Raw genomic sequence first — 45,224 nt, 5'->3', positions numbered from 1 at the left:
GTAGAAAAATGATAAATATACTTGAGCTTGAAAGCTCGCTTGGATTTGGTGGGCAAGAGCACCGCACACAGCGTGTGATAAATGGGCTAGATAAGAGCAAATTTAAGGTTTTTTATGGGTTAAATCCTGGCTCAAAGAGCTTTGAAAAGCAGATAGAGTGCGAATTTGTCGAGTTTAACCTTAAAAAATCTTTTAATATCTTTGAAATTTTTAAAATTTGCAAATTTGTAAAGCAAAATAATATAAAAATCATCTCAACTCATTCGGGAAAAGATGGCACTATAGGCGCGATCGTGGGCAAAATTTGTGGCGTTAGTGTGGTTCGCACTAGGCATTTGCAGCTGCCTATAAGCTCCCCAATACCTTACAACCTAAGCACAAAAGTGGTCGGCGTTTGCAACTCAGTTTGCGCTGATCTTATCAAAAGAGGTGTTAAAAAAGAGAAGGTACTAAAAATTTACACTGGCATCGATACGCAAAAATATACGCCAGAATTTAAGATAAATATGAAAAAAGAATTTGGTTTAAGTGACGATGTGGTGGGCGTTTGTATCGTCGCAGTGCTAAGAGCTGCTAAAAATCACAAACTCTTAATCGATGCATTTAGTGAGCTAAATCTACAAAATTCAGCCCTTTTTATCGTGGGTGATGGTCCTCAAAATAAAAATTTACACGAGTATATAAAAGATAAAAAAAATATCTTCATGCTTGGCAACAGAACTGATGTGAGTGACTTTTTAGGCTCACTTGATATTTGCGTGCTGCCTTCGGACATGGAGGCTATCGGCGGGGCGCTGCTTGAGGCATCTTCGTGCAAGCTAGCTACCATTGGAAGTGACGTGGGTGGTCTTGGCGAGGCTGTGAGTGACGGTAAGAGTGGATTTTTGTTTGAAAATGGTAACAAAGAGGAGCTAAAAAAGATGCTTGAAAGGCTCATTTTGGATGAAAATTTAAGAAAGCAGATGGGTGAGTTTGGCAGAGAGTACGTAAAAGAGATATTTAGCATCGAAAAAATGATAGAAAACACACAAAATTTATATATGGAGCTTGTAAAATGAGCGTACCAGTTTTGATGTATCACCATGTGCTTGAAAAGAGCGGATTTATCGCTAGTAGCGTGGATGAGTTTAGATCGCACATGAAATTTCTAGCCGAAAATGACTATAAAACGTTAAGTATCAATGAATTTATCGCGTACAAAAAGGGCGAGCTTGAGGTGCCTAAAAAGAGCGTTTGTATAACATTTGACGATGGCTGGATGGACAACTACATCTATGCCTATCCTATCGTGAAAGAATTTGGACTAAAGGCAAATATATTTATAATAACTGGCTGGATAGAAGCGGCGCAAAAGGCTCATGAGATGAGGGCTGCTAGCTTTTTAAACGTTGATCACAACGAGTGCAAGAAGCTTGCGCCAAGTAGGCCGCAAGATATGATCTTAAATTTAGAGCAGATTGAGAAGATGAGTGAGTGCTTTTATTTTCACTCGCATACGCATGGGCATTTTGATGGATATTTTGGGCAGCTTAGCTTGGATGAGGAATTTGGTCTTTGCCGTGAGTTTATGAAGAAAAACTTTGGCTTTGAGGATGAAGCACTTTGCTGGCCAAGGGGTAAATATAATGATGAATACCTAAGTACTGCTAAAAAGCATGGCTACAAGGCATTTTTCACGACAAAGCGCGGCATAAACAAGGCTGATGGTAACTTAGAAGAGATAAAACGCATAGTGACAAAACGCGACGAAAAGTGGCTTAAAAAGACTATGTTTATCTACCAAAATGACTTTTTGGGATCGATCTACGCGGCGATAAGGTCTTAGTGAGCTAAACTATTTAGTAAAAATTTTCTCATTCTTTGCTAGATGTTTTTCGTAAGACCTAGAAATTTTGTATGAGAGATTTTTACTACATTTTTGAAAGAGAGATTTTATCTTCTCTTTTTGTTTTCTTTGCTCTTCTAGGCCTGAGTTACCAAGCTCTTCTGGATGAGAAAAGATATTACTGAAGTACATTTTTAGTTCAGTATTTCTTAGGATAGCTTCCCATTTGTCTACTCCATAAAGGCCATCTTTATAAAACTCCAAAAGAGCGTTTGCACTGGTTTTTGTTAGTATATAAGCTGCTGTTCTATAAATACTTGTATATGCGTAGGGTGATACTAGATGCAAATCCGGCTTTATTCTTTTACCAAATGCACGAAATCTACTGCTAAGTCCATCTTGCACACCACATATCAAAATGCTGTCATTGCTTATATCTTGGCATAGCAAAAAGGCTTTTTCTATCAAACTATCATCGCCTATAATATCATCTTCTAGTATAAGTGTAAATTCTGCGCCGCTTTGTAAAAAATCCTCATAGGCTTTTATATGCGACATTGTGCAGGCTAGTTCGCCCGGAGTTGCCACTAATGGAGGTATTTTAAATTTATACTTTTCATCGCATGATTTTAGTAGACAATCTATCATGGCTTTATAGTACTCATTGACGCTGAAATTTTTAGCATCAACTGCGTCAATTATTTTAAATTCATCATATCTGTTAAATTGTTTTTGTAAATTTTGCCTTCGCTCTTCATCTCTTTTTAGTGATATAACATAGATAGGATAGTTCACTTTTTACTCCAGTGGTTTAAATATTTCGCTTTATTGGCGATTTGAACTCTAATTTAAATTTATACTCAAGATCTGCTAGATCAAGCTCCTTTTTATCTATATGCTTTTGTGTGTTGTCTGGATCATCACTGGAGTTTCTCTTGTAAATTCCAGTGATTCTATCCTCTTCATCCATACTTAAAATACAGAGTATATCACATTTGCTGATGCGTGCAAGAGGGTTGGCACTTGCGTAGATCATAACCTTTATAAATGGCATTATAAATTTAAAAAATGGTCTTAACTCATCTCTTTGCTCGATCTTTATTTTTACTCTTGGGCGTATAAAAAAGAGATTTACACTCATCACTCCATCATTTATGACAGCGATCTGATATGTCTTAAAGTCGCCAAAGCCTTTATGTCTTAGCTCTTTGCCAAGCGTGCTTTTGCCACTTCCATGTAGTCCAGTAAGAGCGATTAGTACCCGTTTTTTCTTTTAATATCTCTTTACAAGCCGAATTTAATGCTTCTAGCATTATTTATAGCCTCTATTCCTAAAATTTGAATATAAATTTCCTATTATTGGCGTTGAATATATAAAAAGCTTCTTTTTAACTCTAAAAATGTAGTCGCTCTCGTTCTTTGCGTTGTTTGAGATATCGATACGCCTTATCTTAAATTTATCATCTCCCGTGCAAAATCCACCATCTATCACGCTAAAAGCAAAGTCATAATACTCTTTAACTATCCTTTGTGAAAGCTCGTTAAAATGCCCTTTTGGAAAGCAAAAGCCAAATTCTTTTTTTTCTGGAAATAGCTCTTTTATCTTGGCAAGCGAGTTAGAAAATTCCTCTCTTAACCTTGCTTCATTGTCACTTCTGCAAGAAAAGTGGCTCGCTGTGTGGCTATCAAATTCAAAGAGTCCACTCTCTTGCATCTGCCTGATCTCATCTAAATTTAAAAAATACTCCGCGTCCTTATCGTAGTCGATCTCTTTGTGCTTTTTAAACGTAAAATCATAATCCTGCCTTTTAAAATCCCTGATCTTATCTGTTATTAAAAAGCAAACAGCTGGGATATTTAGCTCTTTTAAGAGGGGAAAAGCAAATTTATAATTATCAAAATACCCATCATCAAAAGTTAGCAAAATGCTTTTTTTTTCAGGCTTTGCTCGGCCTGCCACGATATCTTTAAACTGGCTATAATTTATAAATTTATAGCCCTCATCAAGCGCCATTAGAAGCGCTTTTTTAAATAGCTCAGGCCTTATAGCAAAGTCGTTTTCATTATTATTGCAGTGGTGCATCGTTAGCACGCAAACTGGGTAGTTCATTTTTGCTCCAGTAAATTTCTTATAGCCTCTTTTAGCGCCTTGTGGCTAAAGTTTTCATCCACAAATTTAAAGGCGTTTTGAGAGTAAATTTTGGCATTTTCAGGCCCATTTATCAGCTCTAAAATGCACTCTTTTAGAGAAATTTCATCTAAATTTCTAGCGCAAAGCCCACGCTCTTTATCTTTAACTAGCACGTTCATCGGGGCATTATCATAAACAACGACTGGCACCTTTGAGCTCATCGCCTCTAGCAAGACCGTACCAAGCCCCTCAGAGTGTGAGGCAAATACGTAGATATCAAAACTTTTTATGACGTTTGCTGCGTCATTTCTAAAGCCAGTGAAGATGATCTTGTCTTTTTTATCAAACATAGAGGCGATCTGCTCTTTTGTGCCGTCGCTAATGTTGCCAGAAAAAACAATAGTCGCATCCTTTGTCTTTAAAATTTCTTTTGCGGCACTTGCAAAGTCAAAGACGCCTTTCTTGCGGTAAAGTGAGGTAAAAGTGCCAATAACGAGCTCATCTTTATTAATATTAAACTCATCTCGAAAAGTGCTTTTTGTGCTACCAATCTTTTCAACATCAACCGTGCTTGGCATAAAAAAGAGCCTATCTTCGCTAACGCCGATGCTTAGAAGATACTCTTTGACGCTACCTGAGATATATAAAATTTTATCAAAAAGCTTTTTGTGCATAAATTTAGAAACAAGCCCATTTATAGGAAAGAGGTTGTGTCTTTCTTTATAAAATTTAACACCTTTTTTGCGGTACTTTAGCCCAGCTATGGCGCCAACCCAGCTATCAGTCGAGCCATGCGTGATCACGACATCTATTTTGTTTGAGTTTATCGCCTCACAAAGTGCTGGCACGCTTTTATGAAAATTTTTCTTATTCATCTCTTGTGTGATGACCTTAAATCCATCTTCTTTTGCGATGCTTTTGATCTGCGAATTTGGGTTGCAAAAGAGCATCACTTCATGACCCATTTCACGCATGAAATGCATCTCATTTAGTGTCTTGTTTTGCTCGCCACCCCAGTTAAAAAGCGTCTGCGTGTGGAGGATATTCATTGCATTAGCTCCAAATTTGATCTTATTTTCGCCTTTATTTGCCCCATCTCATCGCCAAAGTCCATCAGCGTTTTTTCTACGCCATGCTCTTTTATACCCTCTTTGTCGCAAGGCACAAAGTCCCAATTCTTTTGATAGACGATGTGTTTGCCCATGCTTTGTATGCCATTTTGCGCTGTGTAGCCATTTTGCATTAGGGTATTGTCCCATGGTCCCCATTCAAAAGCGTTACTTGGACCAAAAAAGGCTATTACGGGCACGTCGTTTGCCGCAGCTATATGCATGATAGCAGTATCGACGCCCACAAAGAGATTTGAGAGCTTTGAGAGGGCGATCGTTTGTTTTAGACTTAGCTTGCCACCTAAATTTATAGGCTCACTTTTGCAAATTTTTAGCACACTTGCAAGCTTATTTAGCTCATTTTCTTTGTTGTCGCTTGTTAGCACGACCTTTACGCCAAGCTCATTTTCGCAGTAGTCTATAAGCTCTGCCATGCTCTCGTCGTTTGCGCATTTAAACATCCAGCGGCTTGTTAGATGCACATGCACAAAGCGCTTTGGTAAATTTAGATACTCCACGCTCTCGTCCGAAAAAACACTCACCTTTTTGCTCACCGGCTCAAAACCCAAAGCCCTTAGCGCATTTAAATTTAGATCGACCGTGTGAGAGAAATTTTCGTAGTATTTTGCCTTTACGCTTAAAAGTTTATTTATGGCTTTACTTTTGCCTAAAAAACCAACTATCTTTTTTATCTTAGCGTACTTTGCGATGATGACGCCGCGGTCTCCAGTGGTCGTTTGCACCGCCATATCGTATTTCTCTTTTTTGATCGCTCTTATAAATTTTAGCTCGGTCATTAGCTTTTTAAAAAAGCCAGAATTTGCACTTTGCCTATCATAAATATGGATTTTATTTATGTAAGGATTGTCTTCTATCATCGCTTCTGTCCCTTTATTTAGGGCAAAGTCGATGGTCGCGTCTGGGTAGTAGTGGTGCAGGTTTTCAATGAGCGGTGTTGTTAAAAGCACGTCACCGATGTTTCTAAATTTGATTACAAGTATTTTCATTTTACATATTTCCAAAATGTGTACTGGGCGTAAAGTCTAGCGATAACGTAGCCCGTAAGGCCCTCTTTAAAGCCACCTTTTAGCACATAAAGCTTAAAAAATGTCCAAGCAGGGCTTGTAAGCGCCTTTAGCAAATTTCTCTTTGCACCCATGCTTGAGTAGCGATTTTGCTTAGCGATAAACTGCTCGATGCTCTCATACGCGTAGTGCAAGAAGTGGTTTTTAAGCGTGCCAAGCCTTTGTGAGCCGTCATTTAAAACGACCTTTTCATGCACAGCTCTACCATCAAATTTGGCAAAATTTTTATTAAAAAGCCTTACCGTGTAGTCTGGGTATAGTCCCATATTTTTTATCGCTTTGCCAAAAAAGAAATTTAGCCTAGCAACATTGTAAGCCATAAATTTAGGCTCTTTTAGCACGCTAACGATCTCATTTTTAAGTTCATCCGTGATCACTTCATCGCTATCAAGCACAAAGACCCACTCGTTTTTGGCTAGATCCACGCCCTTTTGCTTTTGCGCGCCAAATCCAAGCCAAGTTTGCTCGTGAAATTTCACATTGCTAAAGCCATCACAAATTTGCCTTGTGTTATCTTTTGAGCCGCTATCAACCAAGATGATCTCATCAGCAAATTTAGCACTCTCTAACACCTCTTTTAGGTACTTTTCGCTGTTAAAAGTCAAAATGACAACGCTTAGCATTTGTACTCTTTTTCGTAAAATCTCTTAAACCTTTGGTGAAACCAAAAGTACTCTTCTGGCCTTGCTCTAACCATCTCTTCGCATGCGCTGCACTGCATCTGCGTCGCTTTTTGCACGGCCTCTTCTTTGTCAAATGTACTTATATCAATAGGCTCTTCAAAGCAAATTTCGCTTAAATTTTCGCCTTTTTGGTAGATAAATGCGTTTATGATTAAAGCATTCGTCTTTTGCGCTAGCACGCTTGCTGCTGGTGTGTGAAGCACATCTTTGCCAAAAAATTTCACCTTTATGCCATCTTTTGGTGCGGTGTTTTGATCAACTAAAATTCCTACTATTCGCCTAGCTTTTAACGCTTTTAAGATATCTTTTGCACCGCCATCTTTGTCTATTAGCTCCACATCAAACTGCGATCTGTTGGCTCTTAAAATTTTATCCATGACGCTGCTATCAAGCCTTCTGCCAAGCACTGAAGATGGCCCAAAATGAGCTGCAACAGCTAGAGGAAATATCTCCCACTGCCCAAAGTGCGCGGTCGTGACGATGATAGGCCGGCCAGACTTCATCGCGTCAACTAAAAAGTGCTCATTTTTAAAAACAACTTGCTCTAGTATCTTTTGTTTTGTTGTGTTTTGGTTTAGGATGAAATTTATACCAAGGTATTTTGCAAAGTTGTAGTAGCATTTTTTGGCGATCTCAAGCTTTTCTTCTTTGGTTTTCGTTTCGCCAAAAGCAAGGTCTAAATTTGTCATCACTACGTGAAATCTCTTTTTTTTAAGCTTCATAAAGGCAAATGCCATAAATTTAGCAAGCATGTTTTGAAGCGAGCAAGGCATTATAAATATAAGAAATTTCAAGGTATAAAAGCCAGCTAGATAGAGCCTATCCATTTAGCAGCCTTTTTGCGAAATTTGCAACCGTTTCAGGGTAAATTTCTCTTATGCAAAAGTCGTTTTTATCGATACTTCTAGCATCTATCTCCTTGCCCATATCAACGACAAGGTTTTTGTCTGTGACGTAGGCGTTTCGGTGGCTTGGTCGGTTGCCAAAAAGCGTGATAGAAGGCCTATTTACAGCCCATGCAAGGTGCGTTAGACCGCTATCATTGCCAATTACCAGATCACAGCTTGCTATGTAATCTATCATATCTTTTATGCTTAGTTTTTCAAGCAGTTTTGCAGATGTGCCCGAAATGATCGCCTCAGCTCTTGCTTTTTCGCTCTCACTCCCGTAGCAAAGGTAAATTTCACAATCATCAAGAAGTCTGATCACATCTTTAAATTTGTCATAAATTTTACTCTCTTCACTTGCAAAAGCAGCGATTAATACGCGTTTTTTTCCGCTTTCATTTTTAAATTTTTTGCAAATTTCAAAGCAGGGCGATTTTTTTAAAATTTCATCTCTATCAAAGCCAAAATTTAGAGCGTATCCAACAAGGCTTAGGTTTCTAACTATGATATTTTCGTTGTAGTCGATCTTAAATTTATGCCTATAAAGCCTGGCTGCAATCTTTTCTTTGACGCTTTCTCTGCTAAAGCCGTAAATTTCTTTGCCAAGTAGTTTTGCAACGACAGCTGATTTAAAAAGTCCTTGCAAGTCGATCACTTTATCAAATTTACCAAGCGTTTTTATGATCTTATAGCTCTTTTTAAAGCTCTCTTTAAGCGGCAAAACGACTAGCTCGTCGATTAGGGGATGATCTTTTAAAAGGCTTGCAAAACGGGCATCAACTAGCCATGTGATGTGAGCATTTGGGCAGTGCTTTTTGATAAACTGAAGCACGATGGCTGCATGGACGATGTCCCCAAGTGCCGAAAGCTTTACGATGGCTATTTTTAGTTGATTTTTATCTTGCATTGGCTGCTTTAAATATAAATTTTTGGTATGATTTTAAAAAAAAATGCTTAAAAAAGGGCTAAAATGGCGAAAAGTTACATCTGCGTCTTTGACTGCGAGACGATACCTGATGCAAATTTGATAAGAAAAATTTACGGCATTGACGGGAGCGACGAAGATGTGAGCGTGCAGGCGATGGCCTTGCAAAAAGAGGCTAGTGGGAGTGAGTTTTTGCCTGTGATGTTTCATAGAGTGGTCGCGATCTCTGCGGTGATGGCCGATGAGTACGGAAAATTTTTAAAAGTTAGCACGATGGAGGGCAAGGACGAGCGCGAGATCATCGCTAAATTTTTAAAATTTATAAATGATTATAACCCAAGGCTTGTTAGCTTTAACGGCCGTGGCTTTGACCTGCCAATGCTTATGGTACGTGCGATGCGCTACAACCTAAACGCGGCGGCATATTATGAGAGCGAAAACAAAGAGCTAAACAAAAACAAATGGGAAAATTATAGAGCTAGATATTCGCCTAAATTTCACCTTGATCTGCTTGATTTTATAAGCGATTTTGGAAGTGTTAGGGGACTAAAGCTTGATACGCTTTGTGCTAGCTTAAATTTACCTGGCAAATACGACGTGCACGGTGATCAGGTGCTTGAGCTATACTACGCAGGCGAGCTTGATAAGATAAACGAATACTGCGAAAGCGACGTGCTTAACACCTACTGGCTATTTTTGAAATTTGAGCTTTTGCAGGCAAATATCTTGCAAGAAGACTACATAAATCACCTAAACGTGATGAGCGAATTTCTAGCTAAAAACTGCGCTCACAGGGGATATAGCGAGGTCTTTTGCTCTGCGATAAGCGATGAGCTAGCAAGGCTTGGTGGAGAGCTAGACTACGAGATAAAGGTAGATAAAGAGGCTTTGGAATTTAGCGAATTTGATGATGTAAGGCCGATTAGCAAAGAGGAGCTAAACCGCGATATGCTGGGCGGTTTGCTTAAAAAAGCAAGCGATCTAAAGCCAAAAGAGCCAAAGAGCAAGACACTTTTTGAAGAGAAAGTGCCTGAGATAAATTTAGACGACGAATAAGCCAAAATGAAAGGAAAAATATGAAAATTTTAGTAACTGGAACAGCTGGATTTATAGGATTTCACCTTGCAAATGCCCTTGTGGCTCGTGGGGATGAGGTCGTTGGGTATGACGTGATAAATGACTATTACGACGTAAATTTAAAGCTTGCACGCCTAAAAACGGCTGGTTTTGACGTGAGCGAGATAGACTATGGCAAACTTATCACCTCAAAAACACATCCAAATTTAAAATTTATAAAAGCAGACCTTGCTGATGAAAAGACGATGAAAGAGCTTTTTGCTAAAGAGAAATTTGATGTAGTGGTAAATTTAGCCGCACAAGCTGGCGTTCGCTACTCGCTCATAAACCCAAAAGCCTATATAGATAGCAACATCACAGGCTTTATGAACATCCTCGAGTGCTGCCGCCACAATGAGATCAAAAACCTAGTCTATGCAAGCTCTAGCTCGGTTTATGGCTTAAATGAGAACATGCCCTTTTCTACACACGAGGGGGTCAATCACCCTATAAGCCTCTACGCAGCGACTAAAAAGAGCAACGAAATGATGGCGCACACTTATAGCCATCTATTTAATGTGCCAACGACTGGGCTTCGCTTTTTTACGGTTTATGGACCATGGGGACGCCCTGATATGGCGCTATTTTTGTTTGTTGATGCCGCGCTTAAAGATAAAACCATCGATGTTTTCAACTACGGCAAGATGAAGCGCGACTTTACCTACGTGGACGACATCGTAAAGGGCATAATTAAATGCATCGACAACCCTGCGAAGCCAAACCCAGCTTGGGACGCAAAGCACCCAGACCCTGCCACCTCAAAAGCGCCGTTTAAGGTCTATAATATCGGTAACAACAGCCCAGTCGAGCTCATGGACTACATCAAGGCAGTTGAGATAAAGATCGGCCGTGAGATCAAGAAAAATTTTCTCCCACTTCAAGCAGGCGACGTGCCAGCGACATTTGCAGACGTGAGCGACTTGGTGGCTGACTTTGACTACAAGCCAAATACAAAAGTAAATGACGGCGTGGCTAAATTTGTCGAGTGGTATAGCGAGTTTTACGGGATCAAAATTTAAATGAGACGTTGCGAGTGGGCCAAGGGCGAGCTTGATATAGCCTACCACGATAATGAGTGGGGCAAAATCATAAAAGATGATAGAAAATTTTTTGAAATGATAGTTTTAGAGGGCTTTCAAGCAGGACTTTCGTGGCATGGGGTGCTTCAAAAAAGAGAGGCTATGAGAGCGGCGTTTGACGGCTTTGATTCTGAAAAGATCAAGCTTTATGGTGAGGCTGAGATAGCTAAATTTATGCAAAACGAAGGGCTAATACGCAATAGACTAAAACTAAATTCTCTTGCCACAAACGCCCTTGCATTTTTATCTGTAATGCAAGAATTTGGCAGCTTTTATGACTATCTTTGGGGGCATTTACTTAAAAAATTTGACCCGAAATTTGACGGCAAACAGATCATAAACCACTATCAAGATATTAAGCAAGTGCCGGCAACTACGCCGATGTCTGACTTTGTGGCAAAGGAGCTAAAAAAGCGAGGGTTTAAGTTTCTAGGCTCTGTTAGCACCTATGCCTTTTTGCAAAGCGTGGGCGTGGTGGATGATCATATGGACTATTGTTTTTGTAAGGCAAAAGGCTGATTAGGATAGTTTTTGCACTTTTGGTGCTTTTAAATTTTACTTTTGGCCTTGAACTATTACGCCTTAGCGAATTTAAAGATCAAAACGTCAGTGGCTGGCTAGCTAGCGAGAAGCTTGATGGTGTGCGTGCCTACTGGGACGGAGAGAATTTGCTCTCAAGGCAGGGCAAAAAACTAAATGCGCCGCCAAGTTTTACTAAAAATTTCCCTAAATTTGCACTTGACGGCGAGCTTTACGCAAAGGAGCTTAAATTTGAAGAAATTCAAGCAAGCGTGATGGATAAGCTGCCAGATGAGAAGGCATGGAGCAGGCTTAAATTTCACATTTTTGACGTGCCAGAGGCAAGTGGTGGCTTGCTTGCTAGGCTTGAAGTTTTGGCTAAATTTCTAAAAAATGAGCCAAATGACAATTTAATCATCATAAAGCAGATAAAAATGCGTGATAACGCTCAATTTTTAAAATTTGCTGAAAGTATCATCGCAAAAGGCGGCGAGGGAGCAGTCGTGCGTGAGCCAAATGCGCCATACGAGCGAAAACGAAGTAAAAATGCGCTCAAATTTAAGAAATTTAAAGACGCCGAGTGTGAGGTGACCGCTATAAATAAAGGCAGCGGCAAATACGCCAATTTTGCTGGCTCGCTCACCTGCAAGGCACTTGGCGGCAAAGATGATAAAGAAAGAGCTAGCGAGCCAAAAGAGGGCACTATCTTTAAAATAGGCTCAGGACTAAGCGATGAAAATCGTCAAGAGCCCCCAAAGATAGGCTCTATCATCACATATAAATTTCAAAATTTAACCGCCAACGGCAAGCCAAGATTTCCTATATTTTTAAGGGTTAGAGAGGATTAAATTTCGTCTATGATCTCTTTTAATGCCCTAAAAGAGTCAAGCTGCGCATCCTCGTCAAAAATGAAGCTTTGAGCCATGATCTCATCGACTTCAAGTCTGTTTTGAAACTCTAAAATTTGCTCTTTAACGCTTTGCTTTGAGCCTATAAAAGAGCACGCCATCATCTCTTCTGTGACGGCTCTTTCTCTATTTTTTAGCTCTATTTGCCTAAAGTCGATCGGCCCAAAATGCGGAGCCTGTGCGCCTGCCTTGCCACTTATGGCAAAGACTTCGTCGTTATCCTTTTTTGGTGGCTGCAAATACTCTTTTCCGCCAGTTACTACGTTTAAGAAAAACTGCGTTTGTGTAGTAGCTAAACTCTTTGCTAGCTCGTCACTTTGGGCTATTATCACATTTGCTCCTGCGATGACATAGGGCGCTTTTAAAAAGGGCGATGGTTTGAAATTTTGACGATAAATTTCTACCGCTTTTTCTAGCGCACGTGGTGCAAAGTGCGACGCAAAGGCATAAGGCAGGCCAAACTCAGCCGCCACGTATGCGCTATATATGCTTGATCCAAGTATGTAAATAGGCGGAATTTTGTCTACTTTTGGATAGGCTTTCACGGCTCTTTTGGCGTTAAAATAGTCCATTAATTCGTTTATTTGCATATCAAATTCTATCTCTCTGGCACCGCGTCTAAGCACAGCGGCTGTCTCTTGGTCAGTCCCTGGAGCTCTGCCAAGCCCAAGATCGACGCGGTTTGGAAATAGTGTCTCAAGAGTGGCGTACTGCTCGGCGATAGAGTAGGGGCTGTGGTTTGGTAGCATCACGCCGCCAGAGCCCACGCGAAGGCTTTTGGTATGCTCTAAGATGTGTGCGATGATGAGCTGCGTGGCTGAGCTAGCTAAATTTTGCATATTGTGATGCTCTGCGACCCAGTAGCGCTTTATGCCGATATCTTCGGCAAAAATAGCTAGTCTAATGGCTGCGTCTATGGCGGCTTTTGCGTCACCGCCTTGTTTTATTGGTAGTAAATTTAAGATCGAGAGATTCATTTTTTATCCTTTTTTTGTAGATGAGGGATTATAAAGATTAAATTTAAAATAAATTGTAAGTCTATTTTAAATTTATAAAGGCAAAGACCTATCCACGCAGCCTTCAAGCAAATTTTAAAAACTAACCTTGCTTTACTTTTGCTTTACTCTATTTTTGATAAAATTACACACTTTTAATGAAAGGCTTAAACTTGAAGATTTTAGTAACAGGTGGAGCTGGATATATCGGCAGCCACGTAGTAAAAGCACTTTTAAAGCAAGGCAAAGATGAGATAATTATCATCGACAATCTCTGCAAGGGCTCACAAAAAGCACTTGAGGCACTTCAAAAGATAGGAAATTTTAAATTTATAAACGCAAATTTAGAGGATGATTTGAGCCAAATTTTTGCAAATGGTAAATTTGATGCGATCATTCATTTTGCAGCGTTTATCGAGGTCTTTGAGAGTATGAGCGAGCCGCTAAAATACTATCTAAACAACACCGCAAACGTCGCAAGGGTGCTAAAATATGCAAAAACTTACAATGTAAATAAATTTATATTTAGCTCAACTGCTGCAGTTTATGGCGAGCCAGACGTGGCGGAGGTGAGCGAGACAACGCCTACAAATCCGATAAATCCATACGGCAGAAGCAAGCTAATGAGCGAGCAGATCATCAAAGACTACGCCGCTTCAAATGAAAATTTCAAATTCGCGATTTTGCGCTATTTTAACGTAGCAGGCGCAGACGAGGAGGGGCTTATTGGTCAAAACTATCCAAACGCCACGCACCTTATCAAAGTAGCCGTGCAAACAGCACTTGGCAAGCGCGAGAGCATGGGTATCTTTGGCGATGACTACGCGACAAAAGATGGCACATGCGTTAGAGACTACATCCACGTTAGCGATCTAGCAGACGCCCACATCAGCGCACTTGATTACATCAGTCAAAATGGTAGCGAAACTTTTAACGTGGGATATGGCAGGGGATTTAGCGTAAAAGAGGTCATCGAGACCGCAAAAAAAGTAAGTGGGGTAAATTTTAAAGTGCTAAATGCGCCAAGAAGGGACGGCGACCCAGCTATCCTCATCTCAAACGCAAGCAAACTGCGCTCGCTAACAAGCTGGAAACCAAAAAGAGATGATCTAGCGCTCATCATAAAAACCGCCCTTGAGTGGGAAAAGAGAATTTAGGGGAAAACATGAAAATAGCAGTAATTGGAACTGGATATGTTGGGCTAGTAAGTGGCGCATGCTTTGCTAAGATGGGCAACAGCGTGATCTGCGTCGATGTCGATAGCAAAAAGATCGAGGCACTAAAAAACGGCGTCGTGCCTATATATGAGCCAGGACTTGCTGATATAGTGAGTGACTGCTACAAAAACGGCTCGCTTAAATTTAGCACTCAGATAACCGAGGCGCTAGAGCATGCAGATGTGCTATTTATCGCAGTTGGCACGCCCATGGGCGCTGATGGGCAGGCGGATTTAAAATATGTCCTCTCAGTTGCAAAGTCGATCGGAGAAAATTTAAGCAAACCGCTAATAGTAGTCGATAAATCAACCGTTCCAGTAGGCACTGGAGCTAAGGTGCACGAGGTGATCGAGGCTGAGCTTAAAAAGAGAAATGTAGAGGTTAAATTTGAAGTAGTCTCAAACCCAGAGTTTTTAAAAGAGGGCGCGGCGGTTGAGGACTTTTTAAAGCCAGACCGCGTTGTTATCGGCGCTAGTAGCGAGTGGGGCTTTGGCGTGATGAGAGAGCTTTACGAGCCATTTATGAAAAATCACGACAGGCTTATTTGCATGGACGTAAAGTCAGCCGAGATGACAAAATACGCTGCAAATTCGATGCTAGCAACCAAGATAAGCTTTATAAACGAGATAGCAAATATCTGTGAACGTGTGGGTGCAGACGTAAATTTAGTAAGAAAAGGTATCGGCAGCGACTCAAGGATCGGATATAGCTTCATCTATCCAGGCTGCGGATACGGCGGCAGCTGCTTTCCAAAGGATGTCGAGGCGCTCATCTATACGGCCAGACAAAACGGCTTTGAGCCAGAGCTTTTAAACGCGGTCGAGTCAAGAAATAAGGCTCAAAAAAGGGTGCTGTTTGAGAAAATTTATAACTTCTTTGGCGGCGATTTAAAGGGCAAAACGATCGCGCTTTGGGGGCTTGCGTTTAAACCAAATACAGATGACATGAGAGAAGCTAGCTCGCTAACTTTGATAAAACTTTTAGATGAAGCCGGCGCAAAAGTGGTGGCGTACGATCCAAAAGCAAGCGAAGAAGCTAAAAAATATATGCCAAATTTAGATGTGAAATACGCTAAAAATAAGTATGACGCTCTTGATAACGCCGATGCTATGGTGCTTGTGACCGAGTGGAGCGAGTTTAGATCGCCTGATTTTATGGAGATCAAAGAGAGGCTAAAAAATGCCGTCATATTTGACGGACGCAACCAATATAACGCTAGAGCTTTAGCCGAGCATGGCTTTAAATACTTTCAAATAGGCGTCAAAGCGTGAAGCAAATTTTATCTTTTCTTGTAGCTTGCTTGCTGCCTTTTACGCTCTTAGCTAGCGAAACGGCAGGTAAAAACAAAGCAAAAATGCAAGAGCAGGTTTTTGAGCTACCTATCTCAAAGATGCCGGTTGATTATTTTAAATATGAAGTTGCATTTTTTAAAGAGGTGCAAACAGACTGTGAATTTGCTATGCTAGAGGGCGGACATTTAGATAAAAAAGAGGATAAAAGCGGGGTTTATTATGAATTTAGTGCAGATGATGCGCCGCTTAAGCCTTGTAACGGCAAAAAGAAAAAGAGGCAAATTTATTATGAATTTACTCAAATTTTGCCTGGCGCTAGCCCCATAAGGATCGTAACTCCGCAAGGCGTGGGCGCAGAGATAAGAATTTATGAACGTGTAGAAACAATAAAACCAAAAATTTTAAAAAGGAAAGAGAAATGAAAATAGCAGTAGTAGGACTAGGATATGTGGGTCTTCCACTAGCAGCAGCTTTTAGTGAAAAGTACGAAGTAGTAGGCTTTGACGTAAATGCAAAACGCATAGAAGAGCTTAAGAGTGGCTATGATAGAACGCTTGAGCTTAGTAACGAGCAGATGAAAAAAGCGATCGATAATGGCATGAAATTTAGCCTAAATTTAGATGACATCAGAAGTTGCAACTTCTTCATCGTAACCGTCCCAACTCCTATAGATAAGAACAAACGCCCTGATCTAACCCCAGTGGTAAAAGCGACCCAGAGCGTGGCAAAAGTGCTTAAAAAAGGTGACATCGTTGTCTATGAGAGCACCGTTTATCCAGGCGTTACAGAAGAAATTTGCGTACCACTTCTTGAAGAGAGCGGACTTAAATTTAATAAAGACTTTTTCTGCGGCTACTCTCCAGAGCGTATAAACCCAGGGGATAAAGAGCACACTGTTACAAAGATCAAAAAGATAACAAGTGGCTCAACTCCAGAGATCGCTGACAAGGTCGATGAAATTTATCGCTCTATCATCACAGCTGGCACTCACAAAGCTTCAAGCATCAAAGTAGCAGAGGCTGCAAAGGTCATCGAAAACACCCAACGCGATATCAACATTGCCTTTATAAACGAGCTTGCGATGCTCTTTGAAAAGCTTCACATCAACACCATAGACGTGCTTGAGGCTGCTGGTACGAAGTGGAATTTCTTAAATTTCCGCCCAGGTCTAGTCGGCGGTCACTGCATCGGCGTAGATCCATACTACCTAACTCACAAAGCTCAGGAAGTGGGCTACAACCCTGAAATGATCCTAGCAGGTCGCCGCATCAACGATGATATGGGCAGATACGCAGCAGATCAGGTGATAAAACTAATGATAAGAAAAGGTGTGCTTATTAATAAAGCGCGCGTGCTTGTTCTTGGTATGACATTTAAAGAAAACTGCCCAGATATCCGTAACTCTCGCGTTATAGACGTGGTTGATGAGCTAAAAGACTTTGGTTGCAAGGTCGATGTGACCGACCCTTGGGCTGATAGCGCTGAGGTAAAACATGAGTACGGCTTTGATCTAGTAAAAGAGTATAACCTAGACGACTACGACTGCATCGTGATCGCCGTAGCTCACAATGAATTTAAAAAGCTCAACCTAAAAGGCCACTTGGTTTATGATATAAAAAATATCTACCCAGAGGCTGACGCTAGACTGTAAGGAATTTAGTGCACAAAGTAAGCGTAAATTGTAAAATTTTACTTATCTTTCTGGCTGCTTATTTGTTTGGATTTGCAGCTAGGATGCTTTGGGTATTGTGGGCAAAGGATATGCCAGAGTTTTACTTTAATGGCGAATTTATGCTTACGACAAATGACGCATACTATTACGCAGAGGGCGCTAGAGATATGCTTGCTGGCTTTCATCAGCAAAATGACTTTAGCCCCTTTAATCACCCAATCTCAACAATAGTTTTTTATATTTGCAAAATTTTACCTTTCAAGATCGAAAGTGTGATGTTTTATATGAGTGCACTTTTAGCACCTCTTATCGCACTTCCAGTTATCTTGATATCAAATGAATTTAAAGCTCTAAAAGCTGGGGCTGTGGCGGCATTTATGAGCGTTATCTTACCAGGCTATCTTGTAAGAACGTCGCTTGGTTATTTTGATAGCGATATGCTAAATGTCACGTTTGCGCTTTTTATCATCTATCTTTTGATCAGGCTTTTAAATACAAATGAACAAAAATTTATCGTTTTACCAGGGCTTTTTGTATCGCTTTATCTTTGGTGGTATCAAAGCTCTTATGCTCTTATTTTAAGCATTATCTTTATCTTTTTTCTCTACACGCTTGCTTTTATGCGAAACAAGATAGAAAACTACCAAACGATATTTTTTATGTTTATAAGCATCGTTAGCTTCAATATTTTTTTAAAAGATCCGCTCATTGCAAATAAAATTTTGATTTTAAATTTAGCGGTCATTGCTTTATTTTACGCCATTTTTTACAAATATAAAAAACTACTTTCACCTAGAAATTTAAGCATTTTTCTAGCTATTATGCTAGCTATTTTTATCTATTTTGGCGGTTTTGATTTTATCATTTCAAAGATAAGTAATTACGTTTTTAAAAGTAATGCGGAGGTTGCAAGTAAATTTCACTTTATAAGTGAGTACACGCTAATTGATGAGGTAAAAAGCGCTAGCCCTTTATACTTTGTCTATTTCATGGCTGGAAATATCCTTATTTTACTAGCAGCAGCGATTGGTTATTTAGTGCTTTGCTTTAAATTTCGCCCATTTTTACTTAGCTTGCCACTGCTTGGACTTGGCGCTTTATCGCTATTTGGCGGAGTTAGATTTGCTATGTATATAACGCCACTTGTTGCGCTTGGTTTTGGATATTTCTTGCACTTTTTTTTAAATTTATTTGATCTTAGAAATTCTCTTAAGAATTTATCCTTTTTTATTTTTGCGGCTGCTGCGCTTGCTCCAAATTTAGAGATCGCCTACTCTTATAGACCTCATACTTTGATCACGCATGAAGAGGCAACAGCGCTTGATCAGTTAAAAAAGGTAGCCAAGCGCGATGACTACGTGTTTTCGTGGTGGGATTATGGATATGCGATAAGATACTTTGCCGATGTTAAGACGTTAAATGATCCTGGTAGGCAAGGCGGCGAGAATAACTACTTTGTTAGCCTTGCCTTAAGAAAAGATGAGACAATCTCAGCTAAGCTAGCCAGAGTAGTGAGCGAGTACAACGATATCTCGTTTGAGAAAAAAAGTAGAGTGCTAGAAGAAATTTTAAAAGATCACAATACAGGCGATCTAAACCTCTTTTTAAGTCAGCTTGAAAGTGCAAATTTCACTCTGCCAGCGGCAAAAAAAGAGGTTTTTTACTATCTTGTGCCAGATATGATAGATATCGCTCCAAACATCTTTAGATATAGTTACATCGACGTTATGAGCGGTGAGAAGCCAAAAGAGGAGTTTTTTTACTACATTAGCCCTATAAGTAGCGTTAGTGAGGCAGACATAGATCTTGGAAATGGCTATATCTTGCCACTAAAAGAGCCAAAATTTATCACACATAACGGCGAAAAAGTGGCTGTAAAGTCCTTTTATAAGATAAAAGGCTCTGGTAAAGAGCTGCAAATAGATGAGAAAACTATCGACGAAAAGGCGAAAATCTCTGTTTTATTTTTAGAAGACTATGCTCGTGTGGTTTTAGTTGATGAAAATGCTTTAAATTCGGCTCTTGTGCAGCTTTTTATATTTGAGCGAGCAGATGAGAGATACTTTGAGCCATTTATCATCTCAAGTGGCGTAAAAATTTATAGGTTAAAAGTCTAATGCTAATCAATCTAATAAGCTCGATCGTCGTTTTTGTCGTATCAATGGGCATAAATTTCTTTCTTACACCATTTATCCTAAAGAGCCTTGGCAACGAGGCATTTGGCTTTGTGGGCCTTAGTAACGCCATAGTTAGCTACGCCGCAGTCGTAAGTGTAGCCATAAACTCAGTGAGCGGCCGCTTTGTCGCTCATGCGTGGCACAAAAAAGATATAAGCCTTGCAAATACCTACTACTCATCAGTGCTTGTGGTAAATATCTTCTTTTGCGCCGTTGTCGTGGTGCTTAGCTCTGTTTTCATACTAAATTTGCAAAGCTTTTTAAACGTCCCTGAAAATTTACTTTTTGATGTGAGAATGACCCTTGTTTTTTACTTTATAAATTTCTGCGTTGGGCTATTTAACGGCGTTTTGACGGTATGTGCCTTTGTGACAAACAAGCTCTATCTGCTCTCCATCAGAAACGCCATCTCAAGCGCGATCCTAGCAGCCCTTATCGTGGCGCTCTTTTTCTTTTTTAAGCCGTTCATTTCATACATCGCCATTTCAGCGCTAGTTGCTAGCCTTTTTGTCTTTTTTAGCACCATTTTTATGTCGGCTCGCATCACGCCGGAGTTAAAATTTAGCCTTAGTAAATTTGACTTTTCTAAGATCAAAGAGCTTTTAAGCTCTGGCATTTGGAATAGTTTTAATGCGCTAAATCGCATACTTTTAACAGGTATGGATCTATTTATTTGCAACATTTTTGTAAATGCAAACGCCACTGGCCTTCTTTCAGTCGCTAAAGCCGCTCCTATCATACTTGAGAGCTTTGTGGCGCAGCTTAGCGGTATCTTTGCACCAAAATTTGTCGAGCTTTACTCTAAAAATTTGATCACGGACCTCATAAACGAGGCTAAATTTTCAATGAAGGTGATTGCCTTTGTGATGAGCGCTCCGGCCGCATTTTTCGTCGTTTTCGGGCTTGATTTCTACACGCTTTGGCTACCTTTTAAAAGTGCTGACGAGGTCAAATTTATCTACAACATCTCGATGATAACGCTAGTGCCCATTGTATTTATAAGCTTTGTTTTTTCGCTTTTTAACCTTGATAGCGCGACAAACAAGCTTCGCCGCCCAGCCATTGCCAACACTATCCTTGGCGTTAGCACGATCATAGTGCAAATCGCACTGCTTAAATTTAGTGGCTACGGCGTTTATGGCATCGTCATTGTCGCAGCCGTTTTTTATAGTATAAGAATTCTTGGCTTTGACCTTATAAATGCTGCTTTAAATTTAGAGGTGAAGCTCACCACGTTTTATGGGGTTTATTTTAAAAATTTAGCCGTTTTTGCGCTCTGCGTGCTTGCGATGTTTGCCTGCAAGGACTTTGTGAGCTTAGATAACTGGCTAAAATTTGCTATCTTTGCTGCGATATACGCCAGCGCAGCTTATATTTTGGGATATTTTTTGTTTTTTAATGCCTTCGAGCGAGGCATAGTCTGGCGTAAAATTTTAAAAAAATTTAAAAGGTCTTAAATGAATGAAATTTATCTGATCTCTTTGGCAAAAGATACCAAAAGGCGAGAGCTTTTGCAGCAAAAATTTAGCTCTTATAGTAGCTTTAATCTAATAGACGCAGTTGATGGCAGGGAGCTAAACGCGAGGGAGTACTATAAGATCATTTCGCCATCATTTAAAGCTTATGGCAAGGTTTTAAGCCCAGCAGAGGTCGGCTGTTCGCTCTCGCACGTAAAAGCTTACGAGGCATTTTTGGCAAGTGAAGCCAAATTTGCTCTTATCTTTGAAGATGACGTTATAGGAGATGATAATGCCATAAAAGAGGCCTTTTTAGCAGCTAGCAAGATGCCTGAAAACAGCGTGCTGATATGTGGCATGCAAGATGGGCTAGAGGGCAGATTTAGCGCCTTTGGCAAAAAGGTGGATACTAGCCTAAGCAAGCCACTTTGGCAGGTCTCAAAGCACTCGTTTTCAAGCATTTATAGAGCAGGGGCTTATGTGCTAACTAAAAAAAGTGCTAAAAATTTGCTTGAAATTCATAAACGTGCGCTTTGCACGACCGATGTTTGGGACTATTTACTAGGCGTTAATGAGATGCAGATGTATTTTTGCGATCTTTTTGCGCACCCAACTGATCTAAGCGGCTCAAATATCGAGGGTGAGCGCCTTGAGAGAGGATATAGCGCAAATTTAAAGGTCTACATAAAAACATTTAAATTTATACTTTTCTCACGCCTTGAAAAGCTTCAAGGCTATGAGAGAATTTTTAAAAGGGACTAAATGAGTGAGCCGTTAATCAGCATAGTAACAGCGACATACAAGCGTCCAGAGCTTTTACAAAAGGCCATAAAAAGCGCTCTAGCTCAAAGCTATGAAAATTTAGAGATCATAGTAACTGACGACGGCGATGACGAGAGTGCGAGAGAAATTTGCAAGAGTTTTAACGACGCAAGGATCAAATTTGTAAAAAACACCACTCACAAAAAGAGCCCAAATGGCAACAAAAATAACGGCTTTGACAACGCAACAGGCGAGTTTGTCTGCTTACTTGACGATGACGATGAGCTTTTACCAGAGGCGATCAAAGAGTGCTATGAAATTTTAAAAAGTGGCGAGTATTCGTGCGTTTTTGCAGACGCGATCTGCGAAAAAGATGGCGTGATGACCGAGGTCGTGGCTGGTAGAAGCCCATATAAGCAAAGCGGAGCGATGAGTAAGGTTGATTATCACTGCGGGCGGATAAATGGCGAGTATTTTAAGCTTTTTTCACGTGAATTTATAGACGGCTTTAGGTTTGATGAGAGCAGTTTTGGTGGCGAAAATGAGCTTTATATCCGCTTTTTTGAAAAAAATGTCTTTTATCTTAAAAAGCCACTTTACATCTACCGCATCGCAAGAAGCGACAGTGCGACGCTAAATGCTGGCAAACACGCTCTAAACGTCGCAAACGCCTATATAAAAACAGCAAATTTGCACTACGACATCGCTATAAAAAATGAGCCAAAATTTCTAGCTATGCAGTATAAAAACGCCGCTTACTACGCCAAGATAGCAGGCGAATACGGCTTAATGTTAAGTTGTATTTTTAAAAGCCTTAGCATTAAATTTAGCAAAGAGGCGCTTATATTTTTGCTGCTTAGCCCACTTCCAAGTGGCATTTTACCGGCACTTTCAAAGCTTAGAGTGAAGATAAAACAAAGGTTTGGCGTATGAAGATATTATTTGTCACATCAACGCTTAGAAGTGGCGGTGCAGAGCGAGTTTGCGCGGTGATCGCATCAAGATTTAGCATGGATCACGAGGTAAGCCTTGTTAAATTTGATAAAGACGAGCCATTTTACGAGCTAGAAAGTGGCGTAAAGCTTATAAATTTGGGCGTTGGGGCTGATGAGCTTGGTTTTTTTGGAAATTTAAAAAAGAGAGTTTCAAAGGTGCTTGCCTTAAGAGCGCTCATAAGAGAGGGCAAATTTGACGCGGTTATATCTTTTTTAGACGCCGTAAATACCTTGGTACTCTTTAGCTCAGCAGGGCTAAAAACGCCTATAATCATAAGCGAGCACACAAACTACCTTGCGCCAAAAAGGGCGATCTTTAAGGTGCTAAGACGCCTTAGCTATCCATTTGCAAACGCACTTAGCGTCTTAAGCGACGAGGATCTTGGACATTACTCAAAATTTTGCAAAAATGTGATGAAAATTTACAACCCCCTCTTTGAAGAGATACGCAGTGAGAGCTTTACTAAAGAAAATTTAGTCATCTTTGTTGGCAGGCTAAATAAGATAAAAAACTGCGAAATGTTTATAAGAGTGGCTGCAAGCTTAAAACAAAGCGGCTATAAATTTGCTGTCGCTGGAGATGGCGGAGAGAGGCTAAATTTAGAAAATTTAGCTAAAAATTTGGGTGCAGAGGTGGAGTTTTTAGGAAATGTAAGCGACATCGCCTCGCTTTATAAAAGGGCAAAGGTGCTACTCTCTTGCTCAAATTTCGAAGGTCTTGGAAACACATTGATAGAGGCGATAAACTATGACTGCGTGCGGGTTGCGACAAAAACTAGCGGGGCAAAAGAGCTTATAAAAGATGGCTTTGATGGCTTGCTTTGCGAGATAAATGACGCTGATGATATGAGTAAAAAGCTTGCAAATTTGCTGAAAAATGAGGCAAAAATGGGCGAATTTGCCAAAAATGCAAGAGCTAGACTTGATGAGTTTAGCGTGGAGCAAATTTATAAAAAATGGCTGGAGCTTTTAAAGCTTGGAGGTGTGAAGTGAAAATTCTTTTTGTCATCGCCGCACTTAGAAATGGTGGGGCTGAGCGCGTGCTAAACGTGCTTGCAAATGAGCTTTGCAAAGACAATGAGATCACTATCGCCCTGCTTGAAGAGGATCTTGGACTTTATAAATTTAGTAAAAAAATAAATATCATAAATCTTAACGTCACTGGCTCTGGGCTGGCTTTGAAATTTAATAAAATTTTGGCTCTTAGAGCGCTTTTTAAGGAGCAAAGGGCTGATCTCATAATGAGCTTTATCGACTGGACAAACGTCGCTTGCGTGCTGGCAAATGCTGGGCTAAGGAGCAAACTAATAGCAACTGAGCATCACGAGCATAGCTACTTAAAAAGCAAAATCGCAAGCGCTATGCGTGACTTTTCGTATAAATTTGTAGATGGTTTAAGCGTGCTAAGTAAAAATGACTACGACTACTATAAATTTGCCAAAAATCGCGAGGTCATACATAATCCACTTTTTATCGACGTGCCTGAAATTTGCGAGAAGCAAAACGTCATCTTAAGCGTGGCAAGGCTGGAGGCGGTAAAGGGCTATGATATCTATTTTGAGGCGCTTAGCAAGGTGGATAAGAGCTTGCTTGATGGCTGGGAGATAAAGATCGCAGGCAGTGGCAGGCAAGAAGTGCAGCTAAAAGAGATGGCTCTAAATTTAGGGCTTAATATCAAATTTCTAGGTCACATGAACGACGTTAGTAAGCTTTATAGCGAGGCAAAAATTTTTACTCTTTGCTCAAGAAGCGAGGGACTTTCAAACGTGTTAATCGAGTCAGGCGCCTTTGGTTGCGCTAGGCTAAGTAGCGACACTGTGGGTGCAAGAGAGCTTATAAATGACGGCATAGACGGGCTTATCTTTAAAAATGGCGACAGCGACGATCTAAAAGATAAGCTTGAGATGCTTTTAAAAGATGAAAATTTAAGGCAAAAACTAGCAAAAAACGCCAGCGAAAGTGCAAATTTATTTAGCAAAGAAAATATCATCAAGCAGTGGCGAGAATTTATAAAAAAGGTTGTTAGCAAGTGAAAAAATTAGCCGTTTTTTTATACTCGATGGGGCCTGGCGGGGCTGAGCGAAATGTGGCAAATTTACTGCCATTTTTGGTCAAACGTTATGAAGTTCATCTCATCTTAATGAGCAAGGTCATCGCCTATGAGATCCCAAGCGAGGTGCAAATCCACTTTATAGAAAATAGCGACCCTTATGAGAGCGGAGTAAAGAAGCTAGTAAGGCTCTTTTTAGCGATGCCAATGCTTGCCTTTAAATATAAAAATCTTTGCCAAAGCTTAAACATCGACACGCAGTTTGTGCTGATGAACCGCCCATGCTACATAGCCGCAATAGCTAGGATTTTAGGGCTAAAAACTAGGCTAGTTATCAGCGAGCGAAGCTGCCCGTCTATCTTATATAAAGACGATTTAAGTGGGCGAGTTAATAAATTTTTACTCACTCATCTTTATAAAAAGGCTGATCTAATCCTCGCAAATGCAGCTGGCAACAAAGAGGATCTGGTGCGAAATTTTGGTATGAGCGAGGCAAAAACAAAGGTGCTTTATAACGCCCTTGATCTAAAAACTATAAATTTGCTAAAAGATGAGCCACTTGATGGCGATTTTAAGCCATTTTTCATAAACATAGGTCGCCTTGATAGCGGTAAAAATCAAGCCATGTTAATAAAAATAATAGCTTCAATTAACGACCCTCGCGCCACGCTTGGCATCCTTGGTAAAGGGCCTTTAAAGGATGAGCTGCAAAATTTGATAGACAAATTTGGCGTGGGTGAGCGAGTAAGGCTTCTTGGCACTGATAAAAATCCTTTTAGGCATATAAAAAACGCCTCTTGCTTGCTTTGTGCCTCGCGTTTTGAGGGCTTTTCAAATGTCTTGCTTGAAGCACTAGTATGCGAGAAAACTATCATCTCAACCGAGCACAAGAGCGGCGCAAAGGAGCTTTTGGGCGATAGCGAGTTTGGTATTTTAGTGCCAGTTGATGACGAAAATGCGATGAAAGAGGCGATGATAAAGGTGCTTAACGAGCGTGAAATAAGGCAAAATTTTGAAAATGTTGCGTATAATCGGGCTAAATTTTTTGATAGTGAAAATATAGCGAGCGAGCTTATAAATTTTTTGGAAAATCCTAATGAATAGAAATTTATTTTTTAAAAATTACTCTTTATACCTCATGATATTTGCCGCGGTCATCTTTGGCATGGTTTGCAGGCTTTACTGGGTCTTTTGGGCGAGCGAGTATCCAGTCTTTTTCTGGAACAACGAGCTGATGATCAGCACAAACGACGGCTACGCATTTGCCGAGGGAGCAAGGGATATGCTAGCTGGCTTTCACCAAGAAAACGACCTTAGCTACTATGGCTATCCGCTCTCGACGCTTACTTACTGGATCGTGAAATTTCTAGGCGTCAAGCTTGAGACAGCGATGATTTATATGAGTGTATTTTTTTCGTCGCTTGTGGCCGTGCCTGTTATCTTGATCGCAAATGAATACAAAGCAAAAATGGCTGGCTTCATCGCTGCACTTCTTGCAGTGATCGCAAATAGCTACTATAACCGCACGATGGCAGGATATTACGACACCGACATGCTCATCATCCCGCTTAGCGTTTTTGTCGTTTGGGGGCTTGTTAGAGTGCTTGAGAAAAAGGACGCAAGGAGCCTGATAATCGCCCCTTTAAGCGTGCTTATCTATATGTGGTGGTATATGAGCGCGTTTTCGCTTATTAGCATTTTAACTGGGCTATTTTTACTTTACACGCTCATTTTTGATAGGAAAAATCCACTTTTTTACCTTGAAATTTCGCTGCTTTTACTTGCTATCTCAAACCTTGATCTAACGCTTAAATTTATCGCTGTTATCGTTATTTACGCACTTTACCTACTTAAAAAAGAGGTGATAAATTTAAAAATTGCTCTTGGCATTTTGGCGATTATCTTTGTTATCTTTGTCATCCGTGGCGGGCTAAATCCGATAATTTTTCAGCTTAAATTTTACGTCTTTAGGGATGCGCCTGAAGTTGGCGGCATGAGCTTTCACTTTTTTAATGTCAATCAAACTATCCAAGAGTCAAGCGTCGTTGATTTTACGCTATTTTGCGAGAGGATCAGCGCAAATGTCATAACATTTTTGATCTCGCTTGCTGGCGTCGCTCTTTTTTGCTACAAGCACCGCTCATTTGCTGTCTCGCTTGGCATGCTCGCACTTGGCTTTTTGGCCTTTAAAAGTGGCCTTAGATTTACCATTTACGCCGTGCCTATCATGGCGCTTGGCTTTGGCTACTTAGTGGAGTTTGTGCTTGCAAATTTAAAGCTAAAAGGAGCCGTGCTAAATCTCATAAGAGCCTTCATAGCAGCTCTTGTGCTTGCTCCAGCGCTCATTCACATCTATGGCTACAAGGCTGAGCCAGTCTTTGTAAATAAAGAGGTTGAAATTTTAAATAAGCTAAAAAGCATCGCAGGGCGCGAGGACTACGTGGTTGCGTGGTGGGACTATGGATATCCGATTAGATATTACAGCGATGTTAAAACGCTAATTGACGGCGGAAAGCACCTTGGACGTGAAAATTTTGCCGTAAGCTTTGCACTTGGAAGCGACGAGATGAGCTCGGCAAATATGGCAAGACTCGATGTAGAATACACTGAGCGAAATTTCAAAGAGCACTTTAATGGCAACTTGGCGCAAATTTTAAAAGATAGAAATTTAAGCGTTGATCAGTTTTTTAGCGAGATAAAAGAGGCGAATTTTATCCTACCAGCAAAGAGCAGAGAGATATATTATTACCTACCAGATAGGATGCTTAGCATCTTTCCGACCATTTTGCAGTTTAGCAAGATCGATCTAAAAAGTGGTAAAAATTTAAACAACGGACTTTTCATCACCACTAGAGCGATCTCGCAAAGCGAAAAGGGCATTAGGCTAAGTGGCGGATTTACTCTAACAAGTGATGTCACAAATTTGATCTATGATGGCAATGTCTTGCCACTAAGATCTTTCATAGAGACCGACTACAACGAGGCTGGCAAGCTAAATGTAAAAGAGTATAAAAATAATGAAAGCTCAAACATTTCTGTCATTTTTATGAGGGATTATGGTAGATTTATCATCCTTGATGAGAGCATTTTAAATAGCGCCTACATCCAGCTTTTCGTGCTCGAAAGATACGATCCTAAGGTCTTTGAGCCAGTCATACTTGATGGGGCGGCAAAAGTTTATAGGCTAAAGAGGTAGAGATGGCAAGGATAGGATTTTTAAGCCACGCTGATATGAGCATACACTTTTTTAGACGCCCTATTATGCAGGCTTTAAAAGATATGGGGCATGAGGTTTTTGCTATCGCTCCAAAAGGAAATTTCACTAATGAGCTTGCTAAAAGCTTTCACACCGTCACCTACGAGCTTGATAAGGCTAGCCTAAATCCGCTAACCGTGATAAATAACTCAAAAAAACTATCTAAAATTTTAGGCGAGCTAAATTTAGACCTGCTGCAAACTGGCGCTCACAAGTCAAATGTCTTTGGCACGTTTGCTGCTAAAAATGCTGGCATAAAGCACGTGATAAATTTGGTCGAAGGCCTTGGTAGTTTTTATATCGATGATGATATTAAGACAAAGGCCGTGCGTTTTGTCATGGAGAGCCTTTATAAGCTCTCTTTTGCAAAGGCTGATGCTTGCATCTTCGTAAATGACGCAGATCCAGACTATCTGATCTCTAAAAATTTGATAGATAAAAGCAAGGTGTATCGCATAAAAAGTGTCGGCGTGGATACTGCTAAATTTGACCCAGCTATCACGCAGGCAGCTGACTTGGGTGAAAAAAAGGTGGTTCTCATGATCGCCAGAGCCATGTGGCACAAGGGCGTTCGTGAATTTTACGAGGCAGCAGAAATTTTAAATGGCTACAAAAACTGCGAATTTGTCTTTGTGGGCGAGGGCTTTGCTGGTAATAAATCAACCGCAGACGAGAGCTTTTTAAAAGGTGGCAAAGTGCGATATCTTGGCGCTAGAAACGACATACCACAGCTTTTAAAAGCTTCTTACTTGCTGGCTTTGCCAAGCTACAAAGAGGGTTTTCCTAGAACGGTTTTAGAGGCGATGAGCATGGCTAAAGCAGTCGTTGCAAGCGACGTGACAGGCTGCAATGAAGCTGTAAAAGATGGCTACAACGGGCTTTTATGCAAGGTAAAAGACACAAGTGATCTTGCTGGTAAGATAAAAATTTTACTTGATGACGAAGCACTTTGCGCTAAGCTTGGAGCAAATGGCAGGGACTGGGCAGTCAGTGAGTTTGACGAGAAGCAAATCGCAAAAAGATATATAGAAATTTATAGGAAATTTATAGATGTATAGAAATTTTTTAAAGAGGGTGATTGATATTTTGGGAGCACTATTTTTGCTTATTTTAACGTCGCCCATCATCATAGCGACAGCGGTCTTTATCTATTTTAAGGTTAGCCGCGACGTCATTTTTACGCAGGCAAGACCAGGGCTTAATGAGAAAATTTTTAAAATTTATAAATTTAAGACGATGAGCGACGAGCGCGACGCAAATGGCGAGCTCTTGCCAGATGATCAGCGTCTTGGTAAATTTGGCAAACTGATCCGCTCTCTTAGCCTTGATGAGCTGCCACAGCTCTTTAACGTGCTAAAAGGCGATATGAGTTTTATCGGACCAAGGCCGCTTTTGGTCGAATATCTACCCATCTATAACGAAACGCAAAAGCACCGCCACGACGTGCGCCCTGGTATCACGGGTCTAGCGCAGGTAAATGGCAGAAACGCCATAAGCTGGGAGAAAAAATTTGAATACGACGTCTATTACGCTAAAAATTTAAGCTTTATGCTTGATGTAAAGATCGCTTTGCAGACCATCGAAAAGGTGCTAAAACGAAGTGGTGTCAGCAAAGAGGGGCAGGCGACTACGGAGAAATTTAATGGCAAAAACTAAGAAAATTTACATCTACGGAGCGAGTGGGCATGGGCTTGTGATCGCTGACATCGCTAGAGATAATGGCTATGATGAGATAGCTTTTTTAGACGATGCTAGCGAGCGTAAATTTAGCCCAGAGCTTGAAAAAGCTGACATCATAATAGCCATAGGTGATAATAAAACAAGGCAAAAGATCAGCCAAAAGGTGGAGGCTGCTGGCTTTGAGATAGTAAATTTGATCCATAAAAGTGCGGTTGTGAGTGAAAGTGCCGTGATAGAAAAAGGCGTAGTGGTCATGCCAAATGCCGTGATAAACGCAAAAGCATGCATAAAAGAGGGCGCTATCATAAACTCTGGCGCAGTGATAGAGCATGAGTGTGTGATAGGTAAATTTGCTCACATCAGCCCAAATGCAGCCCTTGCTGGAAATGTGAGCGTGGGAGAATTTACGCATGTTGGCATTGGCTCAAGTGTCATTCAAGGCATAAGCATCGGTAAAAACTGCATCATAGGCGCTGGAAGCGTGGTCGTTAGAAATATAAAGGACGGCATAAAGGCGTATGGCGTGCCTGCATGCGAGCGCACTAAGATATAAATTTAAAAATAAGTGCTAAAATCGCCAAAAAATCACGAAAGGTATGAAAATGGATAGGGTTTTTTTATCTCCACCAAATATGAGTGGAAAAGAGCAAGAATATATAAAAAAAGTTTTTGAAAGCAACTACATAGCGCCACTTGGCGAATATGTCAATAAATTTGAAGATAGCATAAAAGCCTATACTGGCGCCAAAGATGCGCTTGCACTATGCGCTGGAACTGCGGCACTTCACCTAGCACTTCGCGTCCTTGGCGTAAAAGAGGGCGATCTTGTGCTAGCTTCTAGCTTTACTTTCATGGCTTCAGTCTCGCCGATACTTTATGAAAAGGCAACTCCAGTCTTCATCGACTGCGATGAGAGCTGGAATTTAAGCCCAGAGCTACTTAAAAAAGCGATATCAAATTTACCTAAAAAGCCAAAAGCGCTAGTCGTAACTCATCTTTATGGACAAGCTTCAAAGATGAAAGAAATTTGTGAGATTTGCCAAAACGAGGGCATCGCTTTGGTCGAAGATGCAGCTGAAGCGCTTGGTGGATTTTACGGTGGCAAGGCACTTGGCACATTTGGCGTAATGGGCGGATATAGCTTTAATGGCAACAAGATCATTACCACTTCAGGTGGCGGCATGCTAGTTGGAGATAGCGAATTTGTAGAAAAAGCTAGATTTTACAGCACACAAGCAAGAGAGCCTTTGCTTCACTATGAGCACAAAGACTACGGCTACAACTACCGCTTAAGCAACGTCCTAGGCGCTATTGGCGTGGCTCAGATGAAAGTTTTAGAAAAGAGAGTTGAGCAAAAGAGAAAAGTATTTGATATCTATGAAAAAGAGCTTGGCGATATTTTAGAATTTATGCCAGAGCTGCCAAATTCTCGTGGCAACAGATGGCTCACAACTGGCGTTTTTGCTAAAAAAGATGCACATTTAAAAGTTATAAAAGCACTAGCTGATGCAAACATCGAGAGCCGCCCACTTTGGAAGCCTATGCACTTACAGCCTGTCTTTAAAGGTGCGTTAAGCTTTGTTGATGGATATAGCGAAGATCTATTTTCAAGAGGAATTTGCTTGCCAAGTGGCAGCGATATGAGCGAGCAGACACAAGAAAGAGTGATAAAAATAGTCAAGGAAAATGCGTAAATGTTTCATGCAACGAAGTTAAAAAGGCTCGTATTTTTCCTTCTTGGTGATGTTTTTATATTTATTTTTTCGATATATGTAGCATATCTTTTAAGATTTAACGCCGACATCCCAGATATCTACGTGCAAGGACTTTTTGTAACGGCTGGATTTTTGATCGTATTTAAGCTCTTTTTTATGTGGATGTTTAAAATTTACAAGGTGCCATGGAGATTTTTTGGCTTAAATGAGGCTCGTAAAATTTTCCTAGCTCACGTTTGCGCGGCGATCTTGTTTACGATCGTATTTTTCATCATACAAGATTTTTTAAATCCTTACCCAAGAAGTGTCATCTTTATCGATCTTCTCATCTCATGCCTACTTATCGGGCTTTTGAGAATTTCAAAACGAATGGTGCTTGACTTTTCAAACAGACCTCACAAAGGCGAGCCATGCGTGGTTATCGGCGCTACCTCAAAGGCGCTTCACGTCTTACGTGGCTTAAAACAGGGCTATCTTGACTACTATGCAGTTGGCGTGGTAGATGGTAGAAGCGATCTTGTTGGCACATATTGTGATGGATTTTTAGTTCAAGATAAAAAAGATATACCAAGCCTTATAAAAGACTATGACGCAAAGACTGCTATCATCGCACTTGCGCTCGATCAAGACGAGCTTCAAGCTTTAGTTGATGAGCTAACTGGATATGGCATAAGAGATATGAAACTCTTCTCACTTATCGAAAATGAGCCGATCAAAGATATCTCGATCGAAGATCTGCTCGCTAGAAAGCCAAAAGACCTTAATCCAGAAGCCATTTCAAATTTCTTAAAAGATAAAAGAGTGCTTGTCACTGGAGCTGGTGGCAGTATAGGAAGCGAAATTTGTAAGCAGTGCTTGAAATATGGCGTAAGTGAGCTTATAATGGTTGAACACAGCGAGTTTAACCTTTATAAAATAGGCGAAGATACAAGAGATAAAAGAACTGTTAGCAAGCTTGTAAATATCACAAATTTAAAAGACTTTGAAGAGGTTTTTGAAGAATTTAGGCCTGAGATCGTCATACACGCTGCAGCTTACAAACACGTGCCACTTTGCGAGCTAAACCCTCGCTCAGCAGTTGAAAACAACATCCTTGGCACAAAAAATGCAGTCGATCTTTCTAAAAAATATGGTGCTAAGAAATTTGTCATGATCTCATCAGACAAGGCAGTGCGCCCAACAAATATCATGGGTACAACTAAGCGTGTTTGCGAGCTTTACGCACTAAATTCAAACGAAGCAGGTGTGTGCGAGATAGTTTGTGTGCGCTTTGGCAACGTCCTTGGTTCAAGTGGCTCAGTCATACCTAAATTTAAAGCGCAGATCGCTGCAAACAAGCCTTTAAGCGTCACGCACCCAGAGATCACAAGATACTTTATGCTTACATCTGAAGCGTGTCAGCTAGTCCTTCAAGCAGCCTCTATCGCAAAAGGCGGAGAGCTTTTCGTGCTTGACATGGGCGAGCCAGTTAAGATCGTCGATCTTGCTAAAAAGATGCTTCTGCTTTCAAACAAAGAGCATCTGGGTATCGAATTTGTAGGGCTTAGACCTGGCGAGAAGCTTTATGAGGAGCTGCTTATCAACAAAGATGACGTTCAAACTAAGTATGAGTCGATCTTCGTGACACACTCACAGCCTTATGACCTAACCCTTTTAAATTCACAGATAAATGGGCTTTTACAGCTTGAAGATGACGAGGTGGCACCTGCTCTTAAGGTGATCGTGCCAGAGTTTAACCATGCATTAAATTTAAAAGGCTAGTTTTGGTTATAAAAGATATTAAGAGATTTAGTGACACGAGATATAAGGCAAGGGCGTATATCTGCTATTTATTTAGTAGAAATTTGCCAAACAGACTGCCTGGAGTGTGCTTAGAAAATATAAAAGCTGGCTTTGACAAGATCAGCCACGAGATAGAAAATTTTGATGCACTATACATTTTGGACGAAAATGGCATACAGATCGAAGACTCGATCAGCCTAAATGAAAAGTATAAAATTCCAAAAGGCGAAAACCGCGCAAATAAAGCCTACTACTACACCGCTGTGCGCGAGAAAAGGTGCGTTTTAAGCGATCCATATCCATCGAGTCTAAATGGAGGTTTGTGTGTCACAGCAAGCGTGCCTATCTATAATGAAAAAAATGAGCTTAAATTTATCGCTTGCATCGACATAAGCCTAGAAAATATCCTAAATATGGTCGATAGCGGCTTTGTAGAGGAGCATTTTGGTAGATTTTTAAAGACAGTCTATGCGCTCTTTTGTGCATCGCTTTTTATGATCTGCGCATTTTTATTTTGGCACGGCGTAAAGAGCTTTATCTCAAAGAGTATCGAGCATATAAATGTCGAAGAAATTTTTGAATCAACCATCATTTTAACGCTGGCCCTTGCCATTTTTGACCTTGTAAAGACGATATTTGAAGAAGAAGTTTTAGGCAAAAATCACGAAGAAAATAGCGTGATATATAAGACGATGGTGAGATTTATCGGCTCTATCATCATCGCACTTGCGATCGAGGCGCTCATGCTAGTCTTTAAATTTGCTATCACTGCACCTGAAAATATCATAAATGCTATCTATCTAATAGGTGGCGTGGCGATGCTGATGACAGCACTTAGCTTTTATCTCTTTAGCGTAAAAAGACAAGAGAACAGATGATTGCTATTATTGACTACGGTGCTGGCAACATCAAAAGCGTGATAAATGCTTTTAAATTTCTTGGGCATGAGTGCGTTTTAGTAAGTGAGCCCGAGAGTTTAAAAGAGCACTCTCATATCGTTTTGCCAGGCGTTGGAGCATTTGGCGAGGCGATGAAAAAGCTCAAATTTAAAGGCATGGACGAGGCGATAAAAGAGGCTGTGAAAAATGGCAAAGCGTTCATAGGAATTTGCCTTGGCATGCAGCTTTTGTTTGAAAAAAGCTTCGAATTTGGTGAGCATGAGGGGCTTTCTCTTTTGCAAGGCAAGGTCGTTAAATTTGATGAAGCTAAATTTGATAAGCCACTAAAGATCCCACACGTTGGCTGGAACACGCTTAGCTTTAAACAAAATGGTCTTTTAAATTTAGGGCTTAAAGAGCTTGAATATTTATACTTTGTGCATAGCTACCACGTGGTTTGTGATGATAAATTTGCACTTGCAAAGACAACTTATGGCTATGAATTTACAAGCGCGGTGCAGCATGAAAATCTCTTTGGTTTTCAGCCTCATCCAGAAAAAAGCCACGAGGTCGGGCTTAAAATTTTAGAAAATTTTGCGAGGTTGTGATGGAAATTTTCCCAGCGATAGATATAAAAGAGGGGCAGGCGGTTAGGCTTAGTAAAGGGCTCATGCAAAGCGCTAAAATTTATAGCAGTGAGCCAAGTGAGCTTGCTAAGAGGTTTGAAGGCTACGGCGCAAAATGGCTGCATGTGGTTGATCTTGATGGAGCATTTGTAGGAGAAACTATAAATTTTAACACGATCGAAAAGATAGTAAAAGCTACAAATTTAAAGGTGCAAGTTGGCGGTGGCATAAGGGATGAAGAGCGTATAAAGCGCTATTTGGATCTTGGAGTTAGCAGAGTGATCCTTGGCTCGGTTGCTCTAAAAGATCCAGAATTTACAGCAAAAATGGCTGGAATTTATAGGGTCGTAGTTGGTATAGACGCAAAAGATGGCTATGTGGCGGTGCAAGGCTGGGGTGAGGTTTCAAGTATAAAAGCGGTCGATCTTGCAAAAAAAATTGCAGATGTGGGTGTAGAAGCTGTGATTTGCACCGATATTAACAAAGATGGAATGCTTGGCGGAGTTAATGTTGATTTTAGCTTGCAAATAGCTAGAAGTAGCAAGCTTGAGACCATAGCAAGTGGCGGTGTGAGCGATATGAACGACATTTTAGCACTTAAAGAGACAAATGAGATAGCTGGTGTGATCGTTGGTAAAGCTTACTATGAGGGACGACTTGATTTAAAAGATGCTTTCAAACAAGTTGGCTAGCGTTAAAGCTTTTATAAATTTTAATTAGCTAGAATAGGGCAATTTTTACTAAAAGGATATTATGTGAAGATTTTGGTTGTAGATGACAGCTCAACAATGAGAAGGATCATAAAAAATACTTTGCAAAGGTTAGGACATCAAGAAATTCTCGAGGCTGAGCACGGGCTTGAAGCTTGGAATATCTTGACGCAAAACGAGGGTATTGAGGTTCTTATTACTGACTGGAACATGCCTGAGATGAATGGTCTTGAGCTTGTTAAAAAAGTAAGAGCTGAGCAAAAATATGTTGATATGCCTATCATAATGGTAACAACAGAGGGCGGAAAAGCCGAGGTTATAACAGCTTTAAAAGCAGGTGTTAATAACTACATCGTTAAACCTTTTACGCCACAAGTTTTAAAAGAGAAGCTTGAAGACGTTCTTGGTTAATGAAAGATAAATTTTACGAATTAAGCATCAAAACATCAAATTTTTATGATGAAATTTTAGAGTTAGTTTTTTCTTTTGGGGTCACCTGTGTAGAAGAGCTAGACCATGAGATCATCATCAGGGAAGAGTATGATCTAAAAGATATAGCTTGGGGTGTCGAAGAGTATGCAAAAGGGCTCTCTAGCGTTCGTAAAATTTCAAATGATTTAAAAATTTCTCTTAATTTAAAAGAAAATAAAGACTGGCTAGGCGAATATAAAAAGGCAGTTAAGCCTATTTTGGTTGATAAAATTTATATTAGACCTAGCTGGGAAGAGCCACTTAGTGGCGTAACAAATATCATAATCGACCCAGCGCTAGCCTTTGGCTCAGGGCATCATGAAAGCACAAATTCTTGCTTGCAACTTTTACAAAAATATGCAAAAAGTGGCGATAGTGCTTTAGATGTGGGATGTGGAAGCGGGATATTAAGCATAGCTTTAGCAAAGCTTGGCTGCAAGGTCGATGCCTGCGATACAGACGAGCAGGCCACGCAAAGCTCGCTTAGCAATGCCCAGCTAAATGAGGTTAAATTTAATAAAATTTGGACAGGATCTATTGCAAATTTAGAGCAAAAATATGATATCGTCGTAGCAAATATCATTGCTGATGTCATTTTTATGCTCTCAAATGACTTGAAAAAATCGCTTAAAAAAGGCGGCTATTTAGTATTGTCAGGAATTTTGAACAAATACGAAGATAGGATTAAAGATACGTTTAAGGATTTGGAGCTAGTTGAGATAAAACAGGCTAATGATTGGGTTAGCTTTGTTTATAAGGAAATGGATGAATAATCAAAATAATAACCAAAATAATGGCGATAATAACGGGTTTTTTAACAAAAATCCCATCTTTATCTTTGCTATTTTTGCGATAGTTATAGTTCTAGCTTTTAGAAGCTTTAGTGGCGACGGACTAGGCGGTACTTTTGGACTTGGCAGCAACGCTCAAAGCAAGATGATAGCTTATTCTGAATTTAAGGATATGCTAAAAAATAAGCAGCTAAATGAGGTTGCGATATCTGAAACTACGATAAAAGGTGTTGGTAATGACAAAACCATCTACCTCGCAAAGCGCATAAACGATCCAACGCTCATTGGCATACTTGAGCAAAACGGTATAACTTACAGCGTTTATAGCGAAAATAACTGGTTTGGAGATCTTATATTTTCATGGATCATACCGGTGTTTATATTTTTTGCTATTTGGATGTTTATCGCTAGTCGTATGCAAAAGAATATCGGCGGTGGCATACTTGGCATAGGAAGTGCGAAAAAGCTTATAAATTCTGAAAAGCCAAAAGTTAAATTTGATGACGTCGCAGGCGTTGAAGAGGCAAAAGAAGAGGTTCAAGAGATAGTTGATTATCTAAAAAGCCCAGATAAATACCTAAGACTTGGAGCTAAAATTCCAAAAGGTATTTTACTAGTTGGCCCTCCAGGCACTGGTAAAACGCTTCTTGCAAGAGCAGTTGCGGGCGAGGCTAGTGTGCCATTTTTCTCTATGTCGGCATCAAGCTTCATTGAGATGTTTGTTGGCGTTGGTGCAAGTAGAGTTAGAGATCTTTTTGAAAATGCAAAAAAAGAGGCTCCAGCGATTGTTTTTATAGATGAGATCGATGCGATCGGTAAGAGCAGAAATTCTGGTCCAATGGGGGGAAATGATGAGAGAGAGCAGACGCTAAATCAGCTTCTTTCTGAGATGGACGGCTTTGATGCGGATAAGTCACCGGTCATCGTTATAGCAGCTACAAACAGACCTGAGGTTTTGGATGCTGCGCTTTTAAGACCAGGTAGATTTGATAGGCAAGTGCTTGTTGATAAGCCTGATTTTAAGGGACGTTGCGATATTTTAAAAGTTCATATGAAAGATGTAAAGATCGGCAAAGACGTTAATATCGAAGATATAGCAAGACTTACTACAGGTTTAGCAGGGGCTGATCTTGAAAATATCATAAATGAGGCAGCTCTTCTTGCAGGACGTAAGTCAAAGACTTTTGTTGAGCAGGCTGATCTAGTGGAGGCTGTCGAGAGATCGATAGCTGGTTTAGAGAAAAAATCACGCCGCGTAAATCCAAAAGAGAAGAAGATAGTCACTTACCATGAAAGCGGCCATGCCTTGGTAGCTGAGCTAACAAAAGGTGCAAAAAGAGTGACAAAAGTCTCAGTCGTGCCACGCGGTCTTGCAGCGCTTGGCTATACGCTAAATACACCTGAAGAGAATAAATTTATGATGCAAAAGCATGAGTTACTTGCAGAAGTGGATGTGCTTTTGGCTGGTAGGGCTGCTGAAGAGGTCTTTATAAAAGAGATATCAACTGGAGCTAGTAATGACCTAGAGCGTGCAACTGATATCATAAAAGCTATGGTTAGTATGTATGGTATGAGTGATGTTGCCGGTCTTATGGTGCTTGAGAAGCAACGCGCGACATTTTTAAATGGCGGACAGAGCATAAAAGACTATAGCGACAAGATGGCTGAAAAGGTTGATGAGTTCGTAAAAGCACTTCTTCATGAGAGATATACAGCTGTGCTTGGTCTTCTTGAAATTTATAAAGGTGCCATTGAAAACATGGTCTCAGCGCTTTATGAAGAAGAGACTATCGAGGGAAAAAGAGTTAGAGAGATCATCAAAAACTACGAAGAAGAAAATGGTCTTGAAAGCAGGCTTGTAGAGCTTGAAGAAGAGGAAAAAGGCAAAAAAGAGGAATAAAATGAGTGGCTACATCGCTAAAGTAGGGTATAAATTTATATTATTCTTTTTGATTTTATTTGTTATATCTGTTTTATTTGGTATTGCGCCGCTACTTTTTATAGCGTTGCTTCTTTTAACTCTTTATTTTTTTAGAGATCCTGAAAGAGAGCCTTTTACTGATGACAAACTAGCCTTGCTTTCGCCTATAGATGGCAAGATAAAAGAGATCAGCGTTTCAAATTTTGATGATAAAGAGGTGGCTAAGATAGTTATCTCAAAGCCCTTTTTTGGCGTTGGCACGCTAAGGGCAGTTAGTGACGCTAATGTCGTTGATATCAAAAGAAGGCATGGACTATTTTTGTGTCAGGCTATGAAAATTTCAGAGATGCTAAATGAAAGAGCGATAATTCGTTTTGAAAAAGGAAATATCAAATTTGCTATAAAGATCATAGCTGGAGTTTTTAGTAGAAGTTTAGAAATTTATAACATTACCAGTCTAAAAGCCTCTAGAAAATTTGGCTTTTTAGGAAGCGGCGAAGTGATTTTATACTTGCCAAGAGATACTAAAATTTGTGTAAGTGTTGGCGAGACCGTTAAAGCTGCTTCACTTCTTGGATACTTTGAAGAGGAAAAATAAAATGAATAGCATACAAAAAATGCAGTTAATGTATATCTTGCCAAATTTATTTACCGCAGCAAGCGCTTTTTTGGGCGTTATAAGCATTATTTCATCTATTCAGGGAAACTATTTTAAAGCTATTATTTACATCATTCTTTCACTGATTTTAGACGGACTTGATGGACGTGTGGCAAGACTTACAAAGACTACAAGTAAATTTGGTGTGGAGTTTGATAGTCTTGCAGACCTTGTAGCATTTGGCGTTGCTCCAGCGATCTTGTTTTATCTAACAGTTGGTGCAAAATTTGGCAGATTTGGTGCGTTAATAGCAGCCATGTTTGTAGTCTTTGGAGCTATTAGACTTGCTCGTTTTAACGTCACCACCGGCACATACGAACCAAATGTTTTCATCGGACTTCCTATACCATCAGCAGCTATCATCGGAGTGCTTTGGGTTGGTATTTATCTAAAGCATGATTTTTTATATGGCTTTGAGTGGTGTTTGATGCTACTTGAAGCGGTTTTAGCTATCTTGATGGTTAGTAACATCCGCTATCCAAGCTTTAAAAAGATGAATTTAAAGCAAACTCATGTTATAAGAATTTTAGTAGCGCTCGTGGTTGTATTTTCTATGCTTTATCTATATCCTTACGAGAGTGCGACATTTTTGATGAGTGTTTATATGCTTTATGGTATTATTAGAGCGGCTATAATGTTTAGCAAAAATCACAAAAAAAAGGAGAGCGAATGAGCGAAAACGGCATAATAAAATCGCGTAAATTTTTACCAAAAATCGAAATCAAAAACTCTCTACTGCTGCTACTTAGGTAGCAAATTCTTCTTTACTTAACTCATTAAATTTAAATATAAAAATATTAAAAGGACAAAAAATGGATAAAAATAAAATTATAATCTTTGATACGACTTTAAGAGATGGCGAACAAAGCCCAGGAGCTTCTATGAACACAGCTGAAAAGCTTCAGATCGCACTTCAGCTTGAAAGGCTTGGTGTTGATGTGATGGAGGCTGGATTTGCAGCGGCTAGCCCAGGGGATTTTGACGCGGTAAATCAGATCGCAAAGCAAGCTTCAAACATCACTGTCTGCTCGCTTGCACGTGCAGTTGAGCGTGATATTAAGGCAGCTGGCGAGGCACTAGCTCCAGCAAAAAACAAAAGAATTCACACCTTCATAGCAACAAGCCCGATCCACATGCAGTACAAGCTAAAAATGAGACCAGACGAGGTGATTAGGCATGCGGTTGAGGCGGTACAATACTCAAAAACATTTTGCGATGACGTTGAATTTAGCTGCGAGGATGCATGCAGAAGCGAGATGAGCTTTTTAAAAGAAATTTGCGACGCAGCGATAAATGCAGGGGCAAAAACCATAAACATCCCTGATACGGTTGGCTACTTGTATCCAGAGGAGATCACAGCTCGCATTAGTGAAATAGTAAAATTTATAGGCGATAGAGCGGTAGTTTCGGTGCATAACCACAACGATCTAGGCATGGCTACGGCAAATTCGCTAGCTGCTATAAAAGCTGGTGCAAGGCAGGTTGAAGGCACGATAAATGGCATAGGTGAGCGCGCTGGAAATGCTGCGCTTGAAGAGATCGTGATGGCTATAAAAACTCGCCAGGACGTCTTTGCACCACTTTACACAGGCATCATCTCAAAAGAAATTTATCCAACTTCAAGGCTGATCGCTAGCATCACAGGCATCGAGCCACAGCCAAACAAAGCAATCGTTGGCAAAAACGCCTTCGCGCACGAGAGTGGCATCCACCAAGATGGCGTGCTAAAACACAAAGAGACCTACGAGATCATCAGCGCTGAGAGCATCGGCTTGGAGAAAAACTCGCTCGTCCTTGGCAAACACAGTGGCCGCCATGCGTTTAAAGATAAGCTTGCTAGCCTTGGATTTGACCTTGATAGTGAGGCACTCAATAAGGCATTTGAGAAATTTAAAGACTTGGCAGATAAGAAAAAAGAGATATTTGACGATGATATCAGGGCGCTTGTGGCAGAGGAGATCACGAAAATACCGCAGGCTTACGAGATCACAGACTTGCTTCAAAGTAGCGGTGGCAGCTTAGCAAGTGCTTCTATGAGCATCAGGCACAACGACGAGATCATTAGCGACTCAGCCCTTGGCAATGGCACTGCTGATGCGATATTTAAGGTAGTTGATCGCATTAGTGGCATTAATGGCACGCTCAAAGATTACAAGGTCACAGCTGTTTCTCAAGGCAAAGATGCTCTTGCAAAGGTCGATGTAAAAGTCGAGTTTGAGGGCAAAACAGCCGTAATGGGTCACGGACTTGATATCGATACGATGATGGCAAGCGCTAAGGCCTATGTCGGCGCACTAAATAGCTACCTTCGCATCCATAAAAACTAAAATTTTAGCTGGCTGCTAAATTTGCAGCTGGCTACTTTAAATTTAACTCTCTTTGAATAAAGGTCTAAATTTATTGGCTTTTTAATTTCTAAATCTTTACCAATTTTAAAATTTAATCAAGCTATTTTTGCAAATTTAAAAATCTTACTCACTCGCCTTAGCAACTTACTAAATTCAGGTCTCGTTATCACTTGCCACTGAATTTGGAAGTGTGATATGCTCGCCCATAAATTTTAAAATTTGAGGGAGACTTTTTAGAATAGAACGCATGCAGTGCGAAGCGCTATCGCATGCACCTCTAACGTTGTCGGGGTTGGGGGATTGTTAAGGGGGAAGGGAGCGACTTCGTAATTCAAGCCTCTTCCCCCTTGACAATAGAATTTATAAACATGTTGTGCAGTTGCGACCCTTTGAAGCAAAGCTCAAGTCCCCTTGTCTCCCTTTTAAATAAAAAGAAATTTGCAAATTCAACCAAGCTTTTTTACAAATTTAAAAAATTCATTCACTCGCAAGAGTTGACTACTAAAATTTGGCTTCGCTTGCAGCTTAGCTCAAATTTTAGAGCCGAAATTACTCGTTCATGAAATTTTAAAATTTACTTGACACTTATTTGGACCGATAAAGTTATTTTGCAAATTTTAAAACTTTACTCACTCGCCTTAGCAACTTACTAAATTTAGGGCTCATAGTCATTCGCCACTAAATTTAGAGCCGTGATATGCTAGCTCTAATTTTAAAATTTGACAGGAGTTTTTAATTGCATGCAGTGTTTTAGTGCCACTTTAATGTCGTCTGAGTTGGGATTAGCTCTTTTGCTCCGTAGGCAGACCACTAAATTTAAAACCGCGATAGCTAGTTCTAATTTCAAAATTTGTTATAAATTTGGACCTACTGCCCTACTATCTTTTTAACAGCTAGCGAGGCTAAATTTAGCCCAAAGCAGGCAGTCACACCCATGAAGCTGCCAAGTGGCTTGCAAAGTGGCTCTTCTGTTGAAAAAACGACGTCAAATTTACCGCTAAAGCCTGATTTTTTGAGCTCATATCTATATTTTCTAGCTAGTGGGTCGACCGAAGTTTTCCAAACGCTGGCCACCTTTATCTTGGTTGGATCAACCCTTTTTGCCCCACCCATCGAGGCTATAAATTTGCTAGGATCTACCGCATTTGCAAGGGCGATCTTGGCGGTGATATCATCGATCGCATCGATCACCACGTCAAATTTACTAAAGTCAAATCCAGCGACAAACTCAGGTGTGATCAGCGTCTGCATAGGCGTGATGCAAGGATAAATTTTGGCAAACTCCTCCACCTTTACGCCGCCTACGTTTTCACTGTAAATTTGGCGATTTTGATTTGTCACGTCAAAGATGTCTTTATCGATTAGAGTGATGCTTCCGACCCCGCTTCTAGCAAGCGCATCTACGCACATCCCACCAACGCCTCCGGCTCCGCAAACTAGCACTTTTGCGCTTTGAAGCTTGCTAAAACCATCCTCGCCAAAGAGCCATTTTATCCTTGTAAATCTATCATTTTGCATCAAATTTCCCTTTTAAGCTCTCTAAGCTCTCGTATGAAGTCATGTTTAGTTTTATGGGCGTTATCGTGGCAAAGCCCTCATTTACCTTGCTGATGTCGCTTGGCTCGCCTTTTTCATATTCAAGTGCGGCGTTTCCAAGCCAGTAGTACTCGATGCCTCTTGGGTTGCGGTTAAGCGTGGCATGCGTGGCGTAGGTGCGTCTGCCAGCTGGCACGACGGAGTAGCCTTTGAAATTTTTGCTAGTTGTGGCTGGGATATTTACATTTAGAAATTCTCTTTGATTTAGCGAAATTTCATCATTTAGCACCTTTGGTACGATAAATTTAACGATCTCTTTTGCCAGCTCAAAGCCAAGTTCGTTTAGTGAGTTGTTTTCATAAAACTGCGAAAAAGCGATGCTTCTAATGCCCTGTAAAACGCCCTCCATCGCCGCTCCACACGTGCCAGAGTAGGTGATGTCCTCGCCTAAATTTGCCCCGTGATTTATGCCGCTTATCACTAGATCTGGTTTTTTATTATAAAGTGCGTGAAGTGCGAGATAGACACAGTCGCTGGGCGTTGCGTCGTCAAGTTTAAAAAAGCCATCATCAAGTTTTATAAACCTAAGTGGCCTTGTGAGTGTCAAAGAGTGAGCGCAGGCTGATTTTTCAGAGCTTGGAGCTACGATCGTGACATTTACGCCATCTAGCTCGTTTAAAGCTTCTTTTAAGGCAAGCAGGCCAGTCGCCTCAAATCCATCGTCATTTGTTATCAAAATTTCTTTCAAATTTTATCCTTTAAAGGGTTGGATTTTATCACAGCTTTCTTAAAATTTTAAAGAATTTTTGCGTATAATGCCCCCAAAAAAAGACCTGATGAAAGTGTGTAAATGAAAATTTTAGTCTCCGCTCTTGAGCCATCGGCAAATTTGCATTTAAAAGAAATTTTGAAAAATTTCGAGGGCGAATTTGAGCTAATGGGAATTTTTAGCGAAGAGCTTGGCACGCCATATATGAAAAGCAGTGAGTTTTCAGCGATGGGCTTTGTCGAGGTTTTGCCGCTCATTTTTAAGGCAAAAAAGGCGATGAAAGTGATGAGCCAGATGGCAAAGGAGGCTGATGCGGTGCTGCTAATCGACAGTCCAGCCTTTAATCTGCCGCTTGCAAAGGCGATAAAAGAGGCCGGCGCAAAAGCAGCCGTGACATACTACATCTTGCCCCAAGTCTGGGCGTGGAAGCCAAAAAGAGTGAGCGTTGTGGAGAGATACTGTGACAACCTAGCTTCGATCCTGCCATTTGATGCGAAATTTTATAGCCGCTCGACCTACGTGGGCCATCCTTTGATGGATGAGATAAAGCTTAAAAAAACTAGCCTAAGTAGCAGCGGCAAAGTGGCGTTTTTGCCAGGATCAAGAAGGTCAGAGATTTCAAGGCTGATGCCAGTTTATAGAGAGCTTGCTAAAAAGATAGAGGCTAAAAGGCTGCTTGTCGTGCCACCTTTTTTGCTTGATAAAGTGGGCGAAATTTATGGCGATGTGAGCGACTTTGAGGTCGTCTCAAACACGCCTGAAGCCTTGTATGAGAGTGATTTTGCCTTTGTTTGCTCTGGCACTGCTACGCTTGAAGCAGCGCTCATTGGTACGCCATTTGTGCTAGCATATAAGGCAAAAGCGATAGATGTTTTCATCGCTAGAAAATTTGTAAAGATCAAGCACGCGGGACTTGCAAATATAATGTTTGATTTCATGGGCAAAGAGCCGCTTCATGAGGAATTTATCCAAGAGTTTGCAACGGCTGAAAATTTGCTAAGAGCCTACAAGAGCTGCGATAGGCAAAAATTCTTAAAAGGCTGCGATGAGCTAAGGGCTTACCTAGGGCATGGCAGCAGTAAAAATGTAGTAAAAATTTTAAAAAATATGGAGTAAAAAATGAGTGAACCAATGACAATGCACGGATACGAGAAGATAGAAGCTGAGCTAAAAGATCTAAGGCTAGTGCAACGCCCACA

At 40.5% G+C, this 45,224-nt stretch carries 45 protein-coding genes (1 of these 45 running past the window's edge); 34 read left to right on the top strand and 11 right to left on the bottom strand.

What is annotated here, in order from left to right:
* The first annotated feature begins 8 nt into the window (after positions 1 to 8).
* Together F3G86_RS03310 and F3G86_RS03305 are read left to right on the top strand one after the other, a co-directional pair.
* Positions 9 to 1,058 (top strand): glycosyltransferase, encoded by a 1,050-nt coding sequence (locus tag F3G86_RS03310; RefSeq protein ID WP_149722983.1) that lies wholly within the window; start codon positions 9 to 11, stop codon positions 1,056 to 1,058.
* Positions 1,055 to 1,825: a polysaccharide deacetylase family protein gene (locus tag F3G86_RS03305; RefSeq protein ID WP_149722982.1), complete on the top strand. Its 771-nt coding sequence runs from the start codon at positions 1,055 to 1,057 to the stop codon at positions 1,823 to 1,825. The genes F3G86_RS03310 and F3G86_RS03305 overlap by 4 nt, the downstream gene beginning before the upstream one ends.
* A gap of 9 nt (positions 1,826 to 1,834) precedes the next feature.
* Here F3G86_RS03305 and F3G86_RS03300 read toward each other — a convergent pair whose 3' ends face one another.
* The 8 genes from F3G86_RS03300 to waaC form a co-directional block, all read right to left on the bottom strand.
* Positions 1,835 to 2,620, bottom strand: coding sequence for a glycosyltransferase family 25 protein (locus tag F3G86_RS03300; protein WP_149722981.1), 786 nt, complete (start codon positions 2,618 to 2,620; stop codon positions 1,835 to 1,837).
* 16 nt (positions 2,621 to 2,636) lie between these two features.
* Positions 2,637 to 2,966 (bottom strand): hypothetical protein, encoded by a 330-nt coding sequence (locus tag F3G86_RS03295; protein WP_149722980.1) that lies wholly within the window; start codon positions 2,964 to 2,966, stop codon positions 2,637 to 2,639.
* Between the two features lie 171 nt (positions 2,967 to 3,137).
* The gene (locus tag F3G86_RS03290) at positions 3,138 to 3,935 is read right to left on the bottom strand and encodes a polysaccharide deacetylase family protein (RefSeq protein ID WP_149722979.1); all 798 of its coding nucleotides are present in this window, start codon (positions 3,933 to 3,935) and stop codon (positions 3,138 to 3,140) included.
* Entirely contained in the window at positions 3,932 to 5,005 is a 1,074-nt protein-coding gene (locus F3G86_RS03285) for a glycosyltransferase family 4 protein (RefSeq protein WP_149722978.1), read from the bottom strand. The genes F3G86_RS03290 and F3G86_RS03285 overlap by 4 nt, the downstream gene beginning before the upstream one ends.
* Entirely contained in the window at positions 5,002 to 6,072 is a 1,071-nt protein-coding gene (gene rfaQ, locus F3G86_RS03280; protein ID WP_149722977.1) for a putative lipopolysaccharide heptosyltransferase III, read from the bottom strand. The genes F3G86_RS03285 and rfaQ overlap by 4 nt, the downstream gene beginning before the upstream one ends.
* Positions 6,069 to 6,773 (bottom strand): glycosyltransferase family 2 protein, encoded by a 705-nt coding sequence (locus F3G86_RS03275; RefSeq protein ID WP_149722976.1) that lies wholly within the window; start codon positions 6,771 to 6,773, stop codon positions 6,069 to 6,071. Before F3G86_RS03275 ends, rfaQ begins: the two co-directional genes overlap by 4 nt.
* The gene (locus tag F3G86_RS03270) at positions 6,767 to 7,660 is read right to left on the bottom strand and encodes a lipid A biosynthesis lauroyl acyltransferase (RefSeq protein ID WP_149722975.1); all 894 of its coding nucleotides are present in this window, start codon (positions 7,658 to 7,660) and stop codon (positions 6,767 to 6,769) included. Before F3G86_RS03270 ends, F3G86_RS03275 begins: the two co-directional genes overlap by 7 nt.
* Positions 7,653 to 8,627, bottom strand: a complete 975-nt coding sequence (gene waaC, locus F3G86_RS03265) for a lipopolysaccharide heptosyltransferase I (protein ID WP_149712903.1) — start codon at positions 8,625 to 8,627, stop codon at positions 7,653 to 7,655. Before waaC ends, F3G86_RS03270 begins: the two co-directional genes overlap by 8 nt.
* Positions 8,628 to 8,690: 63 nt before the next feature.
* Between waaC and F3G86_RS03260 the strand changes: the two genes are divergently transcribed.
* From F3G86_RS03260 to F3G86_RS03245, 4 genes are read left to right on the top strand one after another with little or no spacing between them, the layout of a single operon-like run.
* Positions 8,691 to 9,701 (top strand): 3'-5' exonuclease, encoded by a 1,011-nt coding sequence (locus tag F3G86_RS03260; RefSeq protein ID WP_149722974.1) that lies wholly within the window; start codon positions 8,691 to 8,693, stop codon positions 9,699 to 9,701.
* A gap of 20 nt (positions 9,702 to 9,721) precedes the next feature.
* Positions 9,722 to 10,780, top strand: coding sequence for an NAD-dependent epimerase (locus tag F3G86_RS03255; protein ID WP_107856411.1), 1,059 nt, complete (start codon positions 9,722 to 9,724; stop codon positions 10,778 to 10,780).
* Positions 10,781 to 11,359: a DNA-3-methyladenine glycosylase I gene (locus tag F3G86_RS03250; RefSeq protein WP_149722973.1), complete on the top strand. Its 579-nt coding sequence runs from the start codon at positions 10,781 to 10,783 to the stop codon at positions 11,357 to 11,359.
* Positions 11,359 to 12,207 carry a DNA ligase gene (locus F3G86_RS03245; protein WP_103652367.1) on the top strand — a complete coding sequence of 283 codons (849 nt, stop codon included), beginning with the start codon at positions 11,359 to 11,361 and terminating at the stop codon, positions 12,205 to 12,207. The genes F3G86_RS03250 and F3G86_RS03245 overlap by 1 nt, the downstream gene beginning before the upstream one ends.
* Here the strand turns inward: F3G86_RS03245 and F3G86_RS03240 are convergent.
* A complete protein-coding gene (locus F3G86_RS03240) occupies positions 12,204 to 13,244 on the bottom strand; it encodes an LLM class flavin-dependent oxidoreductase (RefSeq protein ID WP_149722972.1) in 1,041 nt (346 codons plus the stop codon). The two genes, F3G86_RS03245 and F3G86_RS03240, sit on opposite strands and share 4 nt — an antisense overlap.
* A 191-nt stretch (positions 13,245 to 13,435) precedes the next feature.
* Between F3G86_RS03240 and galE the strand changes: the two genes are divergently transcribed.
* From galE to F3G86_RS03110, 26 genes are all read left to right on the top strand, one after another.
* Positions 13,436 to 14,419, top strand: a complete 984-nt coding sequence (gene galE / locus F3G86_RS03235) for a UDP-glucose 4-epimerase GalE (RefSeq protein ID WP_149722971.1) — start codon at positions 13,436 to 13,438, stop codon at positions 14,417 to 14,419.
* Between the two features lie 8 nt (positions 14,420 to 14,427).
* Complete coding sequence (locus tag F3G86_RS03230) at positions 14,428 to 15,750, top strand: UDP-glucose dehydrogenase family protein (protein ID WP_149722970.1); 1,323 nt, start codon at positions 14,428 to 14,430, stop codon at positions 15,748 to 15,750.
* Positions 15,747 to 16,193 (top strand): ecotin, encoded by a 447-nt coding sequence (locus F3G86_RS03225; RefSeq protein ID WP_149722969.1) that lies wholly within the window; start codon positions 15,747 to 15,749, stop codon positions 16,191 to 16,193. The genes F3G86_RS03230 and F3G86_RS03225 overlap by 4 nt, the downstream gene beginning before the upstream one ends.
* A complete protein-coding gene (locus F3G86_RS03220) occupies positions 16,190 to 17,422 on the top strand; it encodes a nucleotide sugar dehydrogenase (RefSeq protein WP_103571625.1) in 1,233 nt (410 codons plus the stop codon). The genes F3G86_RS03225 and F3G86_RS03220 overlap by 4 nt, the downstream gene beginning before the upstream one ends.
* Before the next feature lie 8 nt (positions 17,423 to 17,430).
* The gene (locus tag F3G86_RS03215) at positions 17,431 to 19,560 is read left to right on the top strand and encodes an STT3 domain-containing protein (protein ID WP_149722968.1); all 2,130 of its coding nucleotides are present in this window, start codon (positions 17,431 to 17,433) and stop codon (positions 19,558 to 19,560) included.
* Positions 19,560 to 21,077 carry an MATE family efflux transporter gene (locus F3G86_RS03210; RefSeq protein ID WP_149722967.1) on the top strand — a complete coding sequence of 506 codons (1,518 nt, stop codon included), beginning with the start codon at positions 19,560 to 19,562 and terminating at the stop codon, positions 21,075 to 21,077. The genes F3G86_RS03215 and F3G86_RS03210 overlap by 1 nt, the downstream gene beginning before the upstream one ends.
* Entirely contained in the window at positions 21,078 to 21,839 is a 762-nt protein-coding gene (locus tag F3G86_RS03205) for a glycosyltransferase family 25 protein (RefSeq protein ID WP_149722966.1), read from the top strand.
* Entirely contained in the window at positions 21,840 to 22,772 is a 933-nt protein-coding gene (locus F3G86_RS03200) for a glycosyltransferase family 2 protein (protein WP_149722965.1), read from the top strand.
* Complete coding sequence (locus F3G86_RS03195; protein WP_149722964.1) at positions 22,769 to 23,827, top strand: glycosyltransferase; 1,059 nt, start codon at positions 22,769 to 22,771, stop codon at positions 23,825 to 23,827. The genes F3G86_RS03200 and F3G86_RS03195 overlap by 4 nt, the downstream gene beginning before the upstream one ends.
* Positions 23,824 to 24,867 (top strand): glycosyltransferase, encoded by a 1,044-nt coding sequence (locus F3G86_RS03190; protein ID WP_149722963.1) that lies wholly within the window; start codon positions 23,824 to 23,826, stop codon positions 24,865 to 24,867. Before F3G86_RS03195 ends, F3G86_RS03190 begins: the two co-directional genes overlap by 4 nt.
* Entirely contained in the window at positions 24,864 to 25,988 is a 1,125-nt protein-coding gene (pglJ, locus tag F3G86_RS03185) for an N-acetylgalactosamine-N,N'-diacetylbacillosaminyl-diphospho-undecaprenol 4-alpha-N-acetylgalactosaminyltransferase (protein ID WP_149722962.1), read from the top strand. Before F3G86_RS03190 ends, pglJ begins: the two co-directional genes overlap by 4 nt.
* Positions 25,981 to 28,080, top strand: coding sequence for an STT3 domain-containing protein (locus tag F3G86_RS03180; protein WP_149722961.1), 2,100 nt, complete (start codon positions 25,981 to 25,983; stop codon positions 28,078 to 28,080). Before pglJ ends, F3G86_RS03180 begins: the two co-directional genes overlap by 8 nt.
* A 2-nt stretch (positions 28,081 to 28,082) precedes the next feature.
* Positions 28,083 to 29,198, top strand: coding sequence for a N,N'-diacetylbacillosaminyl-diphospho-undecaprenol alpha-1,3-N-acetylgalactosaminyltransferase (gene pglA / locus F3G86_RS03175; RefSeq protein WP_149722960.1), 1,116 nt, complete (start codon positions 28,083 to 28,085; stop codon positions 29,196 to 29,198).
* Positions 29,191 to 29,796: an undecaprenyl phosphate N,N'-diacetylbacillosamine 1-phosphate transferase gene (gene pglC, locus F3G86_RS03170; RefSeq protein ID WP_149709079.1), complete on the top strand. Its 606-nt coding sequence runs from the start codon at positions 29,191 to 29,193 to the stop codon at positions 29,794 to 29,796. The genes pglA and pglC overlap by 8 nt, the downstream gene beginning before the upstream one ends.
* A complete protein-coding gene (gene pglD / locus F3G86_RS03165) occupies positions 29,783 to 30,373 on the top strand; it encodes a UDP-N-acetylbacillosamine N-acetyltransferase (protein WP_149722959.1) in 591 nt (196 codons plus the stop codon). Before pglC ends, pglD begins: the two co-directional genes overlap by 14 nt.
* A gap of 49 nt (positions 30,374 to 30,422) precedes the next feature.
* A complete protein-coding gene (pglE, locus tag F3G86_RS03160; RefSeq protein WP_149722958.1) occupies positions 30,423 to 31,514 on the top strand; it encodes a UDP-N-acetylbacillosamine transaminase in 1,092 nt (363 codons plus the stop codon).
* Positions 31,515 to 33,296: a UDP-N-acetylglucosamine 4,6-dehydratase (configuration-retaining) gene (gene pglF / locus F3G86_RS03155; RefSeq protein ID WP_103573202.1), complete on the top strand. Its 1,782-nt coding sequence runs from the start codon at positions 31,515 to 31,517 to the stop codon at positions 33,294 to 33,296. It abuts the gene before it with no gap.
* A 2-nt stretch (positions 33,297 to 33,298) separates the two neighbouring features.
* Positions 33,299 to 34,195 (top strand): PDC sensor domain-containing protein, encoded by an 897-nt coding sequence (locus tag F3G86_RS03150; protein ID WP_103573201.1) that lies wholly within the window; start codon positions 33,299 to 33,301, stop codon positions 34,193 to 34,195.
* Entirely contained in the window at positions 34,192 to 34,803 is a 612-nt protein-coding gene (gene hisH, locus F3G86_RS03145) for an imidazole glycerol phosphate synthase subunit HisH (protein WP_103573200.1), read from the top strand. Before F3G86_RS03150 ends, hisH begins: the two co-directional genes overlap by 4 nt.
* Positions 34,803 to 35,513: a 1-(5-phosphoribosyl)-5-[(5-phosphoribosylamino)methylideneamino]imidazole-4-carboxamide isomerase gene (gene hisA, locus F3G86_RS03140; protein WP_149722957.1), complete on the top strand. Its 711-nt coding sequence runs from the start codon at positions 34,803 to 34,805 to the stop codon at positions 35,511 to 35,513. The genes hisH and hisA overlap by 1 nt, the downstream gene beginning before the upstream one ends.
* 63 nt (positions 35,514 to 35,576) lie before the next feature.
* A complete protein-coding gene (locus F3G86_RS03135) occupies positions 35,577 to 35,942 on the top strand; it encodes a chemotaxis response regulator CheY (RefSeq protein WP_002939933.1) in 366 nt (121 codons plus the stop codon).
* A complete protein-coding gene (locus F3G86_RS03130) occupies positions 35,942 to 36,775 on the top strand; it encodes a 50S ribosomal protein L11 methyltransferase (RefSeq protein WP_103642319.1) in 834 nt (277 codons plus the stop codon). Before F3G86_RS03135 ends, F3G86_RS03130 begins: the two co-directional genes overlap by 1 nt.
* The gene (gene ftsH / locus F3G86_RS03125; RefSeq protein ID WP_021087314.1) at positions 36,768 to 38,693 is read left to right on the top strand and encodes an ATP-dependent zinc metalloprotease FtsH; all 1,926 of its coding nucleotides are present in this window, start codon (positions 36,768 to 36,770) and stop codon (positions 38,691 to 38,693) included. The genes F3G86_RS03130 and ftsH overlap by 8 nt, the downstream gene beginning before the upstream one ends.
* A gap of 1 nt (position 38,694) precedes the next feature.
* Positions 38,695 to 39,312, top strand: coding sequence for a phosphatidylserine decarboxylase (locus tag F3G86_RS03120; RefSeq protein WP_149715617.1), 618 nt, complete (start codon positions 38,695 to 38,697; stop codon positions 39,310 to 39,312).
* 1 nt (position 39,313) lies between these two features.
* The gene (gene pssA, locus F3G86_RS03115) at positions 39,314 to 40,045 is read left to right on the top strand and encodes a CDP-diacylglycerol--serine O-phosphatidyltransferase (protein ID WP_149715616.1); all 732 of its coding nucleotides are present in this window, start codon (positions 39,314 to 39,316) and stop codon (positions 40,043 to 40,045) included.
* A 139-nt stretch (positions 40,046 to 40,184) separates the two neighbouring features.
* Positions 40,185 to 41,699: a 2-isopropylmalate synthase gene (locus tag F3G86_RS03110; protein ID WP_149715615.1), complete on the top strand. Its 1,515-nt coding sequence runs from the start codon at positions 40,185 to 40,187 to the stop codon at positions 41,697 to 41,699.
* 888 nt (positions 41,700 to 42,587) lie between these two features.
* Here F3G86_RS03110 and F3G86_RS03105 read toward each other — a convergent pair.
* Both F3G86_RS03105 and surE read right to left on the bottom strand, forming a co-directional pair.
* A complete protein-coding gene (locus F3G86_RS03105) occupies positions 42,588 to 43,238 on the bottom strand; it encodes a tRNA threonylcarbamoyladenosine dehydratase (RefSeq protein WP_149722956.1) in 651 nt (216 codons plus the stop codon).
* Entirely contained in the window at positions 43,228 to 44,004 is a 777-nt protein-coding gene (surE, locus tag F3G86_RS03100; protein ID WP_107796602.1) for a 5'/3'-nucleotidase SurE, read from the bottom strand. Before surE ends, F3G86_RS03105 begins: the two co-directional genes overlap by 11 nt.
* Before the next feature lie 102 nt (positions 44,005 to 44,106).
* Here surE and lpxB point away from each other — a divergent pair, with 102 nt between their 5' ends.
* Positions 44,107 to 45,141: a lipid-A-disaccharide synthase gene (gene lpxB / locus F3G86_RS03095; RefSeq protein WP_107796601.1), complete on the top strand. Its 1,035-nt coding sequence runs from the start codon at positions 44,107 to 44,109 to the stop codon at positions 45,139 to 45,141.
* Between the two features lie 3 nt (positions 45,142 to 45,144).
* Positions 45,145 to 45,224, top strand: partial view of a transcription elongation factor GreA gene (gene greA, locus F3G86_RS03090; RefSeq protein WP_012001423.1) — the 5' portion only. Its footprint extends 406 nt past the window's final position; the window shows 80 of its 486 coding nt (coding positions 1-80); it begins with the start codon at positions 45,145 to 45,147; the stop codon falls past the right edge of the window.

The sequence above is a fragment of the Campylobacter concisus genome, assembly GCF_902460595.1.
Taxonomy (GTDB): domain Bacteria; phylum Campylobacterota; class Campylobacteria; order Campylobacterales; family Campylobacteraceae; genus Campylobacter_A; species Campylobacter_A concisus_BL.
The sequence above is the reverse complement of the archived record's forward strand: the minus strand, read 5'-3'. Positions and strand labels throughout refer to the sequence as shown.

Coding starts and splice junctions, on each gene's coding strand:
- F3G86_RS03195 (WP_149722964.1), top strand. CDS start 22,769: ATGAAGATATTATTTGTCACATCAACGCTTAGAAGTGGCGGTGCAGAG.
- pssA (WP_149715616.1), top strand. CDS start 39,314: ATGAATAGCATACAAAAAATGCAGTTAATGTATATCTTGCCAAATTTA.
- F3G86_RS03310 (WP_149722983.1), top strand. CDS start 9: ATGATAAATATACTTGAGCTTGAAAGCTCGCTTGGATTTGGTGGGCAA.
- F3G86_RS03210 (WP_149722967.1), top strand. CDS start 19,560: ATGCTAATCAATCTAATAAGCTCGATCGTCGTTTTTGTCGTATCAATG.
- pglD (WP_149722959.1), top strand. CDS start 29,783: ATGGCAAAAACTAAGAAAATTTACATCTACGGAGCGAGTGGGCATGGG.
- F3G86_RS03275 (WP_149722976.1), bottom strand. CDS start 6,773: ATGCTAAGCGTTGTCATTTTGACTTTTAACAGCGAAAAGTACCTAAAA.
- F3G86_RS03200 (WP_149722965.1), top strand. CDS start 21,840: ATGAGTGAGCCGTTAATCAGCATAGTAACAGCGACATACAAGCGTCCA.
- F3G86_RS03250 (WP_149722973.1), top strand. CDS start 10,781: ATGAGACGTTGCGAGTGGGCCAAGGGCGAGCTTGATATAGCCTACCAC.
- ftsH (WP_021087314.1), top strand. CDS start 36,768: ATGAATAATCAAAATAATAACCAAAATAATGGCGATAATAACGGGTTT.
- F3G86_RS03240 (WP_149722972.1), bottom strand. CDS start 13,244: ATGAATCTCTCGATCTTAAATTTACTACCAATAAAACAAGGCGGTGAC.
- F3G86_RS03305 (WP_149722982.1), top strand. CDS start 1,055: ATGAGCGTACCAGTTTTGATGTATCACCATGTGCTTGAAAAGAGCGGA.
- F3G86_RS03230 (WP_149722970.1), top strand. CDS start 14,428: ATGAAAATAGCAGTAATTGGAACTGGATATGTTGGGCTAGTAAGTGGC.
- lpxB (WP_107796601.1), top strand. CDS start 44,107: ATGAAAATTTTAGTCTCCGCTCTTGAGCCATCGGCAAATTTGCATTTA.
- F3G86_RS03120 (WP_149715617.1), top strand. CDS start 38,695: ATGAGTGGCTACATCGCTAAAGTAGGGTATAAATTTATATTATTCTTT.
- hisH (WP_103573200.1), top strand. CDS start 34,192: ATGATTGCTATTATTGACTACGGTGCTGGCAACATCAAAAGCGTGATA.
- waaC (WP_149712903.1), bottom strand. CDS start 8,627: ATGCAAGATAAAAATCAACTAAAAATAGCCATCGTAAAGCTTTCGGCA.
- F3G86_RS03205 (WP_149722966.1), top strand. CDS start 21,078: ATGAATGAAATTTATCTGATCTCTTTGGCAAAAGATACCAAAAGGCGA.
- F3G86_RS03105 (WP_149722956.1), bottom strand. CDS start 43,238: ATGCAAAATGATAGATTTACAAGGATAAAATGGCTCTTTGGCGAGGAT.
- pglF (WP_103573202.1), top strand. CDS start 31,515: ATGTTTCATGCAACGAAGTTAAAAAGGCTCGTATTTTTCCTTCTTGGT.
- F3G86_RS03295 (WP_149722980.1), bottom strand. CDS start 2,966: ATGAGTGTAAATCTCTTTTTTATACGCCCAAGAGTAAAAATAAAGATC.
- F3G86_RS03255 (WP_107856411.1), top strand. CDS start 9,722: ATGAAAATTTTAGTAACTGGAACAGCTGGATTTATAGGATTTCACCTT.
- F3G86_RS03290 (WP_149722979.1), bottom strand. CDS start 3,935: ATGAACTACCCAGTTTGCGTGCTAACGATGCACCACTGCAATAATAAT.
- F3G86_RS03180 (WP_149722961.1), top strand. CDS start 25,981: ATGAATAGAAATTTATTTTTTAAAAATTACTCTTTATACCTCATGATA.
- rfaQ (WP_149722977.1), bottom strand. CDS start 6,072: ATGAAAATACTTGTAATCAAATTTAGAAACATCGGTGACGTGCTTTTA.
- pglE (WP_149722958.1), top strand. CDS start 30,423: ATGGATAGGGTTTTTTTATCTCCACCAAATATGAGTGGAAAAGAGCAA.
- F3G86_RS03130 (WP_103642319.1), top strand. CDS start 35,942: ATGAAAGATAAATTTTACGAATTAAGCATCAAAACATCAAATTTTTAT.
- F3G86_RS03270 (WP_149722975.1), bottom strand. CDS start 7,660: ATGGATAGGCTCTATCTAGCTGGCTTTTATACCTTGAAATTTCTTATA.
- F3G86_RS03285 (WP_149722978.1), bottom strand. CDS start 5,005: ATGAATATCCTCCACACGCAGACGCTTTTTAACTGGGGTGGCGAGCAA.
- F3G86_RS03220 (WP_103571625.1), top strand. CDS start 16,190: ATGAAAATAGCAGTAGTAGGACTAGGATATGTGGGTCTTCCACTAGCA.
- hisA (WP_149722957.1), top strand. CDS start 34,803: ATGGAAATTTTCCCAGCGATAGATATAAAAGAGGGGCAGGCGGTTAGG.
- F3G86_RS03110 (WP_149715615.1), top strand. CDS start 40,185: ATGGATAAAAATAAAATTATAATCTTTGATACGACTTTAAGAGATGGC.
- F3G86_RS03260 (WP_149722974.1), top strand. CDS start 8,691: ATGGCGAAAAGTTACATCTGCGTCTTTGACTGCGAGACGATACCTGAT.
- pglC (WP_149709079.1), top strand. CDS start 29,191: ATGTATAGAAATTTTTTAAAGAGGGTGATTGATATTTTGGGAGCACTA.
- pglA (WP_149722960.1), top strand. CDS start 28,083: ATGGCAAGGATAGGATTTTTAAGCCACGCTGATATGAGCATACACTTT.